A 55,666-nucleotide genomic window follows, 5' to 3' on the forward strand; every position below is an offset into this window, starting at 1 on the left:
CAGCGCGGCGGCGACGTCGGCGCCCGTGGACGCGATGACCCGGGCCGTGAAGGTGGAGGCGTTCATGCCGTGCTCGGCGGCGGACGTCCAGTAGGCGTCGACGGCCGCCACATGCTTCGGGTCCGGCTCGCCCCGCCAGCGGATCATGAACCGCTCCACGACGGAGTGCGCCTTGTCGATCTCGCTCTGCGGCACCATCGGCAGCCCCTGACCGCGCGCCGACTGGGCGACGTACGACAGGGCCATGACGGCGGCGCGGGCCAGGTCCTTGCGGGCCTGCTCGGCGTCGATGTCCAGGAGCGGCTTCAGACCCCACACCGGAGCGAGCATGGCGAGCGCCGACTGCACGTCCACACGGATGTCACCGGAGTGCACGGGGATGGGGAAGGGCTCGGCGGGCGGCAGGCCGGGATTGAAGGCGCCGTCGACCAGCAGCCCCCAGACGTTGCCGAAGGAGACGTGGCCCACCAGTTCCTCGATGTCGACGCCCCGGTACCGCAGGGCACCGCCCTCCTTGTCCGGTTCGGCGATCTCCGTCTCGAACGCGACGACTCCCTCGAGCCCGGGTACGAAGTCGGACATCAGGCGGCTCCTCGTGATGTGTGCGGCGGATGTGGTCTGTGGGGTTCCCGTCGGCCGCGTCCACGAGCCGCTGGGACTGAGGTGGTGGACGTCGGCTGTCAGGGGGAGGTGCGCCGTTCCGGTTCCGCGGTCGCTGACCAAGGACTCGCGGTCCGAAACGGTCAATCCGGTGATGCCCCGATCGGTCGGCGGTCACCCAACCCGAACGGCATCTGCACGATATCCCCGAGTGCCACCTTTGGGGAGAGGTGGCGGCACTCAGTGCCACGCAGTGATGAACCGCACCCCTTCGAAGTGCCAAGGGCATGGGGCAAGATGACCGGGTGACCGACCGCTACCCGGACGAACCCGCATCAGCCGAACCGCCCGCCGCCTCCGCCGCGGAGCCGGAGCTCGAACCCATCGTCGAACGTGCGGCGGCCCAGGGCCCCGCCGAGGACCTGGCGCACGACCCCGCCGAGATGCGGGCGCACTACCGTGCCGAAGGGCTCGACGCGTCGTCGCTCGCCGCCGCGCCGATGGAGCAGTTCGCCCGCTGGTTCAAGCAGGCGGCACAGGCCGCGGTGGCCGGGATGATCTACGAGCCGAACGCGATGGTGGTCGCCACGGCGGACGCGGACGGCCTGCTCAGTTCCCGCACGGTGCTGATGAAGGGCTATGACGCGCGGGGCTTCGTCTTCTACACCAACTACGAGTCCCGCAAGGCCCGGGACCTGGCGGTCAACCCGCACATCTCGCTGCTCTTCCCATGGCATCCGATGGCCCGCCAGGTGATCGTCACCGGCACCGCCCACCGCACCGGCCGCGAGGAGACGACCGCCTACTTCCGCACCCGCCCGCACGGCTCCCGGCTCGGTGCCTGGGCCAGCGCGCAGTCCTCGGTGATCGCCTCGCGTACGGAGCTCGACACCGCGTACGAGCGTCTGAGCGCCCGCTATCCCGAGGGCTCCGAGGTTCCCGTTCCGCCGAACTGGGGCGGTTTTCGCGTCACGCCCCGGACGGTCGAGTTCTGGCAGGGCCGGGAGAACCGCCTCCACGACCGCCTCCGCTATGTCGCCCAACCGGACGGCACCTGGCGGGTGGAGCGGCTGAGTCCGTGAGGTCACCGGGCCGCCGCCGGGCGGCACGTCAGGGGAGCGGCCGCCCGTGAACGCAGACGACCCGCGAGCTCGGGTCCCCCTGCCTGACGGCGGGGGAGCCGGCCGGACGTACCGGCGAGCTCGCGGGTCGGGTGACTGCGTTGGATTAGGCCGGCTGCGCGCTTATCGCACGCGCGGGTCCGGCGCCGAACCGAGTACGACGGCGGGCCACTAGCCCGCAGTCACCTCTTCCGTCCGGTATTCATACATCTGCCGAACCACCTCCTTTCCGAAGTACCAGCCACCCTAAGAACCCATCGCGCCTGGATCAACCGTTTTTTTCCGAAGTCGGCCGACGACCTTCAGATGCGCGCCGTTTCCGCTGCTCAGGGGGTGAGCACGCCCTCCAGGAACGGTTCGACCGCTGCGCGCCATGCCTCCGGCTGGTCGTAGTGGACGAGGTGTCCGGCTTCCGCGACCTCCGCATAGCGGCCGTGCGGCAGGACGCGCACCATCTCCTGTGACTCGGCACGGCCGAGCTCGCCGTCGAGGCCACGGACGACCAGGGCCGGGCACTGCACCTGCGCCAGCTCCTCCCAGTGCGCGTCGTACACCCAGGTCTGGCGGGACTTCAGCATCTGCTCCGGTTCGAAGACGGGCCGCCAGCCGTCCTCGGACTCGGCCATCACCTCGGCGTAGAACTCGCCGCGGGCCGGATTCGGGCGCTCCACCCAGGGGTCGTCCTCGCCGAACCACTTCCGTACGTCGGCGAGTGTGGCGAAGGGCAGCGGCCAGGACTTGAACCAGCTCTCCCACTCGCGCTGCGAGGCGGCGCCGAGCGCGGAGGCACGCATATCGCAGATGATCAGGCCGCGCACCAGGTCGGGGCGTTTGGCGGCGAGCTGCCAGGCGGTCAGGGCGCCCATGGCGTGGCCGATGAGGACGGCCGGGGCGAGGCCGAGCTGTTCCAGGGCGGCTTCGGCGTCGTCGATGTAGGCCTCGCGGGTGTACGCCCCTTCGGGCGGTTTGTCGCTCTGGCCGTGACCGCGCTGGTCGAGCGCGACGGCGCGGTGCCGCTCGGAGAGCCAGCGGGCTGTGGGCGCCCAATGCGAGGCGCGTCCCATCAGCCCGTGGAGTAACAGCACGCCCGGTGCCCGCTCGTTCTCCCCAGTCTTGGGCGGGTCGGCGAACTCCCAGGCCGCGAGGCGTAGGCCGCCCGCTCCGGTCACGTCGATGCGCCGCACCATGCTCGTGGCACCCCCCTGCTCCGTCCGGACCGCCTGCTTCCGCCGGCCGGTCCGCGCGCTCGTCGTACTGCCGCTGTTGTCCTGCTGCTTCTGCTGGTGACGGTCACCGCCGTCGCCGGCTGCCGGTGCCGGCCGTGTGTGGTGCCGTCGCTCGCCGAGTCACGGGATGCGCCGGTCGTCGTGGCGCACGATCGGGTGGGGCCATGGCCGCCACGCTATCGAATGACTATTCGAAAATGGTGCTTCTGGAGGCAACACCCCTCCTTCGAGTGACCTTCCTCGAGGGTTGGCCGTCGATTCCGCGGGGAGATCTTCAGCGGGAGGCGGACCGCTCGGGGAAAAACGGTCCGAGGGGGACGACCCTGAGAGCTCGGGGCTCCGGGTCGGAACAGGGGAGGACAGGCCCCGGCGCCACAAGGTGCCGGGGCTCTTCCCTTGTCTGCGGCACATCCATCCGCCCCCTCCCTGACCAGGTGATATCACTGTCATCCCGTGGCCACGAGCTCTCCGGTCATATGCCTCATGCGACAGCCTTGCATGCGCACGGCCCGAACGCTGCGATTCCGCGCACTGGATCTTGGATTCGGCAGGATCGCGAAGTCATCACAACGGCCCCTGGAGTCACCCGCATTGCGCGGCTGCGGTGAAGGCCCGGGCGCGTCGAGACCGCACGACCCGAAAGACCGGCCGGACGCCTCCGGGACTCCGCCTAGCGCTTGGCCACGAACACGTGGGACGCGACCTCCGACTCCAGCTCGGCCGCCTCGCCGCCGCTGCCGACCAGCACCCCGCCCGCGGACTCCGTCACGCTGACCACCGAGCCGGGCTGCACGCCGGCCCGCCGCAGCGTGTACATCAGCTGGGCGTCGGTCTGGATGGGCTCGCCGATACGCCGGACGACGACGGTCTTGCCGTCGGTGCCCGGGTCCAGCTCGGCCAGCGACACCATGCTCGCGTCCAGGAACGGGTCCGCCCCGTCCTTCTCGCCCAGCTCCTCAAGGCCCGGGATCGGGTTGCCGTACGGCGACTCGGTGGGGTGGCGCAGCAGCTCGACGACGCGGCGCTCGACCGCCTCGCTCATCACGTGCTCCCAGCGGCACGCCTCGGCGTGCACCTGCTCCCACTCCAGGCCGATCACGTCGACCAGCAGGCACTCGGCGAGCCGGTGCTTGCGCATCACACGGGTGGCCAGGCGGCGGCCCTCGTCCGTGAGCTCCAGGTGGCGGTCGGCCGCGACCGACACCAGCCCGTCGCGTTCCATGCGCGCCACGGTCTGGCTGACCGTCGGGCCGCTCTGGTCGAGCCGCTCGGCGATGCGGGCGCGCATGGGGACCACGCCTTCCTCCTCCAGCTCGAGGATGGTGCGGAGATACATCTCCGTGGTGTCGATCAGTCCGGACATACGTGCCCCTCGATGAAATCTGCCGGAGGCTCGACGGCTCACCGGCGCGTGCGCTGGCCCTGGACTCAATTCTGACGCATCGCGCTGACAACCGTGGAGAGCCGGCGAAACCCGGGCCGCCGAGCGGCCCGCCGGGCCGCGTCCGTATTGACATCCCTCTGGTCCGGACCGCAACGTGATCCGCGACACGGGCCGCCCCGGGGCGCCGGTGCGTCGTCGTTGCGCCGTGCGGTCGCCGGCCGGTCGGGAACGGGACACCGAGACTTCGAAGGGGCGTCGCCGATGAGCGAGCAGCCGAGCGGCGGGGAGCCGCAGGGCGGGAACGAACTGGCCGGGCGGTTCTTCGACGCGGCGATCGGCATGCTGCGACGGGTGCGGGACGAGGACGCGGAGGAGATCGCCGCGGCGGGCACCCTGGTCGCGGACGTGGTCGCGGCGGGCGGCCGGCTGTTCGCGTTCGGTGCCGGGCACTCCTCGCTGGCCGCCCAGGACCTGGTCTACCGGGCGGGCGGCCTCGCCCTGATGAACCTGCTCGCGGTGCCGGGGGTCGTCGGCGTCGACGTCATGCCGGCGACGCTGGGCTCCGCGCTGGAACGGGTGGACGGTCTGGCCGGCGCGGTCCTCGACTCCAGCCCGCTCCGGTCCGGCGACCTCCTGGTGATCATCTCCCTGTCCGGCCGCAACGCCCTCCCGGTGGAGATGGCGACGAACGCCCGTGCACGGGGGGTCAAGGTCATCGGGGTCACCTCGGTGGCGTACGCCTCGGAGACCAGCTCGCGGCACGTCTCCGGCACCTACCTCAAGGACCACTGCGACATCGTCCTCGACTCGAGGATCGCGGTGGGCGACGCGACGCTCACCCTCGACGCCATCCCGGCCCCCTTCGCCCCCGCCTCGACGGTCGTGACCACGGCCCTGCTCCAGGCGGTGATGGCGACGGCAGCCGGCGTCCTCGCGGACCGCGGCGTCGAACCGCCCCTGCTGCGGTCCGGGAACGTCGACGGGGGCCACGACTGGAACGCCCGGGTCATGCGGGAGTACGGCGACCGCATCTTCTACCGGCAGGGCTAGGGTCTGCCGCTTGGATCTTGCCGGCGTCGGCCGAAAGGCGCGGTCACTCCCGGCTGACTCGATCCGAGCGACAGACCCCGGGGCCGGCGGGTCGCGCCTACGCCTCCTCGGCGGCGCCCGACGCGTCGGCCAGGTCGAGCGCGGCGGCGATCCGCACCGCGACGTCCTCCCCGTACACCGCGTCGGGCCGTTCGAACCGGCTGCGCCCCGCGCCCCGCAGGAACGTCACCACGCCCAGTGTGCGGCCCCGGCTGCGCAGCACCGTGCACAGTGCGTGCACCGCGTCCGGCGGCCACTGCCGGGCCTGCGCCCACGCACGTGCCTCCTCGGGGCCGACGTCGCCCGCGCCCGCCCGTACGGAACCGGAGCGCGCCACGCACTGCAGGGCCGGATGCCCCTCCGCATACCGCGCGGGGAGCCCGGCCTGCCCGGAGAGCGTGCTCGGACCGGGTGCTCCGGAGGGTGTCTCGGCGGCCCGCACCAGCCGGACACGCCCTTCTCCGTCCGCCGCCGAGCCGTCCGCCACCCGGTCGATCAGCGCGTGGTCGGCGAATCCGGCGAGCGCGAAGTCCAGATGGAGGGTGGCCGCCTCGGCGGGATCCTCGCACTCGGCCGCCGCCCGGGCGGCGCGGTGCAGCTGGTTGGCGCGGAAGCGCAGCAGGGCCGCCTCCTGCTCGGCCTGCTTGGCCTCGGTGATGTCCTGGAACAGCCATCCCACGCCCAGTGGAACCGGCTCCTCCGCGAGCGGTGAGGACAACCGCAGGAACCCGCTGCGCCAGCACCGCCGCTTCTCGCCCTCGCCGGTCCGCACGCTCACCCACATCTCGGCGGGAGCGGGCGGTGCCCCCTCGGCCAGCACGTGGGTCAGCGCGCTCTCCAGCTCCTCCACGCCCTGCGGGAGCAGGTCCCCGAGCGGCCGTCCGAGCACGGCGCTCCGGCCGATGCCGAGTGCCCGGGCCGCGTACGCGTTGACCACGGCGGGCCGCAGATCCGCGTCCACCAGGACCACGCCCCAGCTCGCGTCCTCGAACAGGGCCTCGCTCAGTGCGATGGAGCGCTCCAGGTCGATCTGCGCATGGACCTCGCTGAAGGCGCAGTAGACCCCGGCGGGCTTTCCGTCGGGCCCGCGCACCGCCGCGGACTGCGTCCGCACGAGCACCCGCCCGCCCTCCTTGGTGAGGAGCGCGAACTCGTGCACCTGCCGGCCGGGCGATTCCATGGCGGACATCAGCCGCCCCTGGACCTCCTCGGCGTCGGCGGTCCGCACGGCCCATCCGGCGAACCCCTGCCGTCCCACCGCTTCCGCCGCGGTCCACCCGAGGATCCGCTCGGCCTCCCGGTTCCAGTGGGTCACGACCCCGTCGGCGTCGAAGGCGCACAGGGCCGCGTCCATGCCGTCCAGAAGTGCGGCGAGAAGATCCGAACCATCGCGCTCGGGCTCACCGGGCCCCAGCTCGTCCGTGGTCCCACTACGCCGGGAAGCACTCACCTGAACCCCCTGCAGGCTGCTGCGTCCGCACGTACGCCGCGCTCGTCCACTCACTGGACATCATTCAACTCGAACGTGACGCAGCCCACATCGGCTTCCGGAAAGATTCGACGAAATCGTTGCTCCCCGGATTTCCGTCTCTCCCGGCACACCTGCCCCGGGCGAGCGGGTTCAACCCTTGCTGACCGCCGTCAGGATCTCCGGCAGCCGCCCTGCCGTGCGCGGTGCGGCGAGGCGCAGGCCGAGCAGGGTGATCAGCGCCCCGTAGAGGACACCCCCAGGGAGCAGCAGCCAGGTCCACCCGTCGCCGTCCGAGGAGACGTTCAGCCAGATCGCGGCGGCGATCACGGGTGCGGTCAGCAGGGCGGCGGCGATCATGCCGCCGAAGACGGAGATCCAGGCGAGGCCCGCCTGCCCGGGGACCACGTTCTTGTAGCCCTCCTGCGGGATGGAGTAGGGGAAGCGGGCCGAGGACCAGGCGCCGGTGGCGAGCATCGCGCCGAGGAGCGCGAAGGACAGCCCGAGCACCTCGGGCAGCTTCGGCCAGGCGCCGAGCAGCGCGGTCGTCACGACGGTGACGAGCGTGGCGTACGGGAGCGTGATCAGCAGCAGCGCCAGCGCCCGGCCGCGCAGTTCGGCGTAGGCGTCCCGGCGGGAGGAGATCGTCATGGCGACCATCCAGAACGCGGACGTGTCCTGACCGAACTGGTTGTACATCTGGATGCCGAGCATCCCCGCCGCGAAGCAGGCGAAATAGATCGACCCGGTGCCCTGCAGGGCGTTGAAGACCGGGACGATCAGCCCGATCGCGAGCGAGGTCACCCACGCCGCCTTGGTCTTCGGGTCACGCCAGATGTAGCGGAGGCTGCGCTCCATCACCGTGCCGGTACGGCCCGCGGGCAGCAGCCGGGACAGGCCCGTCGAGGTGCGCTCCCGGGTGCTCGGAGCGGCGGCCTGGAGCGTCGACTCGTCCGGTGAGGTCATCAGCGTCGTCAGGCTGCGCGACCACAGGGCGAGCAGCCCCGCGAGCGCCGCCGCGCTCAGGGCGAGTTGGGCGACCGCGAGGCCGTAGGCACCGCGGCTCACGGAGTCCACGGCGCCGATCGAGGAGGCGGGAGGCACCCACCGCAGGACGTTCTCCACCGGGTCCAGCGGGGACAGCCCGGCCGAACCCAGCCGCTGGGCACCGAAGTTGACGAGCTGCGCGCCGACCGCGATGACGAGCCCGCTCAGGACGGCCAGGTCGCGGCCCTTGCGGCTGGTCAGCAGCCGGATGTTGGCGGCGGCGACGGCACGGGCGAGCGCCACGCAGACCAGCAGCGCCAGGACGACCGCGAGCACGCCGACGCCGTACGCGGCCGCCCCGTGGGCCACGGAGACCACCGCACCGGTGAACAGACAGAGCGTGAAGAGGGGGCCGATGCCGACCAGGGAGGCCGCGAGCAGCGCCCGTACGAGGGGCTGCGGGCGCAGCGGCAGCATCACCAGGCGGGTGGGGTCCAGCGTCTCGTCGCCGCTGGGGAAGAACAGCGGCATCACCGCCCAGCCGAGCGCCAGCACCTCGACGAGCAGGACCGCGACGGTGGCGGCGTGCGCGTTGCCGCGCAGGGCGATCAGACCGAGCAGTTGCAGCGCGGCGATCAACAGCACGACGACGACGGAGGTGACGTAGGCGGCCCGGCGCCCGGCGGACTGGCGCAGGCCGTTGCGCAGCAGGGACAGTTTGAGCCGTACGACGACCGGGGTGAGACCCACGGCGCTCATCGGGTGCCACCGCCGAGCCAGTCCAGGTCGGTCGCGGCGGCGCGGCCGTGCGCGCCGACCAGCTCGAGGAACGCCTGCTGGAGCGTGGGGGCGCTGCCGCGCACCTCGGCGAGGGGGCCGTGCGCGCGGATGCGCCCCGCCGCCATGACCGCCACCCAGTCGCACAGCGACTCCACCAACTCCATGACGTGGGAGGAGAAGACGACGGTGGCGCCGGATCCGGTGTAGCGCTCCAGGACTCCGCGGATGGTCTGCGCGGAGACCGGGTCGACGCCCTCGAACGGTTCGTCGAGGAAGAGGACCTCGGGGTTGTGGAGCAGCGCCGCGGCGAGTCCGATCTTCTTGCGCATGCCGGTCGAGTAGTCGACGACGAGCTTGTGCTGGGCCCCTGCCAGGTCGAGGACGTCGAGGAGCTGGGTGGCCCGCTTGTCGACCTCGGCGCCGGGCAGCCCGCGCAACCGCCCGGTGTAGGCGAGGAGTTCGCGTCCGGAGAGCCGTTCGAAGAGCCGCAGCCCCTCGGGCAGGACACCGATGCGGGCCTTCACCTCGACCGGGTCGCGCCAGACGTCGTGCCCGACCACCTCGACGGTGCCCTGGTCGGGCCTCAGCAGCCCGGTGACCATGGACAGGGTGGTGGTCTTCCCGGCCCCGTTCGGGCCGACCAGCCCGATGAACCGCCCGGCGGGCAGCTCCAGATCGATGCCGGCGACGGCGATCTGCTCCCCGAACCGCTTCCAGAGCCCCCGCACCCGTACGGCGGACGTGCCTGTCGCTGCTCCCTCGGTCATAGGAGCACCCTAAGGGGCGAGGGCAAGAGGGCAGAGGGGAGTGAGGCCACCGGAGCGAAAGGCGTGCACCGGGGGTCCGGTTCCACGGGCGGGCCGGGCGAGTTCGACGGTGGCGCTCGGCTATCGGTCCCGCCCGCAGGCGTACGCCAACGGCGAGATCAGCTCCTCCGCGTCCGGCAGCCAGCGGTTGGCGTCCGTCGGCCGGCAGACCCACTGCACGGCGCCGCGGGCGGCGTACCGCGTGGGCGGCGCGGCGACGTACGACCCCTCGCCGAGGGCGGACAGGTCCAGCAGGTCCAGTGACCAGCCCCGGTTCCGCACCAGGTCCGGAACCTTCGCCGCCGCGCCGGGAAGCACGAAGAACCACATGCGGCGGTCCGGTGTCAGGGCCACGGGCCCGAGCGTCAGTTCCATCCGCTCCATGCGTGCGAGTGCGAGGAATCCGGCGGTCTCCGGGACGTCGATCGCGTCGAAGGTGCGCCCGGTGGGCAGCAGGATCGACGCCTTCGGCTGTGCGGCCCACAGGCGGCGCACGACGGTCGCGCTGCCGGTCGCCTGCGTCGCCCAGTCCTGGCGCACCGGATGGGCGCCGGGCATGCGACATGCGGCCCGACCGCAGGAGCAGCGAGGCATCCCGTCGACGGCCTCCAGCCAGGTGCCCGGGAACACGTCCCAATGGCGCTCCTGGACGTAACGTACGGCGGCTTCCAGCAGCGAACCGCCTCGCTGCTGCGGGATGGGGGCAGCTTCAGGGCCTGCGATCGTCTCTTCCACGTTGAACACAACTCTGGTCGTGACCGGGGGTTACGCCTCCCGGTCCGGCGCCGTCAGCCGCTCGGGACGCGCCTTTTGGGAATGTCCTATTAATTCCGCATGCGCCGGGAGGAGCACCGTCTTCGGGAGCGGGGCGCACGGATGCACGGGCGGGGGCGCGCAAGAGGAACGGCAGCGAGGTCCGGGTAACCACGTGAGGGGACGGCTTCGGCCTTTACCCCGGCAATCCGCGCATGTCTCGCATCAGAGGCATGTCTGCTGGGCATCGATCTTCAAGGCCGGATCCTTTCGGTGCCCGGGAAAGGAGTTCCCGTCGAGCCCGGCCGTCGAAGAGTCGTCGACTCGGTGCACGGGCAGGCATCCGAGCCGTGAAGCAGGGGGTACCCATGGCCGCCAGGCCTCTCGTCGCGCGGCAGCCGAACGAACGGCTGCAGGCGCTCATCCAGGAAGCGGGCTGCTCGAACGCGGGGCTCGCCCGCCGGGTCAACATGTGCGGCGCGGAACACGGTCTTGATCTTCGCTACGACAAGACCTCGGTGGCGCGCTGGTTGCGCGGGCAGCAGCCGAGGGGCCGGGCGCCGGCGATCATCGCCGAGGCGCTCGGCCGCAAGCTGGGCCGCACGGTCACGATCGACGAGATCGGCATGGCCAACGGCAAGAACCTCGCCTCCGGCGTGGGCCTGCAGTTCTCGCCGACGGTGCTGGGCGCCATCGAGCAGGTCTGCGAGCTGTGGCGCAGCGACGTCGGGCGGCGCGACTTCCTCTCCGGCTCCTCGGTCGCCGCCTCGGCTCTCGTCGAACCGAGCCGCGACTGGCTGATCTCCGGACCGGACGCGCAGGTCGCGCGCTCGGCCGGACCGCGGGTGGGGTCCTCGGACGTGGCCGCGGTGCGTGCGATGACCCAGGCGCTGGTCGATCTGGACCACCAGTACGGCAGCGGTCATGTGCGTCCAGTCGTCGTGCACTACCTCAACAGCGTCGTCTCGGGGCTGCTGGCCGGCTCGTACCGGGACGCCGTGGGGCGCGAACTCTTCGCGGCCGTCGCGCGGTTGACGGAACTCGCCGGGTACATGGCCGTCGACACCGGGCAGCCGGGACTCGCCCAGCGCTACTACATCCAGGCGCTGCGGCTCGCCCAGGCGGCGGGCGACCGAGGCTACGGCGGCTATGTGCTCGCCGCCTCCATGAGCCATCTCGCGGCGCAGCTCGGGAATCCGCGCGAGATCGCGCAGTTGGCCCGCGCGGCCCAGGAGGGGGCGCGCGGGCGGGCGACACCGCGCGCGGAGGCGATGTTCCTCGCCGCCGAGGCACGCGGACACGCGCTGCTGGGCGATGCGCGGGCCGCCCAGCTCGCGTCGGGCCGCGCGGTCACGGCGCTGGAGGCGGCGGACACGGCGACCGGGGACGACCCGGCGTGGATCGCCCACTTCGACCAGGCGTATCTGGCGGACGAGCTGGCGCACTGCCACCGGGACCTCGGACAGGCCGAGGCGGCGGTGCGGTGCGCGGAGGAGTCCTTGGCCGGGCACCCCGAGTCCCGGGCGCGGCGCCGGGCCATCGGCTATGTGCTGCTCGCGTCTGCCCAGGTCCAGCAGCGCGAGGTGGAACAGGCCTGCCACACGGGCCTGAAGGCCGTGGAGATCCTCGGCGGCCTGCGGTCCAACCGCGGCGCCGAGTACCTGGAGGACCTGCAGCAGCGGCTGGAGCCGTTCCGGGACGAGGCGGTGGTGCGGGAGTTCGGGGCGCGGATGGATCTGGCGACGGCCGCATAGCCGTCGCGCTCCGTTCGGGGCGTTCGCACGCCCTGCGGAGTGCCTTACGGGGCGGCCGCACGGGTGTGAAAGTCCGGCGAACGAAAGGTGGCCGACGGGCGAAGGTGTGGAAGAGGACTTAAACAGCGCCCGGCGTGGCGGTTGTGTTACCGCTGTCACACGGGCGCGAGGTCGGGCCCAGTGCTGCGTGGCATGCGGCTCGGGGGACCCGGTAGCGTGAGCCGACGATTCCGAAAGTCCCCCATTCGTAGGAGTCCCGGTGACGCAGAGTGGACAGGGCGAGGAGCCCTCGGCGCGGCCCGCGCGCGAAGGCATCGTGCTGCCCTCCGACGGCGGCGAACCCCTGCTGCCGGGCCAGGCGGGCGGAATGAACGGCTCCGCCGTTCCCGCAGCCGGTCGCCATGCGGCGGCTGCGGGCGGCCCGGAGAGCCATGGCGCCCCGGCGGGCGGTCAGGCGTGGGGCAGCCCGTGGGGACCGGAGCAGTCTCCCCAGGCGCCCTCGGCCGGCCAGGGCTGGGGCGGCGACGCGGGGCAGCAGTGGGGCCCGGCCGAGCGGTCCGGGGCGGCGCCCGCACCGGAGTGGGGTGCGCACGGCGCGCAGTCGTCCTGGGAGACCCCGGATCCGCAGCAGGGCTGGGGCGGTGCTCCGGCGTCCCCGCAGCCGCACGCCGGGTCGGGGCAGCCGCTGCCGCCCGAGGGCGCGCAGTTGCCGTCGTACGGCCCGGACGGACACCTGCCGCACGGTGCCTACGATCACCGGCAGGGCGCACAGCCCCTGCCGCCCGCGGACGAAGGCGCCACCCAGTACATCCCGCCCGTGGCCCTCGGACCGGACGAGGGCGCGACCCAGTACATCCCGCCCGTCGCGGCCGGTGCCGACGACGGGGCGACCCAGTACATCCCGCCGGTGACCGCGGGAGCGCTGCCGCCCGAGGTGTCCGGCGACGCCGCGACGCGCTTCCTCGGCCGCACCCACGGCTCCGCGCCGCTGCCGCAGACCGGCTCCGACGCCCAGGCCACGCAGTACCTTCCGCCCGTCCCCGGACAGCCGGGCCCCGCGCCCTACGGAATGCCGGAGCCCCAGGACGACCGGCGGACGCCGGCGGAGTTCGACAATCTGTTCCGGCACGCCGCGGGCGGCGCCGAGCCCACCCAGCATCTGCCGAGGTTCGACGCGGCGGACACACCCGGCGCCCCGATGGGCCGGGCGGCCGGACGACGCGACGACGGCGGCGGCCGCGGCCGCTCGCGGATGCCGCTCATAGCGGCCGTCGGCGTGGGCATCGTCGTCCTCGGTATCGGCGCGGGCGCCCTGCTCGGCGGAGGCGGGGGCACCGACGACCAGGGCGGCAACAGCAAGAACGTCTCTGCGACCGGCCCGGCCGCGGACTCCTCGCCCGCGGGTTCCGACGACGCCGCCAAGCAGCAGGCGGCCGCCCTCGACAAGCTCCTCGCCGACAGCGGCAACAGCCGGGGCGCGGTGATCAAGGCGGTCGCGGAGGTCAAGGTCTGCCAGAACCTCGGGCAGGCGGCCACCGATCTGCGCAACGCCGCCCAGCAGCGAAACGGCCTGGTCACGCAGCTGTCCAAGCTCGAGGTCGACAAGCTGCCGCAGCACGGCGAGCTGACCAACTCGCTCACCGCGGCGTGGAAGGCGTCCGCGTCCGCCGACACCCACTACGCCGCCTGGGCGGACCAGGTCGCGGGCAACAAGAAGGCGTGCAGGAAGGGCCATGCCCGCTCCACCGGCCAGACCGAGGCGGGCAACCGCGACAGCGGTACGGCCAGCGCCCAGAAGGCGAAGGCCGCGCGGCTGTGGAACACCATCGCCCAGAAATACGGCCTGACTCAGCGCCAGCCGACGCAGCTGTGAGAGCGGCGGTGTGCGCCGCCGGTCCCCGACCGTGCGGCGCACACCGCGCGCGGGTGTTCGATGCCCCCGCCCGCCGGGCCTACTCGTCGGCGGTGCTCTCCAGCGTCTTCGAGACGTCGACGAAGCCCTTGCGGGCCGCCACCAGCTGACCCTGGTCCACGACCTGGAAGGTCACGCTCGAGTTGATCAGCCGGGGGAAGTCGACGACGGCGGTCAGGTCCTGGAACCGCCAGCGCAGGCTCGGGGTGAGGCCGCCCGTGTCGACCTTCAGGCCGTTGTCGAGGGCCGAGCGGATCGTGTTCGCGGTCACCCGGCCGCCGCCGAGCGACTCGACGACCTTCTGCAGAACCGTGTAGGCGATCCACGTGGTCTGCACGCCGGCGTCCGCCGGGTCGATCCGGTTGTCGCCGAAGGCCTCCTCGCGGATCACCTTCTTCATCGGGTCCCAGCGCTTGTCCGTGGACTCCGGGTACCAGCCGGTGACGTACGCACCTTCGTAGGGACCCGAGCCGCCCCCGGACTGGTTGATGACCGACTGGTCGACGCTGCCGAGCACGGAGGCGGTGCGCACCGCGGGGTACTCGCTGCTCAGACGGCGGAAGGAGTCCATGAACGTGCTGGTGCGGTCGTCGAGCGAAGGCACCACGCACCCCTTCTTCGCCGTGTCCGCGGTCGCCTTCTCCAGCGCCGACTCGGCCTGGGAGTCGAACGCGGTGGCGTCCTCGGCGGCGCGCACATCGTCGACCCGGGCGTGGCCCGCCGCCTTCAGCCCGGAGTCGAGCAGCAGGGGCAGCTGGTCGCCCGCCACGGTGTCGGGCCGCACCATCGCGACGGGACCGCAGCTCTTGCCCAGTTCCTCGCCGAGGCCGGCCAGCAGGGCGGGCTGGCCGCCGTTGACGGGGTAGGAGAGCACGCTCTTGAACTCGTCGTCGGTCAGGCCGTAGCCGCCTATGTACGGGATGCCCGCCGACTCCAGCGGCGAGAGGAAGGAGGAGCCGAACTGGCTGTAGGAGCCGACGACCGCGACGACCTTCTTCTTGACGGCGAGCCGGGCGCACTTGGCGGCACCCACGTAGTCGTTGTGGTCGTTGCAGGTGAGCACCTTCAGCTTGTGCCCGTCGAGGCCGCCGTGCGCGTTGGCCCAGCGGGCGTACGCACTCGCCATGGCCGGCATGCCCGGCTTGTTGGTCGCCGACGTGTTCTGGGGCGCCCAGGTCATGACGGTGACGGTGTCGTCCCCGGAACCCCCCGGGATACCGGGGACGACACCGCAGGCCGCGGCCAGCGACGCACAGGCCACCAGAGCTCCCGCGGCGATCAGGGCCGTCTTGACGCGGGGAGTCGCTGTTCTGCGGACGGCACCCGGAGCACTCGGGCTGGTGGGGGAGGAGCTGGTACGTCGCCTGCCGGTCATGGACACGCACGATTCCCCCACATCACTAACCCTCGTGCGATCAGTGGTCAACTGGAAGTGACGTAGAGGTGAATTGCGGGGGGCGATGATCCGGATTTCACAGGGAACGTACTATCGATGACCGTGCAAGGTTCGGAGAGCTCTTCCCGTCGTGCCCGTCGCTCATCCACCATGGGCGTCATGCCACTGAACGACATGCCGTGGTGGCGCTGGCGCAGCAATGTGCGCTCCGCGCTGCACATGCTTTCGGACCAGGTGTTCCAACGGGACGTCTGGCTCGCCGGAGTCGACGGGTACGGGGACGTCACCGACGCCGTGTACCGCCTCGTCGAGGACACCTGGCTGGACAACTGGTCCGCCGAGAAATACGTCGGCACGATCTTCCGCGACTCGCAGGAGGCGGCGCTCGTCGACACCGCGGTGCTGCGGGTGCTGCGGATCATGCATCAGGTCGGGCCCGATGCGGAGGTGGGGGCGTACCTCAACCACCACGGGTGGCCCGAGGCGGTGCGGGCGGCGCGCGACGCCCATGTGCGGCTCGCGATGAGCGACGGCGAGGACCCCGACGTCCCCCCGCGGACGCTCGAGGTGCTGCGGATCGTCACCCGTAGCGCGTAGCCCGGGGGAACGCGGCGTCCGGGCACCGGGACGGAGACCCGTCCCGGCCCGCCGTCGTGAGACCCTGGCCTGCATGAGTGAGCAGTCCACCCGAGCCGCGGTCCCCGCCCACCAGTACGTCCTCACCCTCTCCTGCCCGGACAAGCAGGGGATCGTGCACGCCGTGTCGAGCTATCTCTTCATGACCGGCTGCAACATCGAGGACAGCCAGCAGTTCGGCGACCACGACACGGGACTGTTCTTCATGCGGGTGCACTTCTCGGCCGAGGCCCCCGTGACCGTGGACAAACTGCGTGCGAGCTTCGCGGCGATCGGCGACTCCTTCCGGATGGACTGGCAGATCAACCGGGCCGACGAGAAGATGCGCGTCGTCCTGATGGTCAGCAGATTCGGGCACTGCCTGAACGACCTCCTCTTCCGCGCCCGGACCGGCGCGCTGCCCGTCGAGATCGCGGCCGTGGTGTCCAACCACACCGACTTCGCCGAGCTGGTCGGGTCGTACGAAATCCCGTTCCATCACATCCCGGTGACCAAGGACACCAAGGCGGAGGCCGAGGCCCGGGTGCTGGAGCTGGTGCACGAGCTGGACGTCGAGCTGGTGGTCCTGGCCCGGTACATGCAGGTGCTCTCGGACGATCTGTGCAAGCAGCTCAGCGGGCGGATCATCAACATCCACCACTCGTTCCTGCCGAGCTTCAAGGGCGCGAAGCCGTACCACCAGGCGCATGCGCGCGGGGTGAAGCTGATCGGCGCCACCGCTCACTACGTCACGGCCGACCTCGACGAGGGCCCGATCATCGAGCAGGAGGTCGAACGGGTGGGCCATGGCGTGACCCCCGACCAGCTGGTCGCGATCGGCCGGGACGTCGAGTGCCAGGCGCTGGCCCGCGCGGTCAAGTGGCACGCCGAGCGCCGCATCCTGCTGAACGGGCGGCGGACGGTGGTCTTCGCCTGAGACCCGGGCCTACATCCGGCTCAGCGACGCCGCCGCGAACAGCACGTCCCTGATCGCCTCGCGGTCCCCGACCTGCCCAGCGGCCGCCTCCTGGGGCGGCACATGGCCCGCGGCCAGGCGGCAGAACTCCACCCCGTCGAGTGCGACGTGGGCCACCTCGTGCTCGGCGGAGGCGACCGCGCCGGGCGAGTCCAGGGCGATCAGCCACTCGCCGCCGCCCGATCCCTCGATCTCCAGACGCAGGGTGCGTCCGGGTTCGCCCGCGGGCACGAGGTGCCGGGTGCGGCCGGGGGCGGCGAGACCGGCCTGCCGCCGTGTTGCCAGCATCGCGGGGAGCAGGCGTGCGCCCAGGTCGATCATGCTGTTCAGATGGCGGGGCGCCGGTGGCTCGTACGGGTAGTCGATGGCGTTCGCGATGTCCTCCGCGTGCACCCAGCACTCGAAGGCCCGGTCCAGCATCGCGTCCTGCAGCGACAGTCCGAACCCGCCGTACGAGACCGTCGGCGTCCCGGTGTCCCCGCCGGTGAAGGACAGCGTCCGCACCAGGTTGTGGCTCTGCTCCCGCCACGGTCCGCGGACCGAACGGGTGGGCGGGAAGTGCGAGGCGCGCCAGTACGCCTCCGTACGGCCCTCGGGCGTGCCCTCGTCGACGGTCGCATCCCCGAGCGGGTCGTCGAGCCCCAGGGCGACCGCCACCAGCCCGTCGACGGAGAGCAGGTGCGCGATCACCCCGGCGACGGTGGTGCGGCGGCTGGTGGGTCCCGTCCCGTCGAACCAGCGCAGCCGCACCGGGGCGTGCCACTCGGAGTCGCCGATGTCCTGCAGCAGGGCGTCGAGGCGCGCGGCCTCGGCGTCGAAGGGGGCCACCCAGTCCGGCACCGGGATGCGCGGCGGGCGCCGGTCGAGGCAGCTCTGCAGGACACGGGTGCGCAGGGCCGGGTCGAGGTCGAGACTCTCGGGACGCTGCAGCAGCCCGACGGCCTGGCGCAGCCGTCGCGCCTCGTCCGCGCACGGGCCGCAGTCCCCGAGGTGCGCCTCGACGGCCGCCGTCTCCTCGGACGAGCAGGCGGCCAGCGCCCATGCCCCGAGCAGCGACTTCAGCACCCGGTGCTCGAGCACGGGCGGCGGGGGAGAGGCCGGCGGCGCGGTCAGGGGAGACGGGTCGGGCAAGGGCATCCCGGAGTCCTCGACGGAACCGCGCGGCGTGGGGATCCGAGGTGCCCGCCCGGCGCCACCCGGTCCGTCGGCTCCGGTGACCGGTCCCCCGGGCCCGGGGGCGGCGCCGTCCCCACCGGTGCCGGGGTCGGCCGGCCGTCCGTCACCGGGGCCTTCGGACCGCCCCGTGGCGCCGTTCCCGGCCGTGTCCGAGTCGCCGTGTCCGTCCATGCCGCCGTTCCGGTCGGTGCCGCCGCTCGCCGGCGGGCCCGGCTCCGCCGGTCCCTGCGCGTCATTGCCGGGCTCCCTCCGGGCGGCGCCGTCCGGGGCCCGCCGGTGCCCGGCCGCCGTACCGCGGTCGGAGGCCGGTGTGCCGTGGCCCTCGTGGGCGCCGTGCCTTGTGTGCTTCCCGTGCCCTTCGAAGCCCTCCTCCTCGGTCACCAGGCCTCCCCCGCTTCGGGAGGGATGCCCGAGGGGGCCGCCTCATGGGCCGTGGACAGCAGCTGGAGGCCGAGGCGCAGGCGGCGGCGGGCCTCCTCCTCCTCGATGTCGAGGTCGACCGCGGTCTGGCGGTAGTCCCGGCGCTGGAAGTAGGCCCGTTCGAGCGCCGCGCGCAGCGGTACCGGCATCGATGTCACGATGAAGTCCGCGCGCGCCGCGATGGAGGCCTGGCGCACCCGGCGCTCCAGGTCCTCCGGGGTGCCCTGCCCGCCCTGGGCCAGCGCGGCGGTCCCGGTGGCGTGCAGCCGCTGCACGGCGAGCCGGTGGGTCAGCATGGCGATCCAGGACCGCAAGGGGCCCTGCTTGGGGTCGTACGTCTCCGGGTGCTCCCAGACGTGGACGAACACCTCTCGCGTGATGCCGTCGGCCGCGTTCTCGTCCCCGAGCACGCGATGGGCGAGGCCGTGTACGAGCGAGGCGAACCGGTCGTAGCACTCACCGAGCGCTGCCGCTTCGCCCCGGGCGAGCCGCTGTTGCATCCTGCGGTCCCACCGGGGCGGTGCGTCCTTCTTCGCCATCCTGCCCCCTCGCCCCTGGTCGTGCCCGGTGCCCTGTTCCGATCCAGCCTCTGTGTTGCGCCACCTCGAATGTAGTCGGCACGTAGGACGACGCACGCCCCTTTGCGGCAATGTGCGCCCCTTGGCGAGCCGCAGGTGATAAGGGCTCCCGGGCGGGATAGGTGGTTCGAACGGCGTATACCCCGATGAGGGCCGGTCAGACGTGAGCGAATGCGATCGTTACCGATTGATTTGGCTCATCTACCACGCGCTTTCGATCGAAAGTTCGGTGTTTTATGGAGAGTCATCGGGGCAGCCGCGCCTGAAGGAAGCGTAGGAACTGCTTCCGTTTTCGATCGGGCTGCGGGCAGGCGGGAGGCATGGCGGTGACAGTCGAGGTGGCCTTCGGGGAGTACGGCGAGTGGGCCGTGCTCCAAGTGGCGGGCGAACTGGACCTGGTGACGTCACCGGTGCTGCGGCAGCGGGTGCACGACGCGGTGGCGGACGGTCGCCACCATGTCGTGCTGGACCTCTCCGACGTGGTCTTCTGCGACTCCAGCGGCGTCGGCGTGCTGATCGCCACCCGCCGGCTGATCCGCTCGTGCCAGGGCCGGCTCAGACTGATACTGCCCGGGCGCAGCGGCAAGGAGGGGTCCCACGTCGACCGGGTTCTCGCGGCCCTCGGTGTGCGTCGCCTCTTCGACGTGTACCCGGACGTCACCGCGGCCGTCGACGACGAGGCCGGCCCCCTGTCCGCGTAGTCGCGAGGACCCCCCGCCGGTCGACGGCGTGCCATGTGGTCCTGCCGACAGGTGCGGCAGGGCATGATCCATGGAAGGTCGCGGGACGGCCACGCTGTTGTCGCGGAATTCCTGCGGTCTTGGTACAAGCGTCGTTTTCCGTCTCCCCCGAAGCCCGCGACGACGTACGCTCCGTGCGAGACGCACCCCCGACATGTCACGTGAGGCGGCCCGAGAACACATGGTCAGCACCGAGTACGAGCGAAGGATCGCCGCCCGGTTCGCCACCTTCGACCAGGACGGCAACGGCTACATCGACCGCGCGGACTTCAACGCTGCGGCCAAGGCGGTCCTCAACGAGTTCGGCACCGCGGCCCGCTCCGAGCAGGGGCAGGCCCTGTACGCCGGGGGTGAGGCCTTCTGGCAGGGCATGGCCGGGATAGCGGACCGTGACGGTGACCAGCGCATCACGCGCGAGGAGTTCGTGGGGGGCGCGGTCAAGCGGCTGCGCGACAATCCCGACCGGTTCGCCGAGATCGCCCGTCCGTTCCTGCACGCGGCACTCGCCGTGGCGGACTACGACCGTGACGGTGCGGCCACGGTGGACGAGGCCGTGCGCGTCCTGAAGGCGCTCGGTGTCCACGAGGACATCGGCCGGACGGTCGCGGCGGCGCTGGACGCGGACGGCGACGGCAAGGTGGGCGAGGCCGAGGTCGTGGCCGCGTTCGCGCGCTACTTCACCGTTCCCGAGTAGCGTTCGCGCAGTTTGTACTTGAGCACCTTCCGCAGTGTGTCGTTGCGCGGGAGGGCGTCCACCAGCTCCAGCTGCTCCGGCAGCTTGTGCACGGACAGCCCTTCCGCGCGCAGGTACGAGACGATCGCCGGGAGGGTCAATCCCTCGGCGTCCGCGGCTGTTTCGACCACCGCGCAGACCCGTTCGCCGCGCTCCTCGTCGGGCAGCCCGATCACCGCGACGTCCTGGACCGCGGGATGCCGGTGCAGCAGGTCCTCGATCTCCTTGGCGGAGATGTTCTCGCCCTTGCGGATGATGACGTCCTTGAGGCGTCCGGTGAGGACCAGATGACCGCTGCCGGTGAGGCGGCCGAGGTCGCCCGTGACCAGGAATCCGTCCTCGTCGAAGGCCCGCGCCGTCTGGGCCGGGTCCAGATACCCCCGGCAGACGGCCTCTCCCCGCAGCCGCACCTCCCCGCCCACGATCCGTATCTCCATCCCCTCGGGCGGCCGTCCCTCCGTCGTCGCCAGGTTCTCCGCGGAGTCGTCCGGCGATCCCATCGTGATCATCGGCACCTCGGTCATGCCGTACCCGTGGGTGAGCTGCACCCCCATCTCCCGGACGACGGCGTGGTAGACCTCCGGGGGCTTCGGCGCCCCGCCCCCCGCCAGCAGCCGCAAGGACGGGATCACCTTGACCCCCGGCTGCCGGCGCTGCTCGGCGAGGAACATCGAGTAGAAGGCCGTCGATCCGCCGGCCACCGTCACCCCGTGCCTGCGGTAGTCCTCCAGGGCGTCCGGCAGGGCGAAATGCTCGATCATCACCGCGGGTAACCCGTACAACAGCAGCATCACCGTGTAGTCGGGGCCGGCGATATGGGCGTAGGGGAAGGCCATCGAGCCGACGTCGTCCCCGGACAGGTGCAGTGCGTGCGCGAGGCAGGAGCCGCCCGCGATCAGTGAACGGTCGGTGTGCAGCACGCCCTTGGGGTCGGAGGTCGTCCCCGAGGTCCAGTAGATCCACCGCGCCGAGGTGCCGTCGGCCGGCGGATCGGGCAGGGTGGACGGATCGCCGTCGGGCAGGTCGTCGCCCGAGTACGCCTCGAAGACCCCCTTCGCGCCGAGGCGGCGCGCCATCGCCGTGTGATCGAAGCCCCGCCAGGTGCCGGGGACCGCGAAGAACTCCGCCTTCGACTCCCGGAGCGCGAAACCGACCTCCCGGTCGCGGTAGAAGGGGATGACCGGGGTCTGCACCGCGCCCAGCCGGGCCAGCGCGAAGGTCAGCAGGGCGGTCTCGATCCGGGTGGGCAGTTGCCAGGCGACCACCGTCCCCGGACGTACGCCCATGCCGTACAGCCCCGCGGCCACCCGCTCGGCCCTTTCGCGCAGTTCGCCGAAGCTCAGGGAGCGGTCGCCCTGGAGGAGCGCGGGCCGCGCGGGGGTGAGATCGGCGCGCCGGGCGGCCAGTTCCCAGAGGGTCCGGGATCTGCTCAGCGCATGTGCGGTGTCGTTCACGGCGACCCCCTTGAGCTGACGCACAGTCAGATAGTGGGCAGAGCGTAGGCCTGGCCGCCTTGTCGGTCCAGGGGTGCGGGGCTAACCTGCCGAACAGACCGATCTGACGATTCGTCAGGTCATTGAGTCGGGCGGAGGGGCCCATGACCGAACTGCCTCGCATCATCAGTGTCGACGACCATGTGATCGAGCCCGCGCACCTCTTCGAGACCTGGCTGCCGACGAAGTACCGGGATCGCGGCCCCAAGCCGCTGACCGCCGGAATCGGGGAACTCGCCTACGTCGGCGGCAAGTACCGGATCACGATGGACCCGCAGGGGCCGCCGACCGACTGGTGGGTCTACGAGGACCTGAAGTTCCCGTACAAGCGCAACATCGCCGCCGTCGGCTTCGACCGCGACGAGATGACCCTGGAGGGCATCACCCGGAAGGAGATGCGGCGCGGCTGCTGGGACCCGGTGGAGCGGCTGAAGGACATGGACCTCAACCACGTCGAGGCCAGCCTCTGCTTTCCGACCTTCCCCCGCTTCTGCGGTCAGACCTTCGCCGAGGCGCACGACAAGGAGGTCGCCCTGGCCTGCGTGCGCGCGTACAACGACTGGATGGTCGAGGAGTGGTGCGGCGACAGCGGCGGCCGGCTGATCCCGCTGTGCCTCATCCCCCTGTGGGACGTCGACCTCGCGGTCGCCGAGATCAGGCGCAACGCCGCACGCGGGGTGAAGGCGGTCACCTTCTCCGAGATCCCCACCCATCTCGGCCTGCCGTCCATCCACTCGGGCCACTGGGACCTCTTCTTCGCCGTGTGCGAGGAGACCGGCACGGTCGTGAACATGCACATCGGGTCGTCCTCCCAGATGCCCGCCGCCTCCCCGGACGCCCCGCCCGCCGTACAGGCCTCGCTCTCGTTCAACAACGCGATGGCCTCGATGATGGACTTCCTGTTCAGCGGTGTGCTGGTGCGGTACCCGCGGCTCAAGCTCGCCTACTCCGAGGGGCAGATGGGCTGGATCCCCTACGCCCTGGAGCGCGCCGACGACGTCTGGCAGGAGCACCGTGCGTGGGGCGGCGTCCGCGACCTGATCCCCGAGCCGCCGTCGACGTACTACTACCGGCAGATCTTCTGCTGCTTCTTCCGCGACAAGCACGGCGTCGCCTCCCTCGACGTGGTCGGCCGTGACAACGCCACCTTCGAGACGGACTATCCGCACGTCGACTCGACCTTCCCGCACACCAAGGAGGTCGCGCTCGACCATGTGAAGGGGCTCGACGACGAGACCGTCCACAAGCTGATGCGCGGCAATGCGATCCGGATGCTCGCACTCGACCTGGACCGCTAGTGGATCTCGCCGACTCGCCCGAGGAGGAGGAGTTCCGGGCGCGGCTGCGCCGATGGCTGGCCGAGGTGCTGCCCACGCTCCCTCCGAGGCCGTCCCCCGCCGACTGGCCGGCGAGGCGCGCCTTCGACCTCGGCTGGCAGCGCATGCTGTACGACGCCGGGTACGCGGGTCTGCACTGGCCCGTGGACGCGGGCGGACGCGGGGCCGCCCCCGCCCAGCACCTGATCTTCCTGGAGGAGACCGAGAAGGCGGGCGCACCGTATGTGGGGGCCAACTTCGTGGGGCTGCTGCACGCCGGACCGACGATCGCAGCCGAGGGCACGCCCGGGCAGCGGGCGCGTTGGCTGCCGCCCGTGCTGCGCGGCGAGGAGATCTGGTGCCAGGGGTTCAGCGAGCCGGAAGCGGGTTCCGACCTGGCGTCGCTGCGCACGCGCGCGTGGCGGGACGGTGGGGCTTACGTGGTGAGCGGGTCGAAGATCTGGACCTCGCACGCGGAAGTCGCCGACTGGTGCGAACTGCTGGTCCGCACGGACCCGCGGGCGCCGGGCCACAAAGGCATCACCTGGCTGGCGATGCCGATGGACGCGCCGGGCGTCACCGTACGGCCGCTGCGGACGCTCGCCGGGTCGACCGAGTTCGCCGAGGTGTTCCTGGACGAGGTGCGGGTCCCGGTCGGCAACCGGATCGGTGCCGAGAACGACGGCTGGCGCGTGACCATGGTGACGCTGTCCTTCGAACGGGGTACGGCGTTCGCGGGCGATGTGGTGGCCTGCCGACGTGTCCTCGGCGAACTGGCCCGCGAGGCACATGGGAACGGCCGGTGGGACGACACGCCGCTGCGGCGGAGGCTCGGCCGGCTGAACGCGGAGTTCCGCGCACTGTGGCGGCTCACGCAGTGGAACGTGAGCGAGGCGCGGGGATCGGGCGGGGTGCCGGGCCTTGCGGGTTCGGTCTTCAAGCTCAGGTATTCGCACGCACGTCAGGAGCTCTACGACACCGCCGCCGAGGTGCTGGGCGCGGACTCCCTCGACGCCGGCCGCCCCTGGACCCTCGACCGGCTGTCGTCGCTCTCGTACACGATCGCGGCCGGCACCTCGCAGATCCAGCAGAACATCGTGGCCGAACGCATCCTCGGTCTGCCGAAGGGACGGTGACACACGCCATGTACTTCCAGCCGACCGACGATCAGCGGGCGCTGAAGGAGGGGACGCGTGCACTGCTCGCGGGCCGCTTCGGCCGGGACGCGCTGCGGGCCGCCGTCGACCGGCCCGGTGTGCTCGACCGCACGCTGTGGCGGGATCTGGGCGAGGCGGGCCTCTTCGCGCTGCGGCTGCCGGAGGCGGAGGGCGGGGTCGGCCTCGGGCTGCCGGAGGCGGTGCTGGTCTTCGAGGAGGCGGGGCGGGCTCTGCTGCCCGGTCCGTTGGTGGCCACGCATCTCGCGGCGGGACGCATGGCGGGCGCGGCGACCGGCGGGACGGTGGTGACGGCCGCCTTCGGCGGGTGCGTGGAGTGGCTGGCGGAGGCGGACGTCGTGGACGGTGAGGTGACCGGTGCCGTGCCGGTCGCCTCGGTGGACCCGCTGACCCCGTTGCACCGGCTGCCGCGGCCGGTGGGGCCCGCTGCCGGCGCCACGCCGGATCCGGTCGCCGTCCTGCTCACCGCCGCCGAACAACTCGGCGGCGCGGCCCGGGCCTGCGAGCTGGCGGCGGAACACGCGCGGACCCGGGAGCAGTTCGGGCAGCCGATCGGGGCCTTCCAAGCGGTCAAGCACCTGTGCGCACAGAGTCTGGTGCGCGTGGAGACGGCCCGCGCGGCGGTGTACGCGGCCGCCGTCACCGCCGACGCCGTCGACATCGCCGCTGCCAGAGTGCTCGCCGACGACGCCGCCGTCCGCGGTGCCCGCGACTGCCTCCAGGTGCACGGCGGCATGGGGTTCACCTGGGAGTCCGATGTCCACCTGCTGCTGAAGCGGGCCTGGGTGCGAACCCAGCGCTCAGGTCTGGACACGGAGAGTGATGAGCTCTTGGCCGTCGATCTGCTGTCCGGTGCCATGTGAGCGGCTGTGGGCAGGCATTCCGCCGAACCGGGTCTAGAAGATGTCGCGGATTGTGGCAATCCGGTGTCACTGAGCGTTGATACCGGGTTGTGTCCTACGCGTGACTTGTCACGGACTGGAGTCGGCGCGGTGCTCGGGTACCTTGTGTGGGATGCGAGCGGTTCCGAGTCCGAGCGAGCCCGGTGCGGCCTCTGTGGCGGCGCCGGATCCGGCGCTGCGTGCCGCCCGCGGGGCAGGGCGACCCGTCGTGCCTGCCTGTTCGACTCACCGTGGCGAGCGTCGCACAGTATGGCGCACGCGTACTCCTTCGCGCTGGAATATGCCCGAAGCGCTTGTTGGGGTGACTGTACGTCAACCATGCTGTCGTGCAAGGGAATCACGGTCCGTGATCCTGGTTCCTGCCATGCAGACGATGACCACGATCGTGGCCCTTGCGAGGCGCGAGGCGATGTGTCCGCCGGTTCGGATGGTGTGAGCGGTGCAGGTGCTTCAAGTGCAGCTGGAGATCCGGCCCGACCCCGCGGAAGTGGGGCGGGCTCGCCGGTGGACCCGCTCCCGGCTCGTGGGGTCGGGCATAGCGGCGGACGAGCCACTGGCCGAGACGCTGGTTCTGCTCGTCTCCGAACTCGTCACCAACGCCGTGGTGCACACCGGTTGCCCCGCCGTGCTGCGCCTGCTGCTGACGGGGGTGCGGGACGACTCCTGCGGTGCCGCGGCCGGCACGGTCCGTCTCGAGGTGACCGACGCCAGCGCCCGGCCGCCGGCTCCGCGGCATGCGACGGGCGACGAGACGGGCGGCCGCGGCCTGGAGCTCGTCGACGGCCTCGCGGACCGCTGGGGCTGGGATCCGGAGGGCGTGGGCAAGCGCATCTGGTGCGAGGTGGACCGCCGTGCGGCCGGGGTCGCGGGCAGGGCGGCGACGTACGAAGTGGGCAGGGTGCCCCAGGAGTTCGCCTACGGCGTGGTGTAGCCGAGAGGGCCCCGGAGGTGCGACGGGTGCGCACGCCTGTGCGTGCGGCCGCACGGGCTTCGGAGGGCCGGAGCGGGCCGACGTCGGGTGCGCCGGACCGTGCATCCGCACGCGCCGTCATAAATGGGGCATAGATGATGAATCGGCTGGCTGCTGTTGACGTCGCGTATTCGTTTGATCACGCTTATGGTCAGCGATTCGCCGTGAGGGGACGTCGAGGGCTCCGGTGACGGGGGTCCTCGACGAGCGCGGGTCGTGATTCGGCGTCGGCTCCTCACGGGGAGGACGGTCCGCGGGACCGTCCGGGGGCAGGGCGGGTACGCCGAGCCGGATGGCGGTGCGCGGTGCCGTGCTCGGGCGGGGTGAGGACGCCTCCGGCTCGGGTGTGGCCGGCCGGCGCGCCGCCACCCGGCCCTTCGCCATCCGGCCCTCCTTCGCGCGGACCCTGTCCCTAGAGGATCGCCACCGGCGCCACGGGAGTTCCCGTCGCGCCGACGAACGGTTCCGGCATCGCCGACAGCAGGAAGGTGTAGCGGCCCTCTTGTCCACAGGCTGTGGACAACTCTTCGAGATTCCAGTTCTGGCCCTGCAGCATGCCCATCTCCACCAGGTCCAGGGCGTGGACGGGCAGCCAGAGGTCCTCGATCTCGGGAGGAAAGATCTCGAAGGTGAGGGTGTCGTTCGCGACCGCCGCCACGTCGCGCGCGTGGAACCACTCCGGGGTCCGCACCGACAGCCCCGGCGACGGATACCCGTACCCGTGTGTGTCGCCCGCCAGATACGTCTGGATCTGCCCGGTCCGCACAAGCGCGATGTCGCCGGCCCGTACACGTGTACCGGCGAGTTCCTCGGCGGCGTCGAGGTCCTCCGGGGTCACGGCGTGCGCGCCGTCGAGCCGGTTCCGGCCGAGTGCTCGGGGCACGTCGAGCAGTACCCCGCGGGAGACGATGTGCCGCGGCTTGTCGATCCCGCCGAACGCGGCGCCGCCGTGCGGTGTGATCGTGCCGGCCGGTCGGCCGTTGTAGAGCTTTCCCGAGTGCGAGACGTGGGTGAGCGCGTCCCAGTGGGTGGCCGCCTGGAGCCCCATGGTCACCGCGTCGTCGCTGCACGCCACACCGCCGGGCCCGAAGATCTCCTGGTTGATCTGCACCATCACGTGCAGCGGATTGACCCGTCCGGGGATGAGGCCGGTCTGCACCCCGTCCTGCCGGAGGGGCAGGGCGAGTGGCACGCGCAGCCCGCTGCGCACGCAGGACGCGGCCCGCCGCACCACCTCGTCGGTGATGAGGTTCAGGGTCCCGATCTCGTCGTCGCCGCCCCAGCGCCCCCAGTTGTTCACGCGCTCGGCCATCTCGTGGAACTCGGCCGGCAGTGACATGAGTCCTCCCCGGGGCTTGTCTCCGAGTATCCGACGGGTCATAGAATCTAACGGGTCGTCAGAAACTGCGGGAAGGGGCCGGGCATGGGGAACTTCTTGGCAGGCAAGGTCGTCGCCGTGACGGGCGCGGGCCGCGGGATCGGACGGGCGGTGGCGCTGGCCGCGGCGGCGGAGGGCGCACGGGTGGTCGTCAACGACCACGGGGTGTCGGTGGAGGGCGCCTCCCCCACGAGCGAGGTGTCCGAGGCCGTCGTGCAGGAGATCGGTGCGGCGGGCGGCCAGGCCGTCGCGGTCGCCGACGACATCTCCACGATGGCGGGCGGTCAACGGGTGGTGGACGAGGCGCTCTCCTCGTACGGACACCTGGACGGGGTGGTGTGCGTGGCGGGCATCCTGCGCGAGCGGATGCTCTTCAACATGACCGAGGAGGAGTGGGACCCGGTCCTCGCGACCCACCTCAAAGGCACGTTCACGGTGTTCCGTGCGGCGTCGGCGGTGATGCGCGCACGGCGCTCCGGCACCCTGATCGGCTTCACGAGCGGCAACCACCAGGGTTCGGTCGCGCAGGCCAACTACAGCGCGGCGAAGGGCGGCATCATCTCGCTCGTCCGCAGTGCCGCGCTCGGACTGCACAAGTACGGGGTGACGGCGAACGCGGTGGCGCCGGTGGCACGCACACGGATGTCGGCGAACGTCCCCATGGAGCTGGCCGAGATCGGCGAGCCGGAGGACGTGGCGGCGCTCGTGGTGTACCTGCTGTCGGACCGCGCCCGGCAGGAACGCATCACCGGCCAGGTGTACACCGTCGCCGGCCCGAAGCTGGCGGTCTGGGCCCAGCCGAGGGAACTGAGGGCCGCGTACGCGGAGGGCTCCTGGACCCCGGAGCGGATCGCGCGGCACCTGCCGGGAACCGTCGGGACGGACCCGATGCCGCTGCTCCGGCAGCTGGAGGCGATGGAGGCGGCGGCACGGGACGGGGCGCGTCCCGACGCACAGGGCTGAGCCGTGGCCGCGGCGAGCCGACCGGGAGATGTCAGGACACCGATGTGAGGCGGCGACTGTGGAGTTCGGCCCCAACCCCGAGGACCAGGCCTTCCGCGGCGAGGCGAGGGCCTGGCTGCGCGACCATCCGCCCGCAGGGACCCGGCGCGACTGGGAGCGCACCCTCGGCGAGGCCGGCTGGATCGGACTCGGCTGGCCCGAGGGCGGTCACGGCAACCGCCGTGCCACGCTCACCCAGCAGGTCGCCTGGGCCGAGGAGTACGCCGCCTCGGGCGCGCCACCGCGCTCCGGGCACATCGGCGAGAACCTGCTCGCCCCCACCCTGATCGCCCATGGCAGCCCGGAGCAGAAGTCCCGCTTCCTGCCCCCCATAGCGCGTGGTGAGGAACTCTGGTGCCAGGGCTACAGCGAACCGGGCGCCGGCTCCGACCTCGCGGGGGTCCGCACCTCCGCCGTACGCGACACACCGGACACGTACCGGATCACGGGCCAGAAGATCTGGACCTCCCTGGCCCACGAGGCGGACTGGTGTTTCGTGCTGGTCCGCACCGACCCGGACTCGCACCGCCACCACGGCCTGACGTTCCTCCTCCTGCCGATGGACCAGCCGGGACGCGTCGAGGTCCGTCCCATCCGCCAGCTCACCGGGACCAGCGAGTTCAACGAGGTGTTCTTCGACGGTGCGAGCGCACGCGCCGAACACGTGGTGGGCGGCGAGGGCGACGGCTGGCGGGTCGCGATGAGCCTGCTGGGCTTCGAACGGGGTGTCTCCACCCTGGCCCAGCAGATCGGTTTCGCGCGGGAACTGGGCGACGTCGTACGGGCGGCGGTGGCGACGGGCGCCGCGAGCGACCCGGTCGTGCGCGACCGCCTCGTGGCGCAGTGGGCGGAACTGCGGGCCATGCGCTGGAACGCCCTGCGCACGCTGGGCGCCGCGGCGGACCCGGGTGCCCCGAGCGTCGCCAAGCTCCTGTGGGGCCGCTGGCACCAGCGGCTGGGTGAGCTGGCGATGCAGGTGCGGGGTGCCGCGGGGGCGGTGGGCCCCACCGACTGGTCGCCGGAGGCACCGTACGAACTGGAGCCGTTCCAGCACCTGTTCCTCTTCAGCCGGGCCGACACCGTCTACGGCGGCTCGGACCAGATCCAGCGCACGATCATCGCCGAGCGTGTGCTCGGCCTGCCGAAGGAACCCAGGGGATCGAAGGGCTGAGGAGTTGCGATGCCAGGCGCGATACGAGGTGTGCTCTTCGACGGCACACGGCCGCAGGTCGTCAGCGACCTGGAGGTGAGGGAGCCGGGACCCGGCGAGGTGCAGGTGGCGGTCTCGGCGGCGGGACTGTGCCACAGCGATCTGTCCGTGGTGGACGGGACCATTCCGTTTCCCTGCCCCGTGGTGCTCGGCCATGAGGGCGCGGGCGTCGTCGAGGCGGTCGGCGAGGGCGTCACCCATGTCCGACCCGGCGACCATGTGTCGTTGTCGACCCTGGCGAACTGCGGGGCGTGCGCCGAGTGCGACCGTGGCCGGCCGACGATGTGCCGGCAGGCGATCGGACGACCGGGGCAGCCGTTCACGCGGGCGGGTCGGCCGGTCTACCAGTTCGCGTCCAACTCCGCCTTCGCCGAACGCACGGTGGTCAAGGCGGTGCAGGCCGTCCGCATCCCGAAGGACATCCCGCTGCCGTCGGCGGCGCTGATCGGATGCGGCGTGCTGACCGGGGTGGGCGCCGTGCTGAACCGGGCCCGGGTGGGCCAGGGCGAGACCGTTCTGGTCATCGGGGCCGGCGGGATCGGCCTCAACGTCCTCCAGGGAGCCCGGATCGCGGGCGCGTCGAGGATCGTGGCGGTGGACGCCAACCCGGACAAGGAGCCGACGGCCCGCCGGTTCGGCGCCACCGAGTTCCTCGGCTCCGTCGACGAGGTGAGGGACGTGCTTCCCACCGGCGCCGACCACGCCTTCGAATGCGTGGGCCGGGTCGAGTTGATCCGGGCGGCGATCGACTCCCTGGACCGCCACGGCCAGGCGATCCTCCTGGGGGTGCCCCCGGCGACGGCCGAAGCCACGTTCCTGGTGTCGTCGATGTACCTGGACAAGTCCATCCTCGGCTGCCGCTACGGCTCCTCCCGCCCCCAGCGGGACATCGCCCTCTACGCCCGGCTCTACCGTGAAGGACGCCTGCTCCTGGACGAGTTGGTGACGGCCACGTACCCGGTGGAGGACTACGGGAAGGCGGCGGCGGACGCGCACGCCGGGAGGGTCGCGAGGGCCGTGCTGACCTTCTGAGCGGCTCCCGGCGGCCGTCGCGGGGGCTTGTCCACAGGCGCGGGGAAATCCCGTGGCCGCTGTCGGTGCCGTCCCCTACCTTCGAACCCCATGACGTACCGAGACGTGGCCTCCCGAGGGGTCCTGACCTGGGCCGTGGTGGCCGTCGGCGCCCGTGTGCCGGTCGCCATGGCCCCGCTCGCCCTGGTCTTCCTCGCCCGTGAGCGGCCCGGCGGTTACACCCTGGGCGCCACCCTGGCCGCCGCGTACGTCATCGGTGAGATCGTCGGTGCCCCGCTCCTCGGGATGCGCATGCCCCCGGACCGTGCCCGCTCCCATCTGGCCGTGGGCCTCGCGGTGGGGGCGGGCGGTTTCGCGGGCCTCGGCGCGTTCCCGGACGCGCCCGTGGCGGTCCTCGCGGTGCTGGCGTTCCTCGCGGGCGGCGCCCCGGCAGCGGCCCCCGGCGGCCTGCGCTCGCTGCTCACGGCCCTCGTCCCCGGGCGCGCCGTCGCGCAGGCCCTGTCCGCCGAGTCGATGCTGATGTCCGGCATCTGGGCGGTGTCCCCGGCCGCGGTCACCGGTCTCGCTCTCGCAGCGGCGCCCCGGGTGCCGCTGCTCCTGGCGGCGGCCCTGATGGCCGCCTCGGTCGCCGGACTGTGGCTGCTGCCGTCCGGCTGGGACGCGGACACCGAGGAGCGGGGCGGCATGTCGATGTCCCGACTGATCACCCGGGCCTGGCCGGTGTACGTGACGGGCGCGGCCAGTCTGTCCCTGCTCCCCCTCGCCGAACTGGTCCTTCCCGCCCTGCTCGAACAGCGCGGTGTGTCCGTCGGCTGGGCGGGCCCGCTGCTGACGGGGCTCGCGCTGGGCTCGGCGGTGGGCGCGTTCGTGTACGGGCTGCGCTCCTGGCCGGGCGGGACGCGCGCCCGGAGCGTGGTGCTGATGTGCGGCCTCTCGATGTGCCTGACGCTGGCCGCGCTGGCGCCGAACACCGCCTGGACAGCCGTGGCACTCGTCCTGGGCGGTGCGCTCCAGGCGGGCGCGCAGGTCACGCGGAATCTCGCCCTGCGCGAGATCCTCCCGCCCGGCGCGCTGGCCGCGGGCTACTCGGTGATGTACGCGGCCGTGGGCGCCGGCTACGCGGCCACGGGCTCCCTCGCCGGCGCCCTGCTCCACTTCGTCGCGCCCTCGACCGCGATCGTGGCGGGCGTCGCCCTGACCCTCGCGCTCACGGCGCTGGGCGCCTGGGGCGAGGGCCGGCGGCGCCCCTCCGCATCCCTCGCCGGCTCATCCCTCGCCGAGGGCGAGGGGGGTGCGGCGTCCACCGCCGGTGCGGGCGGTGGGACGGTCGTCCGGGTCCGCGACACCCGTGCGGAACGTCCGCCGATACGCCGTGGGGGTGACCCCGAGCGCCGCCTGTAGGTGCTGGCGCATCGACTGGGCCGTGCCGAACCCGGCGTCCCGCGCCACCAGATCGACCGGCAGATCGGTCGACTCCAGCAGTTGCCGGGCGCGTTCGACGCGCTGCCGGGTGAGCCACTGGCCGGGGCTGACGCCGACCTCCTCGCGGAAGCGGCGCGTGAAGGTGCGCACCGACATGGACTCCTGCTCCGCCATGTCGCGCAGCTGGATGGGCTCGTGGAGGCGGTCGAGCGCCCAGGCGCGGGCGGCGGTCGTGGTGGCCAGCTGCGGTTCCGGCAGCGGGCGGTGGATGTACTGCGCCTGGCCGCCGTCGCGATGGGGCGGTACGACCGTGCGGCGGGCCACCTCGTTGGCGACGGCGGTGCCGTGGTCACGGCGCACCATGTGCAGGCACAGGTCGATGCCGGCCGCGACACCGGCCGAGGTCAGGACGTCGCCGTCGTCGATGAACAGCACGTCGGCGTCGACCTTGATCCGCGGGAAGAGCCGCTGGAGGTGCTCGGCTTCGGCCCAGTGCGTGGTGGCGGGGCGGCCGTCGAGCCGACCGGCGGCCGCGAGGACGTAGACGCCGGTGCAGATGGAGGCGAGCCGGGTGCCCGGCCGGATGTACGCGAGCGCCGCGGCCAGCTCCTCGGTGAGCACGCCCTTCTCGAAGACGGGACCGAGTTCGTAGGACGCCGGGATGACGACGGTGTCCGCGGTGGCCAGCGCCTGCGGGCCGTTGCCGACGTGGATGGCGAAGTCGGCGTCGGTCTCGACCGGACCCGGTGGCCGGACGGAGCAGGTGACGACCTCGTACAGATGCCGCCCCTCGGCGTCCTTGGGGCGTCCGAAGATCCGGTGCGGGATGCCCAGTTCGAAGGGCAGCAGCCCGTCGAGGGCGAGGACGACGACGCGGTGCGGCCGGAACACTGGCTCACGGGTCATGGCTCGATCGTAGCGAATACTGTCCCTCGGGCCACTCGATCGGCTCGATCCGCTGCCGGATCCTGTATGTCGTGACCCAGACAACCGAAGCCGCAGTCACCGAGGACGCCCGGACCGACAAGAAGCCGTCCCGCGTCCACCGGGCATGGTTCGTCGCGGCGGTCACCTTCGTGACGATCATCGGCGCCGCCGCCTTCCGTTCGCTGCCCGGACTGCTGATCGATCCGTTGCACCAGGAGTTCGGCTGGTCGCGAGGGACCATCGGCGCCGCGGTCTCCGTCAATCTGGCGCTGTACGGGCTGACCGCGCCGTTCGCCGCGGCCCTCATGGACCGCTTCGGCATCCGCCGGATCGTGGCCGTGGCCCTCGCGGTCATCGCGCTCGGCTCGGGCACGACCGTGTGGATGTCGGCGGCCTGGCAGCTCATGCTCTGCTGGGGCCTGCTGGTCGGCCTGGGCACGGGCTCCATGGCGCTGGCCTTCGCGGCGACGGTCACCAACCGATGGTTCACCGAGCGGCGCGGTCTGGTGAGCGGGATCCTCACCGCCGCCTCCGCCTCCGGACAGCTGATCTTCCTTCCCGTGCTGTCCTGGATGGTGGAGAGCCGCGGCTGGCGTCCCGCCGCGGTGACGGTCTCCCTCGCCGCCCTCGCGGTCATCCCCTTCGTCTGGCTGCTGCTGCGCGACCACCCCGCCGACGTGGGCCTGAAGCCCTACGGCGCGAAGGAGTTCGTGCCGCGTCCCGAACCGGCGCGCGGGGCCGCCCGCCGCGCCGTCACGGTGCTCCTCTCGGCGGTGCGCACGGGTCCGTTCTGGCTGCTGGCCGGCACCTTCGCGATCTGCGGGGCCTCCACGAACGGCCTGATCCAGACCCACTTCGTCCCGGCGGCGCACGACCACGGCATGCCCATCACGGCGGCGGCCTCCCTCCTCGCGGTCATCGGCGTCTTCGACGTACTGGGCACGGTCGCCTCGGGCTGGTTCACGGACCGCTACGAACCGCGTCGTCTGCTCGCGGTGTACTACGCCCTGCGCGGCATCTCGCTGCTCTTCCTGCCGATGCTCCTGGCCCCTACGGTCCGCCCGCCGATGATCTTCTTCATCGTCTTCTACGGCCTGGACTGGGTCGCCACGGTCCCGCCCACCCTCGCGCTGTGCCGGGAGCAGTACGGCGAGGACAGCGCCATCGTCTTCGGCTGGGTCCTCGCCTCGCACCAGGTCGGCGCGGCCCTGGTCGCCTTCCTCGGCGGCGTCGCACGGGATGCGTTCGGGTCCTACGACGTGGTCTGGTACGCCTCGGGCGCGCTGTGTGCGGCGGCGGCCCTGATGGCGCTGGTGATCCGGCGGCGCCCGGCGGTGATGCCCGCGCTCGCGTGAACGGAGCGGCGGAGTGCACCTGTCCGCTAGCCGAAGCGGCCCCGGTGGAACAGCAGCGGCCGTTCCCCGCCGCCCTCCGTTCCGAGAGCCCGTACCCGGCCCACCACGATCAGATGGTCGCCGCCGGTGTGCACGGCGTGGATCGCGCAGTCGATCCACGCCGTCGCGCCCGTCAGGCGGGGGGCGCCGGAGAACGGTGCCGGTTCGTGGTCGACGCCGGCGAACTTGTCCCCGCCGCTGACCGCGAATCCGCGGCACAACGCGCCCTGGTGGCTCGCGAGTACGTTCACGCAGAAGGCCCCGGCACGGGCGATCCGCGGCCAGGTGGTGGAGGCCCGGCCCACCATGAACACCACCAGCGGCGGGTCGAGCGAGAGCGAGGAGAAGGACTGGCAGGCGAAGCCCGCGGGCGCCGTCCCGCCGTCCGCCGCGGGCGCGGTGATCACCGTGACGCCGGTGGCGAAGTTCCCGAGGACGCGCCGGAACTCGCCCGGGTCGACCGGCGCCCTCTCGTCCTCTCCGACGCACCGCAACTCGGGCCTGGGCAGGGCTTCGACGGGTCCCACGGCCGTGCGCGTCCCGACCGACCTGAGGTAACGGACGGCGGTGGCCGCCATCCCTGCGTGTCCCATCACGCCACCCATTAGAACTGACGGAGCGTCAGATGGAAAGGGCCGCGGGGAGCCGCGGATCCCGAGCGGCAGACCGCTGCCCGCCGGGGTCCGTCGGCCGTTCCACCGTCATCGGCCCTCGAACGCGGCGCCGCGCCGCTCCACGAAGCTCGCGACCCCTTCCCGCGCATCCGACGTCGTCATATTGATCTCCTGGGCGGCGGCCTCGGCGGCGAAGGCGGTGGCGCGGTCCGTCTCCAGTGAGGCGTTGACCAGCTGCTTGGTGAGCGCGAGGGCGCGGGTGGGACCGGCGGCCAGGCGTTCGGCCCATGCCCGGGCGGTCTTCTCCAGGGCGTCGGCCGGTACGACGCGGTTGACGAGCCCGAGTCGCTCCGCCTCCGATGCCGTCAGGGCGTCGCCGAAGAACATGAGCTCCTTCGCACGCTGCGGCCCGACGAGCCGCGGCAGCAGATACGCTCCTCCGCCGTCCGGGACCAGGCCGCGGCGCACGAACACCTCGATGAACCGGGCTGATTCGGCGGCCAGGACAAGATCGCACGCGAGGGCGAGATGCGCACCGAGACCCGCGGCGGTGCCGTTCACGGCGGCGATCACCGGCTTCTCGCAGTCGAGCACCGCGGCGATCAGGCGCTGGGCGCCCCCGCGGACGGTGCGGGCCACGTCACCGGGGATCCGCTCACCTTCCGCCGCTCTGCCGCGCAGGTCCGCGCCCGCGCAGAAGCCGCGGCCCGTGCCGGTGAGGACCACGGCGCGCACGTCCGGGTCGGCGGAGGCGTCGAGAAACCCCCGGATCAGGTCCTCGCGCAGGTCGGGGGTGATGGCGTTGAGGGCGTCGGGACGATTGAGGGTGAGCCGGCGGACGTGCGCGTCCGTGCCGCGCAGCACCCATGACTCGACGGGCTCTTCCGGGGAGGGCGTCATGACGTTCCGTTTCGTGAGTCGGCCGATCCGCGGCTCAGCGGCACACCGCCAGGGCGTCCAGCGCCACGGCTCCCTGCCCTCTGGGCAGCACCATCAGGGGATTGATGTCGAGCTCCGCGAGCCCGTCACCGAGTTCGAGGGCCATGCGCTGTACACGGAGCACGACCTCGACGAGCGCGTCGAGGTCCGCCGGGGGGCGCCCGCGGACCCCGTCCAGCAGGGCGCGCCCGCGCAGTTCCCCGAGCATGTCGCGCGCCTGCTCCTCACCGAAGGGCGGCACCCGCACGGCCGTGTCCCGCAGCACCTCCACGAGCACACCGCCGAGGCCGGCCGTGACCGTCGGCCCGAAGAGCCGGTCGCGCCCGACGCCGACGACCATCTCGACACCGCGCTCCACCATCTGGCACACGAGGACGCCGTCGAGTTCGACCCCTTCGTAGCGTGCGATGTCGGTGAGTTCCCGGTAGGCGTCCCTGACCTGGCTTGCGGAGGTCAGCCCGATCTTCACCAGACCGAGTTCGGTCTTGTGGGCGATCCGTGCGCCCGACGCCTTCATCACCACCGGATAGCCGACGAGGCCCGCCGCGCGCACGGCCGCCGCGGCGCTGGTCACCAGTTGCTCGCGCGGCACACGGATGCCGTAGGCCCGCAGCAGCTGCTTCGCCGCGTGCTCGCTCAGCTGCTGCCCCGGCCGCATCAGCGCCTGCGCCTTGCGGAAGGAGGGCGAGGGAGTGCGGGGCGCCGCGTCGAAGGGGGAGCGGTAGTCGCGGACGAAGCGATGGTGGTCGAGATGCGCGCGTACGGCCGTCAGGCAGTTCGCGACGGTACGGAAGGTGGCCACGCGTGAGGACCCGAGCAGGGTCTCGCGGTAGGCGGGCTCGGTGCCGACCGGCGACCCCCAGACCACGCACACCAGCTTGTCCGTGTGCTCCGCCGCGTCCACGAGATCCTGCACCAGCCTGTCGCTCAGCGGGGGGAAGGGCCCGGTGACGGGGCAGACGAGCACGCCGACCTGGGGATCGTCCAGGATCGCGTCGATGATCTTCCGTCCACGCCAGTCGCCCACGGGATGACCGCCGTTGTCGACGGGATTGGCGACGCTCAGGTACTCGGGGATCCACTGGTGCAGCTCCGCCTGCTTGGCCGCGGACAGGATCGGCAGCTCCAGTCCCGCCTCGGCCGCCAGATCCGCGACGTGCGCGCCCGTTCCGCCGGAGATCGAACAGATGACCACGCCGTCGGCGCGCGGTGCGCGTGCCCGGGCCAGGAGGGCCGCGGTGTCCTGGAGTTCGTCGAGACCGGCGACGCGTATGACCCCGTACTGCCGCATCGCCGCGTCGACCACGTCGTCGGCGCCGGTCAGTTTGCCGGTGTGCGAGGCGGCCGTGCGGGCGCCCGCCCCGGTGCGGCCGACCTTGACCGCGACCACCGGTACTCCGCGCCGGGCGGCCCGGTCGGCGGCGAGGAGGAAGGAGCGGCCGTCCTTCAGCCCTTCGATGTAGCAGGCGATGGCGCCGACCTCGGGCTGCTCGGCGAAGTAGGAGAGGAAGTCGGCGGTCTCCAGATCGGCCTCGTTGCCGGTGGGGGCCCAGTGGGAGAGCCGCACCCCCAGCTCCTGCAGGGCGAAGACGGGCCGCCCCTGGTGCCCGGACTGGGTGATGAGCGCGATGGCAGGGCCGTCGAGGTCCTCCCGGAACCGCTCGAAGGCGTTGAGGTTGGTGTTGGGGCCGAGCAGCCGAGTCCCGGACCGCTCCGCCGCGGCCGCGAGCCGCGCCTGGGCGTCCGCGCCCTCGCCGCCGGTCTCGGCGAACCCGGAGGCGAAGGCCACCGCGAACTTCACTTTGGCGGCGCCCAGTTCCTCGAAGAGCGGCAGGGGGTCGGAGACGAGCAGGACGGCCAGATCGACCTGCTCGGGCAGGTCCGAGAGGGAGGGGGAGCAGGGCACCCCGAAGACGGAGCCGCGGGTGGGGTGCACCGGATGCACCCGGGCGCCGACCCGCCCGGCCCAGTCGAGCAACTGCCGGGTGATGCCGGTGTTGGGCCGCCCCTCGGCGTCCGACGCGCCGACGACAGCGACCGACCCGGGCCGGAAGAACCGGTCCAGATCGGGGACCTCGGCGTACAGCGGACGCCCGCTGACGTCGAAGTCCGCGCCCTCCGCGGGCCTGCCGTGCACCACGGGCGGGGGCTGCGCGTCGCAGGCGATGGCCCGGGCGCGGTGGGAGTCGGTGGTGAGGGTGCCGTGGGTTGATCCAAGCATCGGTCCGCCCGCTCCTGTGTGATACAGCTCGGTAACTGACGCAGTGTCAGATTACTGAACTGACGCACTGTCAGGAAGAGACGGGACGGCACCCGGTGAGGAGCGGCCGTGCCGCCCGGGTGCCCGTCCTGCGGGCGGTGCCTCCTCCGCCCGGCCCCGGCCGGCCTCAGAGCGCCGCGCGGTCGCGCGCCGTGCGGCGTGCCACGGCCTTGGCGATCCTGCGGGCGTCGATGGCCAGTTCGCGGAACATGCCGCTGATCGGATTGGTGAAGCCGGTGAAGTACAGGCCGGGGGCGGTGCGCGGGCAACGGGCACCGTGGACGACCGGCCTGCCGTGGGTGTCCAGAACACCCAGATGACCCACGAGGCCCTCCAGGGCGCGTACATAGCCGGTCGCGGCGATCACGACGTCCGGCTCGATCCGGGTGCCGTCGGCCAGGGCGACCTTGCCGTCCTCGAATCCCTCGACCGCTGCCACGATCTCCACCCGGCCGTCGCGCACCGCGTCGATGAGTCCGACGTCCTGCACGGGGATCGCGCCCTGCTTCACGCGGGAGTAGAGACCGGTGTCGGGCCGGGGCAGGCCGTGCACCGACAGGTCCGGCACGCTGATCCTGGCCATCGGGCCGGCCAGCCGGTCGACGAGCCGCACCGGAAGCCGCCGTACGAGGATCCCGGTGAACTGGGCCGCCCATCCGGCCGTGGAGCGGCGCACCACATGGGGGGAGGTGCGCACCGACAGCCGCACGCGCGAGGCCCCGCCCTCCGCCAGGTCGACGGCTATCTCGGCACCCGTGTTGCCGACGCCGACCACGAGGACGTCCCGGCCCGCGTGCGGCGCCGGGTTGCGGTACTCGCCGGCGTGCAGGAACTCGCCGCCGTAGGTGTCCCGGCCGGGCCAGTCCGGCATGCGCGGGGTGTGGTTGTAGCCGGTGGCGACGACCACGGCGCTGCCCGTCAGTTCACGGCCGCCGGTGGCGTGCAGCAGCCAGCCGGCACCGCCCGCCGCGGGCTCGATACGCGAGACCTCGACGCCGGTGACGATCTCCAGCTGGTGGTGTTCGGCGTACTTCTCGAGATAGCGCACCACGTTGTCGCGGGCCACCCATCGCCCGAAGGACCGCGGCATCGCCAGTCCGGGCAGGGCCGACAGGCGCCGCGTGGTGTGCAGGTGCAGTCGGTCGTAGTGACGCCGCCAGGACGCCCCGACGCGGTCGGACTTCTCCAGGACGACGGCCCGAACGCCCTGGGCGCGCAGCGCGTACGCCGCGGCGAGCCCTCCCGGCCCGCCGCCGATGACGTACACCGGTCGGTCCTCGTGCGAGGGCACCGCAGGGCGCGACGAAGTGGTGGTCGAGTCGGCCATGAGCGGAGCGTATCCGCGCATGTCGTTGATGGGTCTCGGTCAAGACCGGAATCGGTTGCGAATCGATCACGCCTGTAGGAGGAGTGGGCGGGGCCGGTGTCGTAGTCGGACCGGTTGTGGTGGACGGGTGCGCGTTCGTGTCGCTCGTCCGTGGAGGGCGGAAGTGACGATGCGGTGCGGGCTCTTGCGCGGAGCAGGCCTGTGCGCTGAACTGACGTACCGTCAGATATGGGCTCGGTGGGAGACGGGGCGCCGCATGGACACGATCTGGCTCACCGGAGCGGAATGGCTCGCCGTGCTCCGCATCGGTCTCGGCCTGTGGTGGCTCGAGAGCTGGCGGCACAAGGACAAGAAGGCGTGGTTCCAGCGGGGCACCGGGATCGCGTGGGCCGCGGACGTCGCCTCCGGGCACCGGTGGACGGCGGTGCGCAGGGGGTTCGACGTCGTGGTCGCGCCCCGGCCGCGGACGATGGCGTACGTGGTCGTCCACGGCGAACTGGCCATCGGGCTCGGCCTGGTCACGGGTTTTCTCACCCCGGTGGCCCTGGTCGGGGGACTGCTCCTCGACGTCCTCTACTTCGTCCTCATGATCCATGACTGGGCCGAGCAGGGACAGAACTCGATGATGGCGCTGATCTCGGTGGTCGCCCTGTTCGGGATGTCGTGGCAGACCTGGGCGGTCGACGCTGCGCTGGGGCTGTTCCGATGAGCGGGGCGCCGCAGGGCTCGCCCCGTCACGACGAGCCCGAAGCCGATGCCTTCACACAGACGTACTGGGACGCTGCGGCGCGGGGGCGGCTGCTGATCCGCCGATGTGCCGCGTGCGGGCGCGCGCACCACTACCCGCGGGAGTTCTGCCCGCACTGCTGGAGCGATGACGTGGTCTGGGAGGCGGCGAGCGGCCGGGCCACGCTCTACACCTGGTCCGTCGTCCACCGTAACGACCTGCCCCCCTTCCGGGACCGCACGCCGTATGTGGCCGCGGTGGTCGACCTCGCGGAGGGTCCGCGGATGATGACGGAGGTGGTGGAGTGCGAGGAGGCCGAACTGCGCGTGGGGATGGGACTCAGGGCGACCTTCCGGGCCGCGGGGGCCGCCGCCGTACCGGTCTTCCTGCCGTGGCGCCGGGGCTGAGGGGCTACCCCGTCGCGGAAGCCGGAAATCGGGCGGTGAGGAAGCGCCGTACGGGCTTCAATGGCCCGATGGCCGACTTCGAGAAGAACTCCGCGGTGCTTTCGACCCCCTTCCCCGAACTGCACGGCCACGGGCTGCTGCTGTCCTCGTGGGATCCCGGATCCGAGGAGCATGTCGAGGCGCATCTGCGGGGGCTGACCGACCCCGACTTCCGCCGGTGGAACACCCCCCTGAAGACCGTGGTGGACCGGCAGAGCGCCCATGACTCGCTCAGGTCGAAGGCGCAGCACGCGGCCGACGGGACGAGCGCCCCGTTCCGGATCACCGACGCGGCACGCGGTACGACGCTCGGGCACATCGGCGTCAACGACATCGACCGGGTCATGCGCACCGCCCGCGTCGGCTACTGGGTGCTGCCCGAGGCCCGCGGCCGGGGCGTGGCCACCCGCGCGCTGGCCCTCGCCGCCCACTGGGCGCTTGCCGGCCTGGGTCTCCATCGCCTGGAGCTGGGCCATGCCCTGGGCCACGAGGCGTCCTGCCGCACAGCCGAGCGGTGCGGCTTCCGGTACGAGGGCACGTTGCGCGGAGCGATGTTCGAAGCGGGACGGCAGGACGCTTTCCGGGACGAGCACCTGCACGGGCGAATCGCCGGGGACCCGGAGCCGACGGTCCGGTAGCCGCCACGGTTCGCGGGGAGCCGGGGCGGCTCCCCGCTCAGGGCCACAGCAGTTCCCTCGTCCACCCCCGTTCGGTGCGGCGGTAGACCAGCCGTACATGCCGGCGCCGTTCGTCCCCCTGGAAGAACTCCACCTCCTCCGGACGGACGCGGTAGAGCGTCCAGGACGGCACCGGGGCATCGGGCTGCCGTTGCGCCCGCTCCCACGCCTCCTGCGAGGCGCGCGCCAACTCCTGGGCCGATCCGAGCACGTCGCTCTGGCGGCCGGTGAGCGCCGCGGCCAGCGCGCCGGTCGAGCGGGCGTGCAGATCCGCCTGGCCCTCCTCGGCGGGTGCGGCCGAGACCGGACCGCGCACCCGGACCTGACGGCCCTGCACGGGCCAGTAGAAGCCCAGCGCGGCATACGGCCTCGCCGCCAGTTGCCGGCCCTTGCGGCTGCCCGCGTGCGTGGCGAACGCCCACCCCTGTGCGTCCGCGCCGTGCAGCATCACGATGCGGACGTCCGGGGTGCCGTCCGGGTCCGCCGTCGCCAGCGACATCGTGTGCGGTTCGCTCTGTCCTGCGGCCACCGCCCGGGCGAACCACCGAGTGAACAGGGCCAGTGGCTCGTCCGGGGCCGTGGCGGGGTCGAAGGCGGGCAGCTCGGTGGTCTCCGGGTCCCACACCTTCAGGGTCCTGAGCAGCTCGTGAAGATCCGTTCCCATGCCTCGAGTATCACTGCCGCACCCGACGGCGCGGGACAGGGCGGCCCGTCGTCGATGCGGCGGCGGCCGGGCCCGCGGTGCACTCGCGGCGGCGCCTTCGCCCGCGGCTCACCGCCCGAGCACCAGCGTCCCCGACGAGCAGAACCAGCCCCCCGTCCCGGAGGCGACCCCCAGCCGGGGCAATGCGCCGCCGGGCCGCCGCACTTGACGGTCCCCGGCCTCACCGCGCAGTTGCCGCACCGCCTCCACCAGCAGGAACAGCCCCCGCATCCCGGGGTGCTGGGCCGAAAGCCCGCCCCCGTCGGTGTTCACCGGCAGCTCCCCGCCCCGCACCAGCAGCCGTCCCTTCTCCACGAACGCCCCTCCCTCGCCCTTTCCGCAGAAGCCGAGGTCCTCCAGCGTCAGCAGCGTCATGTAGGTGAAGGCGTCGTAGATCTCCGCGAAGTCGACCTCCTGCGGGCGCACCCCCGCGCGCTCGAAGGCGAGTCTGCCGCTCACGGCCGCGGGGGACACGGTGAAGTCGGGCCACTCGGACATGGCCGTGTGCGAGACGTGCTCGCCGGCGCCGAGCACCCACACCGGTGCGGTGCGGCAGTCCGGCACCAGGTCCTCGGCCACCAGCAGCACCGCCGCGCCACCGTCGGAGCGTATGCAGCAGTGGAGCTTGGTGAAGGGGTCCGCGATCATCGGGCCGGACAGCACCTCGTCGACCGTGACGGGGGCACGGAACATCGCCTCCGGGTTCGCCGAGGCGTTGGCCCGCGCCTGCACCGCCACCTCGGCCAGCTGCTCGATCGTCGTGCCGTACCGGTGCATGTGGCGGCGGGCCGCCATGGCGTACTTGGCGATGAGCGTGTGGCCGTAGGGCACCTCGAACTGGAGGGGGCCGCGGGCGCCGAAGGACAGTGTGCCGGTGCGGCGGCCCGCCCTGATGTCGGCACGGGCCGTCGAACCGTAGACCAGGAGCACGGCCCGTGCGCGGCCGGCCGCGATCGCGTCCACGGCGTGCGCCGCCATGACCTCCCAGGTGGAGCCGCCGACGGAGGTGGAGTCCACCCAGGTGGGCCTGAGCCCCAGGTATTCGGCGACCTCCACCGGCGCCAGTGTGCCGAGCCCCGCCGAGGCGAAGCCGTCCACCAGCGCGCGGTCGAGGCCCGCGTCGGCCAGGGCGCGACGGGCCGCCTGGGCGTGGAGGGCGTAGGCCGTCGCCTCGTCGACCCGGCCGCAGTCGGACAGCGAAACGCCTGCGATCGCGGCTCTCCGGGCGGTCATGGGAGTCATGGATCTGACGGTACATCAGATTGTTGGCCGCCGGGCCTGTGCATGCGCACCCCTCCGCCCTAACATGACGCGTCGTCAGATGAGGGAGGAATCCGCCCATGGACGCCCGCTTCACCGCCGAACAGGACGAGATCCGCCGCACCGTGCGGGAGGTGCTCGCGGCGCGCTGCGGGCCCGAGGACGTCCGGGCGGCCGTCCGGACCGACGCAGGGTACGACCCCGCTCTCTGGGCGACGCTCGCGAAGCAGCTCGGTCTGCCCGGTCTGGCACTTCCCGAGCACTACGGCGGCGTCGGCTGCACCGTCACCGAACTGGCCCTTGTGGGCGAGGAGGTCGGCCGCAGCCTGGCCCCCTCCCCACTGCTGTCGACGGCCGTCCTCGCCGCCCCGCTGCTGCTCGCCCTCGGCACGGAGGACCAGCGCGCCGAACTGCTGCCCCGCATCGCCTCGGGAGAGCTGACCGCCGCCCTCGCCGTGCCGGGCGCGGCCCTCGCCACCGCCCTCGCTCTGGCCGGCGGGAACCGGGGGGACTGGGCCGGCGGTGGGCGCGCGGGCGGCGTACAGGCCCGGCGGGCCGACGGGGTCTGGCGGTTGTACGGCGAGACCGGCCAGGTGCTCGACGGGCACAGCGCCGGGCTGCTGGTGGTGGCCGCCCACGCCGGGGGCTTCGCGCGGTCGCGGACCCTGCTGTTCCTCGTACGCGATGCCGGACTGCGGACACGGCAGACGGCTCTGGACGTGACCCGTCCCTGCGCCCGGGTCCGACTGTGCGACGTCGAGGCGGAGTTGCTCGGCGAGGACGGGGCCGATGTGCCGGGCGCGCTCGCCGCGGCCGGGAACCGCGCCGCCGCCGTCCTCGCCTGCGAGGCCGTGGGCGCCGCCGACCGGGCGCTGGAACGGACCGTCGAGTACGTCGGGCAGCGGCAGCAGTTCGGGCGGGCGATCGGGTCCTTCCAGGCCGTGAAGCACCGCCTGGCCGATGTGTACGTGAGGGTGCAGGCGGCTCGTTCGGCGGCCTACTACGCGGCCTGGGCGGCCCGGCAGGGGGAGCCGGTGGGCGGGCTCGCCCTGGCAGAGGCGCTGGAGGCGCTGCGGACCGCCGCGGCCGAGGGGATCCAGCTGCACGGCGGCATCGGATTCACCTGGGAGCACGAGGCGCATCTCTTCTTCAAGCGCGCGGCCGGCGACGAGCTGCTGTTCGGTCCCGTGCACCGGCTGCGGGCGCACGCCGCCGACACCGCCGGGCTCTTCGCGGGGTGCGAGGTGGCCGTATGACGTCCGCGGGCGCACGGATCGTGCAGAAGGTTTCCTCCCTGGGCGCTTTCGCGAAGGTCGCGCCCCACGTCGTGCCCGCGATGGACCGTGCGGTGCATCGGCTGACCGGGGGAAGGGCCCTGCTCAGTTCCCTGATGCTGCCGGGTGTGGTCCTCACCTCCTGCGGAGCGAGGAGCGGGCTGCCGCGCCGGACGCCCCTGGCGTGCATGCCGGAGCGCAGCGGCTGCTGGATCGTCGTCGGATCGAACTTCGGGCGGAGCGGTCACCCCGCCTGGACCGCCAACCTCCTCGTCCACCCCGAGGCCGAGGTCAGCTGGAAGGGGGAGGGCGTCCCGGTCACCGCCCGCCTGCTGGAAGGGCGTGAGCGGGCGGAGGCATGGGAGGCGGTCGTGGCCTTCTGGCCTCCGTACGCGACGTACCAGGGGCGGGTGGAGCAGGAAATCCGGTTGTTCCGGCTCGTACGGCGGTGATCAGGCCGTCGACGCGGCACCGCTCGCCCGGCCGGCCGGCCGGTGGGGCGCCCTCGCGTCGGTCGGATCGTCGCCAGACGCTCCACCAGCGGGAACGCGCCGATCCCCGGCGTCGCGGCGCCGCTGTCCGGGTGACCGCTCGGGTGGCGGATGGGTGAGTGCGCAGCACGGTCCGGGACAGGGTGCCGACGGTCGGGCGACCGGTGGCGCAGCACGCCATGTCCGCCGGGCCGAGCCCCCTCCGCACCGCCACCGGCAGGTGCGCACCCCGTCCGACCAGGTGCGCCGTGTCCCGGAGGAGGCAGCGGACCGGCGGCGTGCCGGGGGCGGTGTCCGGCGCCGTGCCCGGACCGGGCGCGGCGCAGCACCTGCCGGCCCGGCCGGACCGGATATCCGGCTGCGGCCACCGTGAGCGCCGTCGGCAAACCGGGTGACCCCGCCACCGGAACCGCGGGCCGCGCCGCCGGGGGGACAGGGGGACATGCGGGTGCCGGGCGGCCGTGGACCCGGTCGCACCGGGGCTGAACTTCGACGCGCCGGTCTTCGTCTCGATGCTCCAGGAGGACCGGGACACCGTCGCCGGGTTCGAGCGGGCGCTCGGCGAGGTGGAGCACGTCCTGGAGGCGCAGCGGCTGTTCGGCGACCCGGACCGGACGTCCGCACCGGTGATGAAACACGGGGTCAAGGACCGTCCGCTGGCCGCCACCCGCACATGAGCAGCGGGCGGTGGTCCACCGGAGTGGACCACCGCCCGCATGACAGAACGTGGGCTGGAACAGCCGACCAGGGCAGGGAAAACCTTACGGCGACGCAGCGTGACGGACGCCTACTTCGTCGGCTTCTTCCCCGTGACACCCAGATGCACCAGCAGTGCGAGGTTCGGTTTGAGTTCGGCCTGTTTGACGCCCCAGGACTGGAAGCCCTTCTGATGCGAGGCCACGGACGCGAGCATCGCCACGAGCGAGCCGGCCACGGCCGCCGGGTTCACGTCCTTGTCGACTCTGCCTTTGGACTGGAGTTCGGTGATGGAGTCCGCCAGGGAGTTGTTCACCGAGTTGAGGATCTTCATGCGGATCTTGTAGAAGCGCTTGTCGCCCTCGGCCGCCCCGAGGTCGACGACCCGCAGGATCGCGTCGTGTTTGCGCCAGAACTCGAGGAATCCGTCGACGAGTTCCTGCGCGGTCTGCCAGCCCGTCTTGCCGACCCACGAGCGCCCTTCGAGCAGCGCGGTCAACCCCGCACCCTCCGCGGCCATTTGCTCGGCGATCTCCAGGACGGCGCCTTCGACGTCCGGGAAGTACTGGTAGAAGGTCGCCGGCGACGTCCCGGCCTTCCGGGCGACATCAATGACTTTGACGTCCCGGTACGGCGACGAGCTGAGCATCTCGCTGAGGCAGTCGAGCAGCTTCTGCCGGGTCGCCTGCCCACGCCGACCCGCCACGCGGCCGTCGACGGTACGCACTTGTCCTGTCATGCCGTCAGCTTACCGAGGGGTGATCGGAGCGCGATTCGGCCGACTGCAAATGGGGAGTAGGGGGGTGCATGACGGCTCCCCGGGCGCGTGAGAAGGGAGTACGCAAGCGCGCGCCCGACGGGAAGCGCCCTTAAGTTGGCGGCATGGCCGAAAATCCGCCCTCGACCCCGCCGCATGGGAACGGTGCGAGCCCCAAAGAGGGGGCTTTTGCCCGTGAGGACCCGGACGGGCCCGCCTTCCCGGAGGGGGTCCCCTGCTGGATCGACGCGCACGTGCCCGACGTCGAGGCGGGCAAGCGGTTCTACGGCGGACTCTTCGGATGGGACTTCGAGGACGTCCGGGGCTCGGTGTGGGCCCGTTCGGGCGGCGATACCGTGGCCGCGCTGGTGCCCAAGCGGGACGGGCGGATGCCCACCGTCTGGACGGTGTACTTCGCGACGCCGGACGCCACGGCGCTCTCCGGGCGCATCCGGGCGGCAGGGGGCGCGATCGTCGTTCCGCCCACGCCGGTGGACTCGCTGGGCATCATGGGGCTGGCCGCCGACCCCGAGGGCGCCGTCTTCGGACTGTGGCAGGCCGGTACGCACCCGGGCTTCGGCAGACGGCACGAACCCGGCTCCTTCACCTGGGCCGAGCTCTACACGCGGGACACGGCGGCCGCGAACACCTTCTACACGGGCCTGTTCCACGACGCCCTGTTCGGCCCGGACACCGTGCCCGACTTCGGGCGCGCGCCCCTGCTGGACGTCTTCCCGGCCGAGATGCCGCCCCACTTCCTCGTCCATTTCGGTGTCGCGGACGGCGCGGCCGCGCTCGGCGTGCTGAGCCGGCTCGGCGGTCGCGTACAGGTACCACCGTTCGAGACCTCGTACGGATGGGTGGCGGTGGTCGCGGACGATCAGGGGGCGTCCTTCGCGCTGCTCCAGCGGTAGCCGGGGCCCATTCCCCGTCAGGGGCCGCCCCTCGGGGCACGGCAGGGGCGTGCGGGGCGGCACTTCGCGGGCGCCTCAGGCGTTTCATGATGCGGGCGCCTGCTTCCCGAAGGGCGGTCCGGCATGGTTTTGTCCTGAGACACCCCGATCCGCCCCCGGGTTCGCAACCAGTGGCCCGGACAGGGAGAATCGGGCTGCGTGCCGCCACGGCGGTGCGGTGGTGAGACGCTGCACGGGGTCGCGTGCACAAGGCGGATGACGCGACCCGTACGGGGAGGTGGCAGGCAAGTGGTGGATCAGCTGACACAGCACGATCCGCGCCGGATCGGGCCGTTCGAGGTGCTGGGACGGCTGGGTGCCGGCGGCATGGGGCTGGTCTATCTCGCGCGCTCGGCGTCCGGCAGGCGCGTGGCGATCAAGACGGTGCGCACCGAGCTGGCCGAGGACCAGCTCTTCCGTGTGCGCTTCACACGTGAGGTCGAGGCCGCGCGCGCGGTCTCCGGCTTCTACACGGCGGCCGTGGTCGACGCCGACCCGCGTGCGGCCGTGCCGTGGCTCGCCACCGCGTACGTGCCCGCACCCTCCCTCGAGGAGATAGTGACCGACTGCGGGCCGCTGCCGGCCCAGGCCGTGCGCTGGCTGGCAGCCGGCGTCGCGGAGGCGCTGCAGTCCATCCACGGGGCGGGCCTGGTGCACCGCGACCTGAAGCCGTCGAACGTGCTCGTCGTCGAGGACGGTCCACGGGTGATCGACTTCGGTATCGCCTCCGGAGTGTCGAACACGCGTCTGACGATGACGAACGTCGCCGTCGGCACACCGGCGTACATGTCCCCCGAGCAGGCGAAGGACTCGCGCAGCGTGACGGGGGCGAGCGACGTCTTCTCGCTCGGCTCGATGCTCGTCTTCGCGGCCACCGGACATCCCCCCTTCCACGGAGCCAACCCCGTCGAGACCGTCTTCATGCTGCTGCGGGAGGGCCCGGACCTCGCGGGGCTGCCGGACGAACTGCGTCCGCTGATCGAGTCCTGCATGCAGATGGACCCCACCGGCCGCCCGAACCCGGCCGACCTCCAGGCGCAGCTCGCGCCGCACCTCTTCGGCTCGGGGTCCGACGACAGCGGTACGGCGTCCGCGTGGCTGCCAGAGAAGGCCGTCGGCCTGATCGAGTCGCGCCGGGGCGGGCGTCCGGCGGCGAAGCCGTCCTCTTCGGGCAACCGCAGTGGCGGGGGCGCCCGGCCGGCGGTGCCGCCTGTGCCCCCGCACGCCCCGGTGCCCGTCCCGGTCGGGGCGCCCGACGCCGGGCCGGTGCGGCTCGCGGGCGCCGCCGTGCCCATCGGGCCCGGGCCGCGGGTCGTCGACGCGCGGGCCGCCGCGGTCAAGGCGCCGCCCCCGGAGGCGGGCCTGGTCGCTTCCTGGTCCCGCCCGGGTCCCGGGGTCAACGGCCTGGTCGGCGCCGCCGCGGTCGCTCCCGCGGTCGCGCCGCCGGACAGCGCCTCCGGATGGCGGCCGTGGCGCTTCCGGATGTCGAACGACGTCTGGGGCACCCCTTCGGTCGCCGACGACCTCGTCTACGTCACGTCCTTCGAGGTGCACGCGCTGGACGTGGCGACGGGCAGACGGCGCTTCAAGACCCGGGACGTGGCCTGGTCGATGGCGGTCGCGGACGGCCGCGTGCACGCCTCCGACGGCCCGACGCTCTTCGCCCTGGACGCCCGTGCGGGCTCGGACCTGTGGCGGCTGTCCATGGACGGCTGGGTGTACTCCCTCAGGGCCGACCGCGGCACGGTCGTCACCGGCACCCGCGGCGGCGGCGTCCAGGCGTGGGAGGCGTCCAGCGGGCAGAAGCTGTGGGAGATCGCCGGCGCCCAGACGGACTTCGAGTCGCCCGAGGCCGGACCGGTGGTCCACGACGGCACGGTGTACGTGTGGAAGGACGCCCGGCTGCGGGCCCTGGAGGCCCGTACCGGCGAGGAGCGCTGGTCCTATCCGATCGGGGACGCGGCCTCGTGCGGCGGTGTCCCCGTGCGCCTGACGCAGGCCACGGACGGCCATGTGTACGTCTCGGCCGGCACCCGGGTCCTCGCCGTCGAGGTGTCGAGCGGAATGGTGCGCTGGCACTTCGAGGCACCGGCCGTGTTCCTGTGCCCGCCGACCTTCGTGCCGGGCCCGGCGGTGACGGGCGGCGGCATCTATCTCGCGGACTACCTCGGCACGGTGTACGCCCTCGACGCGACGGACGGCCGCGACCGCTGGCGCATCGCCACCGAGTCGCGGGCCGCGATCGAGCCGGTCCTGGTGGCCGCGGGGCATGTCCATGTGGGCAGCGGCAAGGGCCTCTACACGCTGGACGCGGTCACGGGCACCCCGAAGTGGCGCTTCCAGGCGGGCGGCGACATCGTGGGCTCTCCGGCGGTGGCCGAGGGCCGTATCCACTTCGGCTCCACGGACCACCTGCTCTACACGCTGAAGGCCGACGACGGCCGGCTGCGCTGGAAGCTGGCCACCGGGGGCGAGATCACCGGGGCGCCGGTCGTCAAGGACGGTGTGGTGTACGCGTGCAGCAAGGACCGCTGCGTATACGCCCTGGACGCGGAGAAGGGGACGGGGACGGCCCGGACCACCTGAGCCGGCGGGAGCCGGACGGCCGTCGTACCAGGCCTGACGGAAGGGGCGCCGGACGGCGGCCGTCGTGTCGCCGACGCTACGCCGGGTACGCGGGTCGTGCCAGACGGTGGCGATCGGGGTGGGTGTCCCGGTAACACGTTGGCATGAGCATGCGAGGGGTGTGGTCTCGAGTTCAGCCGCAGCCGGCACGGGGGTGACAGCGGAGGAGGCGGTGCAGCAGCTCCCGCCAGGACCACGGCGGTCACTCGTCGTCCACCTCGACCGCGACGGTCGCGGTCAGGAACCCGAACGGGCGCACGGGCAGATTCCGGGTCAAGGTCTTCCAGGACTGCCGGGACACCGAGGTCGTCCGTGGATCCGGGGACGTGAGGGTGCCCGCCGGGGGCAGGGCGACCGTCGAGGTCGCCCTCGGGCCCGGCCTCGTCGGCGCGGTCGGCCGCTGCCGGGCCGATCCGGTGGTCACGGCCCACTGGCCGAGGGCTACCGCAGCCGGAACCCCGTTGTCCGCCTCCGGGCGAACAGCTCCGCCTGCCGCTCGGCGGGCAGGTTGCCGAGTGCGATGAGCCCCGGTGCCTGCGCGAACGGCGGGGCGAGCGCCGCCTCCTTCGCCGCCCACAGGGCCCGTACGGTGCCCTGCACCGCCTCCTGCGGGTAGGAGGCGATGACGGTGGCGCAGCGCAGGGCGGCGTCCAAGGCGCCGCCGGGATCGGTCAGTTCGGACACCAGCCCGGTCTCGTACGCCCGCCGCGCGGAGATCCGTTCCGCAGTGCCCATGAGGGCCATCCGCGCCGCCTCCCCGTACGGCATCCGGTGCGCCGTGTACGCGGACTCGTACGCGCTGACCATCCCGTAGGCGGTGTGCGGGTCGAAGAAGACGGCGGTGGTGTCGGCGACGACGAACTCGCTCTCACCGAGCAGATAGAACGCCCCGCCGCAGGCGATGCCCCGCACGGCGGCGATCACGGGCTTCCACAGGTCGTTCGCCTTCGGGCCGACCCTGAGCAGCGGATCGTCCACCATGTAGGGCGAGTTCGGCTGGGGCGTGTGTGTGTCCCGGTCGAGACCCGTGCAGAAGGCCCGCTCTCCCGCGCCGGTGAGGACGACGGCCCGCACGGAGTCGTCGTATCGCAACTCCCGCCAACAGGACGTCAGTTCGGCTGCGGTCGGCAGGTCGATGGCGTTGAGCCTGGCCGGCCGGTCGAGGGTGAGGACGGCGACCCCGGTCTCCTTGTCGGCGGCGATCCGCAGCCCTGCGCTCACGACCGCTCCAGAACCCAGCGCGGCATCCCGTCCCCGTCGAAGACGGCCTGGACCCTGGCGCCGATACGGATCCGGTCGCCGGGCACGGAGTTCACCGGAGCGTCCGGGCCGCTGACGAGGTTCCCGACGAGCCGGATGTGCGGCGCCTCGGCCAGCTCCACCACGACCACGTTGTACGGCGCCCGTGCCGCGTACGCCGGAAGCAGCGGCGGATGCGCGATGACGTACGACCAGATCCGCCCCTTCCCGCTCGTCGGCCGCCACTCGCTCGCGAACGACCCGCAGTGCGGGCAGCAGGGGCGCGGCGGGAAGCGGGGCTCGCCGCAGTCCGCGCAGGCCTGGACGCGCAGCTCGCCGTGTGCGGCGAACTCCCAGAAGGGCGCGCCGTCCTCGTCGTGGACCGGGGAGAGGAAGTCGTCGGCCATGCTGCGGCTCCTTGGCGGAGGGTGGGCGGGCACCGGTCAGTTCCTCAGCAGCAGGGCGGAGGTGGGCACACCCTCGCCCGCGGTGACCAGGCAGGTGGCGGCGCCCGGTACCTGAGCCGTGCTGGTCCCCCGCAGTTGCTTCACGCCCTCGTTGATCAGGTTGAACCCATGGACGTACGCCTCGGACAGTCCGCCCCCTGCGGTGTTGACGGGCAGCCGCCCGCCGATCTCGAGCGCGCCCCCCTCGGTGAATGCCCCGCCCTCCCCCCTGCCGCAGAAGCCGTATCCCTCCAGGGAGAGCAGTACGAGGGGGGTGAACGCGTCGTAGATCTGCGCGACGTCGACGTCGTCCGGAGTGAGGTCGGCGTGCTTCCACAGGTGCCGGGCGGCCGTCCAGGCCGGGCCGGTGAGCGGGTCGTCGTTCCAGTAGTTGACCATCCCGTGGTGCTGCGCGGGCAGTCCCTGGGCGGCGGCGTGGACGTACACCGGCCGGTGCCGGCAGTCGCGGGCGCGCTCGGCGGAGACGACGACACAGGCCAGCGCCCCGTCCGTCTCGAGGCAGTTGTCGAACAGGCACAGCGGTTCACTGATCCACCGGGAGCTCATGTACATCTCCCGGGTCAGCGGGCGTTCGTACATGATCGCGGCGGGGTTCTGGTTGGCCCGGTTGCGGCAGGCGAGGGCCACGTTGAAGAGGTGGTCCCGGGTGGCCCCGTACGCGTGCATGTAGCGGCGGGCGAGCATCCCGATCTCGTCGACCGGCCTCAGCAGTCCGAAGGGCCGGGTCCACTGGGCGGGGGTGGGCAGTTGGACGGCCGTGTTCCGCCACGGCCGGGGGCCGCTGCCGCGCTTGCGCGACCTCCACGCGACGCCGACGGTCGCCTGCCCGGTCGCGACGGCGGCCGCGAGATGGGCGACGGTGGCACAGGAACCGCCGCCCCCGAAGCCGACCTTGCCGAAGAAGGTAAGGTCCCCGAACCCGACCGCCTTGGCCACCTCGACCTCGTCGGTCTCCTCCATGGTGTACGAGGCGAGCGCGTCCACCTCGCCGGGCGCGATGCCCGCGTCGTCGAGAGCGGCGAGGATCGCCCGGCACGCCAAGGTCTTCTCGGGTTCCCCGAGTCGGCGGGCGAAGTCGGTCTGCCCGATGCCGACGACGGCGGTCGCGTCCTTGAGCCCGGCCATGGGCACACCTCCGCGTGGAGTCCGGTCCGGCGGCTGACAGGCCGTCAGGTTACAGCTAATCTGACGGTCAGTCAGCTACGCGTTCCGAGTTCATGTTCCGGGAGGTCGCTGTGCGCGGTGACATGGAGTGGGGCAGCATTCCGGGCCTGGTGCGCAGCGCGGCCCGTCGCCACGGGGACGTGGAGGCGGTCGTCGAGGGCCGCGCCCGGATCTCGTACGCCGAACTGGGCGCCCGGGTGGATCGCGCCGCCGCGGCCTGCATCGCGAACGGAGTCGGCGTCGGCGACCGGGTGGCGATCTGGGCGCCGAACACCCTGGACTGGATCGTCTCGGCGCTGGGCGCGGTGACGGCCGGGGCGGTGCTCGTTCCGCTCAACACGCGGTTCAAGGGCACGGAGGCGGCGTACGTGCTGGAAAGGAGCCGGGCCAGGCTGCTGTTCGTCACGGGCACGTTCCTGGGGACGTCGTACGTGGCGTCGCTGCGCCGTGCGGCGGGGGACGGACCGGGGAAGGGACCTCTGCCGGGCCTCCCGCACCTGGAAGAGGTGGTCGTGCTGGCGGACGACGCCCCGGCAGACTTCCGCACCTGGAAGGAGTTCCTGGCCGGCGGCGAGGGGACGGGGGAGAGGGAGGTACGGGCGCGGACGGCGGCCCTGACCGGGGCGTCCCCCTCGGACATCGTCTTCACCTCGGGCACCACGGGCCGCCCGAAAGGGGTGGTGATCACCCATGCCCAGTCGTTGCGGGCGTACCGGATCTGGACGGATCTCGCGGGCCTGCGGCGGGGCGACCGCTATCTGATCGTGAACCCCTTCTTCCACACCTTCGGCTACAAGGCCGGGGTGCTCGCCTGCCTGATGCGAGGGGCGACGATGGTGCCGCAGCCGGTGTTCGACGTGGACACCGTGCTGGCGAACATCGCGGCCGAGCGCATCTCGGTCCTCCCGGGCCCGCCCACCCTCCACCAGTCCCTGCTCGACCACCCCTCCCGTGCCGCCCACGACCTCTCGGCCCTGCGCCTGGTGGTGACCGGGGCGGCCGTCGTGCCGCTGCGGCTGGTGGAGCGCCTGCACGCCGAGCTCGGCGTGGAGACGGTCCTGACGGCGTACGGACTGTCGGAGGCGAGCGGTTTCGTGACGATGTGCCGCAGGGGGGACGAGCCGTCCGTGATCGCGACGACGTCGGGCCGCGCCCTGCCCGGTACGGAGGTACGGGTCGCCGACGCGAGCGGCCGGCCGGTGGCCCCCGGCGTCCCCGGTGAAGTGCTGGTCCGCGGCTTCAACGTCATGCAGGGCTACTTCGAGGACGCGCGTGCCACGGCCGAGGTGCTGACCCCCGACGGCTGGCTGCTCACGGGCGACGTGGGCGTGCTGGACGCGTTCGGCAACCTCCGCATCACGGACCGGCTCAAGGACATGTTCATCGTCGGCGGCTTCAACGCCTACCCGGCCGAGATAGAGCAACTGCTCGGCCTGCACCCGGACGTGACGGACGTGGCGGTGATCGGCGTACCGGACGCCCGCCTCGGGGAGGTCGGCAAGGCGTATGTGGTCCGGCGCCCGGGGGCGGTGCTCACCCGCGACGACCTGATCGCGTGGTCCCGCCGGGAGATGGCGAACTACAAGGTGCCGAGGGCGGTGGAGTTCGTGACGGAACTGCCGCGCAACGCGAGCGGCAAGGTGGTGAAGGGCGAGTTGCGGGGACGGGCCGGCCGCCAGGTCTGAGCGCGGCGGCTCGGGGCCGGCCGGTCCCGGTTCAGGGCGCGCCGTCCGGCCCGCCGGTCACCGGGGCCGCAGCGTGGTGGGAGCCCACGTCGGCACCGACGGGCCGCGGCCCCTGAGCGACGGGCTCCATCCGTGCGGGGCCGGGCGCCGGGGAGCCACCGGGGCGACGGCGGGCGACCGGGGCATCGGCCATGATCACGGCCAGCACGCACCAGAACAGGATGTCGATCCGGTCCAGGTTGGCCGGATGGTCCAGCATGCTCATCAGGAAGAACCCGGTCAGCGAGGCGAGCCCGACGGTGCCGACGACCGACTTCGTACGGGCGGCGCGCGCCGCGGTGGCCACGGCGATCAGCGCGACCAGGGCGACCGCCAGCAGACCGAGCGGCCCCGTCTCCACCAGCCAGTTGAGCCAGAGATTGTGGGCGTGGACGAAGACCCGGTCACCGGGCTCCGTGGCGGATATGACGGCACCCGACCGCCCGAGGCCGACACCCAGCGGACGGTGGGCGCCGATCTCGAGAGCCGCCGCCCAGGCCTGGCCCCGTACGCCCAGGGAGTTCCCCGCCCGGGACACCGCCCAGATGACCCCGGACGCCAGGAGCAGGGACAGCACGCCCAGGACGG

The 55,666-nt window shown here is 72.4% G+C and carries 49 protein-coding genes and 1 pseudogene (2 of these 50 cut by a window edge); 25 read left to right on the forward strand and 25 right to left on the reverse strand.

The genetic code is table 11. The features are described 5' to 3' along the window. Positions 1-582, reverse strand: the 5' portion of a protein-coding gene (locus ACSHXN_RS23015) for a citrate synthase 2 (RefSeq protein WP_355797574.1). It extends 519 nt beyond the left edge of the window; only the first 582 of its 1,101 coding nucleotides appear in the window; it begins with the start codon at positions 580-582; the stop codon falls past the left edge of the window. A gap of 461 nt (positions 583-1,043) precedes the next feature. Here ACSHXN_RS23015 and pdxH point away from each other — a divergent pair, with 461 nt between their 5' ends. Beyond that, a complete protein-coding gene (gene pdxH / locus ACSHXN_RS23020; protein WP_355132082.1) occupies positions 1,044-1,682 on the forward strand; it encodes a pyridoxamine 5'-phosphate oxidase in 639 nt (212 codons plus the stop codon). Between the two features lie 365 nt (positions 1,683-2,047). On the opposite strand, the gene ACSHXN_RS23025 is transcribed toward pdxH, so the two are convergent. Both ACSHXN_RS23025 and ACSHXN_RS23030 read right to left on the reverse strand, forming a co-directional pair. After that, entirely contained in the window at positions 2,048-2,908 is an 861-nt protein-coding gene (locus tag ACSHXN_RS23025) for an alpha/beta fold hydrolase (RefSeq protein ID WP_220293666.1), read from the reverse strand. 709 nt (positions 2,909-3,617) lie between these two features. Next, positions 3,618-4,310 carry a metal-dependent transcriptional regulator gene (locus ACSHXN_RS23030; protein ID WP_059127077.1) on the reverse strand — a complete coding sequence of 231 codons (693 nt, stop codon included), beginning with the start codon at positions 4,308-4,310 and terminating at the stop codon, positions 3,618-3,620. A gap of 282 nt (positions 4,311-4,592) precedes the next feature. On the opposite strand from ACSHXN_RS23030, the gene ACSHXN_RS23035 reads away from it, so the two are divergent. Beyond that, a complete protein-coding gene (locus tag ACSHXN_RS23035) occupies positions 4,593-5,381 on the forward strand; it encodes an SIS domain-containing protein (RefSeq protein WP_355131959.1) in 789 nt (262 codons plus the stop codon). A gap of 97 nt (positions 5,382-5,478) precedes the next feature. Here the strand turns inward: ACSHXN_RS23035 and ACSHXN_RS23040 are convergent, their stop codons facing one another. From ACSHXN_RS23040 to ACSHXN_RS23055, 4 genes are all read right to left on the reverse strand, one after another. Continuing rightward, complete coding sequence (locus tag ACSHXN_RS23040; RefSeq protein ID WP_355131958.1) at positions 5,479-6,870, reverse strand: PAS domain-containing protein; 1,392 nt, start codon at positions 6,868-6,870, stop codon at positions 5,479-5,481. 171 nt (positions 6,871-7,041) lie between these two features. Then, positions 7,042-8,634, reverse strand: a complete 1,593-nt coding sequence (locus tag ACSHXN_RS23045) for a transporter (protein ID WP_356108490.1) — start codon at positions 8,632-8,634, stop codon at positions 7,042-7,044. Then, on the reverse strand, positions 8,631-9,422 hold the full coding sequence (locus tag ACSHXN_RS23050; RefSeq protein WP_355131956.1) for an ABC transporter ATP-binding protein: 792 nt from the start codon (positions 9,420-9,422) through the stop codon (positions 8,631-8,633). The genes ACSHXN_RS23045 and ACSHXN_RS23050 overlap by 4 nt, the downstream gene beginning before the upstream one ends. Before the next feature lie 120 nt (positions 9,423-9,542). Beyond that, entirely contained in the window at positions 9,543-10,205 is a 663-nt protein-coding gene (locus ACSHXN_RS23055) for a bifunctional DNA primase/polymerase (RefSeq protein WP_355131955.1), read from the reverse strand. Between the two features lie 377 nt (positions 10,206-10,582). Between ACSHXN_RS23055 and ACSHXN_RS23060 the strand changes: the two genes are divergently transcribed. Continuing rightward, entirely contained in the window at positions 10,583-11,968 is a 1,386-nt protein-coding gene (locus tag ACSHXN_RS23060; RefSeq protein WP_356108487.1) for a transcriptional regulator, read from the forward strand. Positions 11,969-12,227: 259 nt separating this feature from the next. After that, positions 12,228-13,841, forward strand: a complete 1,614-nt coding sequence (locus ACSHXN_RS23065) for a hypothetical protein (protein ID WP_355131954.1) — start codon at positions 12,228-12,230, stop codon at positions 13,839-13,841. A 79-nt stretch (positions 13,842-13,920) separates the two neighbouring features. Here ACSHXN_RS23065 and ACSHXN_RS23070 read toward each other — a convergent pair whose 3' ends face one another. Then, on the reverse strand, positions 13,921-15,255 hold the full coding sequence (locus ACSHXN_RS23070) for an ABC transporter substrate-binding protein (RefSeq protein ID WP_355131953.1): 1,335 nt from the start codon (positions 15,253-15,255) through the stop codon (positions 13,921-13,923). A 117-nt stretch (positions 15,256-15,372) separates the two neighbouring features. Here ACSHXN_RS23070 and ACSHXN_RS23075 point away from each other — a divergent pair, with 117 nt between their 5' ends. Together ACSHXN_RS23075 and purU are read left to right on the forward strand one after the other, a co-directional pair. Further along, positions 15,373-15,873, forward strand: coding sequence for an SCO4402 family protein (locus ACSHXN_RS23075; protein ID WP_079050248.1), 501 nt, complete (start codon positions 15,373-15,375; stop codon positions 15,871-15,873). Positions 15,874-15,946: 73 nt separating this feature from the next. After that, complete coding sequence (gene purU, locus ACSHXN_RS23080) at positions 15,947-16,828, forward strand: formyltetrahydrofolate deformylase (protein WP_355131951.1); 882 nt, start codon at positions 15,947-15,949, stop codon at positions 16,826-16,828. A 9-nt stretch (positions 16,829-16,837) separates the two neighbouring features. On the opposite strand, the gene ACSHXN_RS23085 is transcribed toward purU, so the two are convergent. Beyond that, positions 16,838-18,214: a maleylpyruvate isomerase N-terminal domain-containing protein gene (locus ACSHXN_RS23085; RefSeq protein WP_383351774.1), complete on the reverse strand. Its 1,377-nt coding sequence runs from the start codon at positions 18,212-18,214 to the stop codon at positions 16,838-16,840. 206 nt (positions 18,215-18,420) lie between these two features. Then, complete coding sequence (locus ACSHXN_RS23090; protein WP_355131949.1) at positions 18,421-19,002, reverse strand: sigma factor; 582 nt, start codon at positions 19,000-19,002, stop codon at positions 18,421-18,423. A 359-nt stretch (positions 19,003-19,361) separates the two neighbouring features. Between ACSHXN_RS23090 and ACSHXN_RS23095 the strand changes: the two genes are divergently transcribed. Then, positions 19,362-19,742: an STAS domain-containing protein gene (locus tag ACSHXN_RS23095; protein ID WP_355131948.1), complete on the forward strand. Its 381-nt coding sequence runs from the start codon at positions 19,362-19,364 to the stop codon at positions 19,740-19,742. A gap of 220 nt (positions 19,743-19,962) precedes the next feature. Further along, entirely contained in the window at positions 19,963-20,475 is a 513-nt protein-coding gene (locus ACSHXN_RS23100; protein WP_355131947.1) for an EF-hand domain-containing protein, read from the forward strand. Here the strand turns inward: ACSHXN_RS23100 and ACSHXN_RS23105 are convergent. Continuing rightward, positions 20,454-21,968: a class I adenylate-forming enzyme family protein gene (locus ACSHXN_RS23105; protein WP_438303620.1), complete on the reverse strand. Its 1,515-nt coding sequence runs from the start codon at positions 21,966-21,968 to the stop codon at positions 20,454-20,456. The genes ACSHXN_RS23100 and ACSHXN_RS23105 overlap by 22 nt on opposite strands. A gap of 143 nt (positions 21,969-22,111) precedes the next feature. Between ACSHXN_RS23105 and ACSHXN_RS23110 the strand changes: the two genes are divergently transcribed. From ACSHXN_RS23110 to ACSHXN_RS23125, 4 genes are all read left to right on the forward strand, one after another. Next, a complete protein-coding gene (locus ACSHXN_RS23110) occupies positions 22,112-23,305 on the forward strand; it encodes an amidohydrolase family protein (RefSeq protein WP_438303621.1) in 1,194 nt (397 codons plus the stop codon). Next, on the forward strand, positions 23,305-24,459 hold the full coding sequence (locus tag ACSHXN_RS23115; RefSeq protein ID WP_438303622.1) for an acyl-CoA dehydrogenase: 1,155 nt from the start codon (positions 23,305-23,307) through the stop codon (positions 24,457-24,459). The genes ACSHXN_RS23110 and ACSHXN_RS23115 overlap by 1 nt, the downstream gene beginning before the upstream one ends. Positions 24,460-24,467: 8 nt before the next feature. Beyond that, the gene (locus ACSHXN_RS23120; RefSeq protein ID WP_438303623.1) at positions 24,468-25,361 is read left to right on the forward strand and encodes an acyl-CoA dehydrogenase family protein; all 894 of its coding nucleotides are present in this window, start codon (positions 24,468-24,470) and stop codon (positions 25,359-25,361) included. A gap of 478 nt (positions 25,362-25,839) precedes the next feature. Continuing rightward, the gene (locus ACSHXN_RS23125) at positions 25,840-26,331 is read left to right on the forward strand and encodes an ATP-binding protein (protein ID WP_355131942.1); all 492 of its coding nucleotides are present in this window, start codon (positions 25,840-25,842) and stop codon (positions 26,329-26,331) included. Positions 26,332-26,782: 451 nt separating this feature from the next. Here ACSHXN_RS23125 and ACSHXN_RS23130 read toward each other — a convergent pair whose 3' ends face one another. Next, complete coding sequence (locus ACSHXN_RS23130; RefSeq protein ID WP_438303624.1) at positions 26,783-27,709, reverse strand: cyclase family protein; 927 nt, start codon at positions 27,707-27,709, stop codon at positions 26,783-26,785. Between the two features lie 84 nt (positions 27,710-27,793). On the opposite strand from ACSHXN_RS23130, the gene ACSHXN_RS23135 reads away from it, so the two are divergent. Genes ACSHXN_RS23135 through ACSHXN_RS23145 form a run of 3 tightly spaced genes read left to right on the forward strand, consistent with a single transcriptional unit; the run spans position 27,794 to position 30,992 of the window. After that, entirely contained in the window at positions 27,794-28,711 is a 918-nt protein-coding gene (locus ACSHXN_RS23135) for an SDR family NAD(P)-dependent oxidoreductase (protein WP_438303626.1), read from the forward strand. Positions 28,712-28,739: 28 nt separating this feature from the next. After that, positions 28,740-29,921, forward strand: coding sequence for an acyl-CoA dehydrogenase family protein (locus tag ACSHXN_RS23140; protein WP_438303627.1), 1,182 nt, complete (start codon positions 28,740-28,742; stop codon positions 29,919-29,921). A 21-nt stretch (positions 29,922-29,942) separates the two neighbouring features. After that, positions 29,943-30,992, forward strand: a complete 1,050-nt coding sequence (locus ACSHXN_RS23145) for a Zn-dependent alcohol dehydrogenase (protein WP_355132081.1) — start codon at positions 29,943-29,945, stop codon at positions 30,990-30,992. Positions 30,993-32,258: 1,266 nt separating this feature from the next. Here the strand turns inward: ACSHXN_RS23145 and ACSHXN_RS23150 are convergent. Next, positions 32,259-33,320, reverse strand: a complete 1,062-nt coding sequence (locus tag ACSHXN_RS23150) for a GlxA family transcriptional regulator (RefSeq protein WP_355131938.1) — start codon at positions 33,318-33,320, stop codon at positions 32,259-32,261. Positions 33,321-33,391: 71 nt separating this feature from the next. On the opposite strand from ACSHXN_RS23150, the gene ACSHXN_RS23155 reads away from it, so the two are divergent. Next, positions 33,392-34,696, forward strand: a complete 1,305-nt coding sequence (locus ACSHXN_RS23155) for an MFS transporter (protein ID WP_355131937.1) — start codon at positions 33,392-33,394, stop codon at positions 34,694-34,696. Between the two features lie 26 nt (positions 34,697-34,722). Here the strand turns inward: ACSHXN_RS23155 and ACSHXN_RS23160 are convergent, their stop codons facing one another. The 4 genes from ACSHXN_RS23160 to ACSHXN_RS23175 form a co-directional block, all read right to left on the reverse strand. Further along, on the reverse strand, positions 34,723-35,328 hold the full coding sequence (locus tag ACSHXN_RS23160) for a flavin reductase family protein (RefSeq protein WP_355132080.1): 606 nt from the start codon (positions 35,326-35,328) through the stop codon (positions 34,723-34,725). A 108-nt stretch (positions 35,329-35,436) separates the two neighbouring features. After that, positions 35,437-36,249, reverse strand: a complete 813-nt coding sequence (locus ACSHXN_RS23165; RefSeq protein WP_356108462.1) for an enoyl-CoA hydratase/isomerase family protein — start codon at positions 36,247-36,249, stop codon at positions 35,437-35,439. A gap of 34 nt (positions 36,250-36,283) precedes the next feature. Further along, positions 36,284-38,509: an acetate--CoA ligase family protein gene (locus ACSHXN_RS23170; protein WP_438303628.1), complete on the reverse strand. Its 2,226-nt coding sequence runs from the start codon at positions 38,507-38,509 to the stop codon at positions 36,284-36,286. Positions 38,510-38,675: 166 nt separating this feature from the next. Continuing rightward, positions 38,676-39,875 (reverse strand): flavin-containing monooxygenase, encoded by a 1,200-nt coding sequence (locus ACSHXN_RS23175; RefSeq protein WP_438303630.1) that lies wholly within the window; start codon positions 39,873-39,875, stop codon positions 38,676-38,678. Between the two features lie 256 nt (positions 39,876-40,131). Between ACSHXN_RS23175 and ACSHXN_RS23180 the strand changes: the two genes are divergently transcribed. From ACSHXN_RS23180 to ACSHXN_RS23190, 3 genes are all read left to right on the forward strand, one after another. After that, positions 40,132-40,584: a DoxX family protein gene (locus tag ACSHXN_RS23180; RefSeq protein WP_356108453.1), complete on the forward strand. Its 453-nt coding sequence runs from the start codon at positions 40,132-40,134 to the stop codon at positions 40,582-40,584. Continuing rightward, entirely contained in the window at positions 40,581-41,009 is a 429-nt protein-coding gene (locus ACSHXN_RS23185; RefSeq protein ID WP_355131932.1) for a Zn-ribbon domain-containing OB-fold protein, read from the forward strand. Before ACSHXN_RS23180 ends, ACSHXN_RS23185 begins: the two co-directional genes overlap by 4 nt. Positions 41,010-41,077: 68 nt before the next feature. Next, positions 41,078-41,686: a GNAT family N-acetyltransferase gene (locus tag ACSHXN_RS23190; protein ID WP_356108451.1), complete on the forward strand. Its 609-nt coding sequence runs from the start codon at positions 41,078-41,080 to the stop codon at positions 41,684-41,686. A 37-nt stretch (positions 41,687-41,723) separates the two neighbouring features. Here the strand turns inward: ACSHXN_RS23190 and ACSHXN_RS23195 are convergent, their stop codons facing one another. Continuing rightward, positions 41,724-42,389, reverse strand: coding sequence for a pyridoxine/pyridoxamine 5'-phosphate oxidase (locus ACSHXN_RS23195; protein ID WP_355131930.1), 666 nt, complete (start codon positions 42,387-42,389; stop codon positions 41,724-41,726). 108 nt (positions 42,390-42,497) lie between these two features. Continuing rightward, positions 42,498-43,661, reverse strand: coding sequence for a thiolase C-terminal domain-containing protein (locus ACSHXN_RS23200; protein WP_383351778.1), 1,164 nt, complete (start codon positions 43,659-43,661; stop codon positions 42,498-42,500). Between the two features lie 107 nt (positions 43,662-43,768). On the opposite strand from ACSHXN_RS23200, the gene ACSHXN_RS23205 reads away from it, so the two are divergent. The 3 genes and pseudogenes from ACSHXN_RS23205 to ACSHXN_RS23215 form a co-directional block, all read left to right on the forward strand. Next, positions 43,769-44,944: an acyl-CoA dehydrogenase family protein gene (locus tag ACSHXN_RS23205; RefSeq protein ID WP_438303631.1), complete on the forward strand. Its 1,176-nt coding sequence runs from the start codon at positions 43,769-43,771 to the stop codon at positions 44,942-44,944. Then, positions 44,941-45,414 (forward strand): nitroreductase family deazaflavin-dependent oxidoreductase, encoded by a 474-nt coding sequence (locus tag ACSHXN_RS23210; RefSeq protein ID WP_438303632.1) that lies wholly within the window; start codon positions 44,941-44,943, stop codon positions 45,412-45,414. Before ACSHXN_RS23205 ends, ACSHXN_RS23210 begins: the two co-directional genes overlap by 4 nt. Before the next feature lie 485 nt (positions 45,415-45,899). After that, positions 45,900-46,130 (forward strand): annotated as a pseudogene (locus ACSHXN_RS23215) (Lrp/AsnC family transcriptional regulator); the annotation flags it as partial. A 110-nt stretch (positions 46,131-46,240) separates the two neighbouring features. On the opposite strand, the gene ACSHXN_RS23220 reads toward ACSHXN_RS23215, so the two are convergent. Beyond that, a complete protein-coding gene (locus tag ACSHXN_RS23220; RefSeq protein ID WP_079050609.1) occupies positions 46,241-46,888 on the reverse strand; it encodes a TetR family transcriptional regulator in 648 nt (215 codons plus the stop codon). Between the two features lie 143 nt (positions 46,889-47,031). Here ACSHXN_RS23220 and ACSHXN_RS23225 point away from each other — a divergent pair, with 143 nt between their 5' ends. Then, positions 47,032-47,820, forward strand: coding sequence for a VOC family protein (locus ACSHXN_RS23225; RefSeq protein ID WP_355131926.1), 789 nt, complete (start codon positions 47,032-47,034; stop codon positions 47,818-47,820). A 288-nt stretch (positions 47,821-48,108) separates the two neighbouring features. Continuing rightward, positions 48,109-50,445, forward strand: a complete 2,337-nt coding sequence (locus ACSHXN_RS23230; RefSeq protein WP_355131925.1) for a serine/threonine-protein kinase — start codon at positions 48,109-48,111, stop codon at positions 50,443-50,445. A 241-nt stretch (positions 50,446-50,686) separates the two neighbouring features. Here the strand turns inward: ACSHXN_RS23230 and ACSHXN_RS23235 are convergent, their stop codons facing one another. The 4 genes from ACSHXN_RS23235 to ACSHXN_RS23250 are packed head-to-tail and all read right to left on the reverse strand — an operon-like array spanning position 50,687 to position 53,315. Beyond that, on the reverse strand, positions 50,687-50,908 hold the full coding sequence (locus tag ACSHXN_RS23235) for a hypothetical protein (RefSeq protein WP_356291335.1): 222 nt from the start codon (positions 50,906-50,908) through the stop codon (positions 50,687-50,689). 17 nt (positions 50,909-50,925) lie between these two features. Further along, the gene (locus ACSHXN_RS23240) at positions 50,926-51,705 is read right to left on the reverse strand and encodes an enoyl-CoA hydratase/isomerase family protein (RefSeq protein ID WP_355131924.1); all 780 of its coding nucleotides are present in this window, start codon (positions 51,703-51,705) and stop codon (positions 50,926-50,928) included. Continuing rightward, positions 51,702-52,130 (reverse strand): Zn-ribbon domain-containing OB-fold protein, encoded by a 429-nt coding sequence (locus ACSHXN_RS23245; protein WP_355131923.1) that lies wholly within the window; start codon positions 52,128-52,130, stop codon positions 51,702-51,704. The genes ACSHXN_RS23240 and ACSHXN_RS23245 overlap by 4 nt, the downstream gene beginning before the upstream one ends. 36 nt (positions 52,131-52,166) lie before the next feature. Next, positions 52,167-53,315 carry a lipid-transfer protein gene (locus tag ACSHXN_RS23250; RefSeq protein ID WP_355131922.1) on the reverse strand — a complete coding sequence of 383 codons (1,149 nt, stop codon included), beginning with the start codon at positions 53,313-53,315 and terminating at the stop codon, positions 52,167-52,169. 110 nt (positions 53,316-53,425) lie between these two features. Between ACSHXN_RS23250 and ACSHXN_RS23255 the strand changes: the two genes are divergently transcribed. Beyond that, positions 53,426-55,039 carry a FadD3 family acyl-CoA ligase gene (locus ACSHXN_RS23255; protein WP_438303633.1) on the forward strand — a complete coding sequence of 538 codons (1,614 nt, stop codon included), beginning with the start codon at positions 53,426-53,428 and terminating at the stop codon, positions 55,037-55,039. Between the two features lie 31 nt (positions 55,040-55,070). On the opposite strand, the gene ACSHXN_RS23260 is transcribed toward ACSHXN_RS23255, so the two are convergent. Next, positions 55,071-55,666, reverse strand: the 3' end of a protein-coding gene (locus ACSHXN_RS23260; RefSeq protein ID WP_355131920.1) for an O-antigen ligase family protein. 802 nt of this gene lie beyond the right edge of the window; only the last 596 of its 1,398 coding nucleotides appear in the window; its start codon lies off the right edge, out of view; its stop codon occupies positions 55,071-55,073.

Origin of the sequence: Streptomyces sp. HUAS TT11, from assembly GCF_051553595.1 — a bacterium.
Taxonomy (GTDB): domain Bacteria; phylum Actinomycetota; class Actinomycetes; order Streptomycetales; family Streptomycetaceae; genus Streptomyces.

Bases quoted from the DNA above. Each gene is read 5' to 3' on its own strand.
- ACSHXN_RS23205 (WP_438303631.1), top strand. From the start codon at position 43,769: ATGGACGCCCGCTTCACCGCCGAACAGGACGAGATCCGCCGCACCGTG.
- ACSHXN_RS23130 (WP_438303624.1), bottom strand. From the start codon at position 27,709: ATGTCACTGCCGGCCGAGTTCCACGAGATGGCCGAGCGCGTGAACAAC.
- ACSHXN_RS23090 (WP_355131949.1), bottom strand. From the start codon at position 19,002: ATGGCGAAGAAGGACGCACCGCCCCGGTGGGACCGCAGGATGCAACAG.
- ACSHXN_RS23245 (WP_355131923.1), bottom strand. From the start codon at position 52,130: ATGGCCGACGACTTCCTCTCCCCGGTCCACGACGAGGACGGCGCGCCC.
- ACSHXN_RS23045 (WP_356108490.1), bottom strand. From the start codon at position 8,634: ATGAGCGCCGTGGGTCTCACCCCGGTCGTCGTACGGCTCAAACTGTCC.
- ACSHXN_RS23180 (WP_356108453.1), top strand. From the start codon at position 40,132: ATGGACACGATCTGGCTCACCGGAGCGGAATGGCTCGCCGTGCTCCGC.
- ACSHXN_RS23135 (WP_438303626.1), top strand. From the start codon at position 27,794: ATGGGGAACTTCTTGGCAGGCAAGGTCGTCGCCGTGACGGGCGCGGGC.
- ACSHXN_RS23250 (WP_355131922.1), bottom strand. From the start codon at position 53,315: ATGGCCGGGCTCAAGGACGCGACCGCCGTCGTCGGCATCGGGCAGACC.
- ACSHXN_RS23165 (WP_356108462.1), bottom strand. From the start codon at position 36,249: ATGACGCCCTCCCCGGAAGAGCCCGTCGAGTCATGGGTGCTGCGCGGC.
- ACSHXN_RS23175 (WP_438303630.1), bottom strand. From the start codon at position 39,875: ATGGCCGACTCGACCACCACTTCGTCGCGCCCTGCGGTGCCCTCGCAC.
- ACSHXN_RS23170 (WP_438303628.1), bottom strand. From the start codon at position 38,509: ATGCTTGGATCAACCCACGGCACCCTCACCACCGACTCCCACCGCGCC.
- ACSHXN_RS23160 (WP_355132080.1), bottom strand. From the start codon at position 35,328: ATGGGACACGCAGGGATGGCGGCCACCGCCGTCCGTTACCTCAGGTCG.
- ACSHXN_RS23120 (WP_438303623.1), top strand. From the start codon at position 24,468: ATGTACTTCCAGCCGACCGACGATCAGCGGGCGCTGAAGGAGGGGACG.
- ACSHXN_RS23030 (WP_059127077.1), bottom strand. From the start codon at position 4,310: ATGTCCGGACTGATCGACACCACGGAGATGTATCTCCGCACCATCCTC.
- ACSHXN_RS23060 (WP_356108487.1), top strand. From the start codon at position 10,583: ATGGCCGCCAGGCCTCTCGTCGCGCGGCAGCCGAACGAACGGCTGCAG.
- ACSHXN_RS23095 (WP_355131948.1), top strand. From the start codon at position 19,362: ATGGCGGTGACAGTCGAGGTGGCCTTCGGGGAGTACGGCGAGTGGGCC.
- ACSHXN_RS23100 (WP_355131947.1), top strand. From the start codon at position 19,963: ATGGTCAGCACCGAGTACGAGCGAAGGATCGCCGCCCGGTTCGCCACC.
- ACSHXN_RS23075 (WP_079050248.1), top strand. From the start codon at position 15,373: ATGACCGTGCAAGGTTCGGAGAGCTCTTCCCGTCGTGCCCGTCGCTCA.
- ACSHXN_RS23085 (WP_383351774.1), bottom strand. From the start codon at position 18,214: ATGGACGGACACGGCGACTCGGACACGGCCGGGAACGGCGCCACGGGG.
- ACSHXN_RS23195 (WP_355131930.1), bottom strand. From the start codon at position 42,389: ATGGGAACGGATCTTCACGAGCTGCTCAGGACCCTGAAGGTGTGGGAC.
- ACSHXN_RS23110 (WP_438303621.1), top strand. From the start codon at position 22,112: ATGACCGAACTGCCTCGCATCATCAGTGTCGACGACCATGTGATCGAG.
- ACSHXN_RS23025 (WP_220293666.1), bottom strand. From the start codon at position 2,908: ATGGTGCGGCGCATCGACGTGACCGGAGCGGGCGGCCTACGCCTCGCG.
- ACSHXN_RS23220 (WP_079050609.1), bottom strand. From the start codon at position 46,888: ATGACAGGACAAGTGCGTACCGTCGACGGCCGCGTGGCGGGTCGGCGT.
- ACSHXN_RS23200 (WP_383351778.1), bottom strand. From the start codon at position 43,661: ATGACCGCCCGGAGAGCCGCGATCGCAGGCGTTTCGCTGTCCGACTGC.
- ACSHXN_RS23185 (WP_355131932.1), top strand. From the start codon at position 40,581: ATGAGCGGGGCGCCGCAGGGCTCGCCCCGTCACGACGAGCCCGAAGCC.
- pdxH (WP_355132082.1), top strand. From the start codon at position 1,044: ATGCGGGCGCACTACCGTGCCGAAGGGCTCGACGCGTCGTCGCTCGCC.
- ACSHXN_RS23050 (WP_355131956.1), bottom strand. From the start codon at position 9,422: ATGACCGAGGGAGCAGCGACAGGCACGTCCGCCGTACGGGTGCGGGGG.
- ACSHXN_RS23210 (WP_438303632.1), top strand. From the start codon at position 44,941: ATGACGTCCGCGGGCGCACGGATCGTGCAGAAGGTTTCCTCCCTGGGC.
- ACSHXN_RS23035 (WP_355131959.1), top strand. From the start codon at position 4,593: ATGAGCGAGCAGCCGAGCGGCGGGGAGCCGCAGGGCGGGAACGAACTG.
- ACSHXN_RS23140 (WP_438303627.1), top strand. From the start codon at position 28,740: ATGTCAGGACACCGATGTGAGGCGGCGACTGTGGAGTTCGGCCCCAAC.
- ACSHXN_RS23225 (WP_355131926.1), top strand. From the start codon at position 47,032: ATGGCCGAAAATCCGCCCTCGACCCCGCCGCATGGGAACGGTGCGAGC.
- ACSHXN_RS23070 (WP_355131953.1), bottom strand. From the start codon at position 15,255: ATGACCGGCAGGCGACGTACCAGCTCCTCCCCCACCAGCCCGAGTGCT.
- ACSHXN_RS23150 (WP_355131938.1), bottom strand. From the start codon at position 33,320: ATGACCCGTGAGCCAGTGTTCCGGCCGCACCGCGTCGTCGTCCTCGCC.
- ACSHXN_RS23190 (WP_356108451.1), top strand. From the start codon at position 41,078: ATGGCCGACTTCGAGAAGAACTCCGCGGTGCTTTCGACCCCCTTCCCC.
- purU (WP_355131951.1), top strand. From the start codon at position 15,947: ATGAGTGAGCAGTCCACCCGAGCCGCGGTCCCCGCCCACCAGTACGTC.